Genomic DNA, 57,335 nt, shown 5'->3' on the forward strand with positions numbered 1-57,335 from the left:
ACCGGCGAATGGTTCGCGCATCAGCACTTCGGCTTCGAGCCGGACCTGATCACGATGGCGAAGGGCCTGACGTCGGGCTACGTGCCGATGGGCGCGGTCGGCATTCACGAACGCGTCGCGCGCCCGATCATCGACAACGGCGAATTCAATCACGGCCTCACGTACTCCGGCCATCCGGTGGCGGCGGCCGTCGCGGTCGCGAACCTGAAGCTGCTGCGCGACGAAGGCATCGTCGAGCGCGTGAAGACCGATATCGGGCCGTATTTCCAGCGCCGGCTGCGCGATGCGCTGGGCGACCATCCGATCGTCGGCGAGATCGTGGGGAGCGGGTTGGTCGCGGGCGTTCAGCTGGCGCGCGATCGCGAGCGGCGCGAGCGTTTCGATGCGAGCATCGATATCGGCACGATCTGCCGCGACTTCTGCTTCAAAGGCAACCTGATCATGCGCGCGACCGGCGACCGGATGCTGCTGTCGCCGCCGCTCGTGATTCGCGAGGCGGAGGTCGACGAGATCGTCGACAAGGCGAAGCGCGCGTTCGATGCGACGGCGGAGCGGGTGGGGGGCGTGCGGTAAGCACGGTGCGCCTGCGAGCGGAGGGCGCGGCGTCGCGTGATGGGGCGCCCGTATCGCGCCGGGCACGCGCGACGCCAAAACGAAAAGGGCCTGCGTCGTGAGACGCAGGCCCTTGAATTCTTTGGTGGGCGGTACTGGGATCGAACCAGTGACCCCTGCCGTGTGAAGGGATTCGCCGGGGCAGACGGTCGCAGGTATAAGGCAAATCAAGCCCCTTCTTTCGTAGCGCCGACGAAACAAACCGTCGCTGGTTTAGCGAATCGCCCGTCAACGGTGACAGGTAGGCCGATGTGGCGGGTATGCGAAAATTACGGGCTCAATCCGGAGAGTTACCCATGGCGACATGCCCGAGCTTTTTTGAAGCCTTCCAGACGAACATGACCGCGCTGCATATGCCCGTTCCGACAACGCTTTTCGCGACGCTACAAACGTCGGTTGCGGCCGTCAGTACGATGATGGGGACGCTAAAGGCGCTTGGCCCCGAAGCGACGGTGGGCGAAATACTTGGTGCGACTACGCTAGTCGAAAAGGTGGGTGTTGTCGGCTCGATCCTTGGCAGCGCCTACTTGGGCGCGGTCATCGGTAGCCTGATGGTCGCGACCGATGCGACATTGGCGTGCGGTGTCGGTAGGGGCAACGCGAACACTTCGCTTGCAGTCGCTCGATGGGGCACACGCTATGGGCTGGCGATTCATCCGCTCGTCATGGCGCAAATCCTGCGGCATCCGGAAGTGCTCGCGCCCGGTCCGCATAGCTATTTCGGGTTGAAGTCGAACACGGCGATCCGGGGTGTGCGATGAAGTGGATTGCCGACCGCCTACTTCTCATCGGCACGGCGATAGTCTGTTTCGCCGTCGCTTGGGCTATCATCGCCGGAACCGGCGAATGGTTCCCCACCATCATGATGCTGATCGCGTTCGCAACGCTATGGGGCGATAACGCCCGCCTGCGAAAGCTACTCGAACAAAATGGCATCGATCCGCGACGGCGCAAGCGCTAATTCCGGAAACGTCAGCAGCCCGCCCTGGCGCAGTCGAACAGATGCGGGGCGATCGAGATATGGCGCCCATGGACCCCGGCTATAGCGGAGTGCACCCGCGCCATCGCGACATAAACTTGCCGTCGGACACTGACCTTCGGCTGTCGCCGTGCGGCAATGGTGCATTCAACTGCCGGCAGATAGGCATTGTCCGGGTAGAGCGAGTGCGAGTAAGAAAAAAGGCCAGTCGCCGCACAGAATGCGAAAGTGGCATCGATGCGGTATTGCGAGCGAATACCGATTGCCCAATCGCCTGACGTGTTCACTATTTGCCGCATTTCCAACCCTTGCTGTTGCGCTATGGCGGCAACGTCAGCGGGCGTCATGCCTGAGTGGCGCCGTCAACGTTGAACGCCGATGCTGGGCCGTGGTTCATCGTAGGAAGCATTCAAGTAGTCAGGTATGGGGCCTTTTTCGCCAGCGCTCGTTCGGTGACACGCCGCTTTACCGCGTCGCAGGTTGCGAGAGCTGACGCATTGCGTAGGAATTGATCTATCCGGTCGATTGACTCATCGACTGCATCACCGTCAACGCCGATTCGGTGGTCAATTTCGTTCAGTCCGGCGAGCACATCTGCCTTGGATTCATCGTCACCAAAGCGGTTGACGGCTTGCCTGATCAATCGGAAATGGGATTGGAGCCCCCGGACGTGCCTCGTCAATTACGCGAGCCTCGTTCCGATCGAACTCGTCCAGCACCTGTTGTTGAACGATTATTTCGACCTCGCCTCTGTCAACCAGATCTTCGAGTACGCCAATGATGGGCTGTTCCCGATAGTCCCTTGCGAGATCTAGCCAGACACACGTATCTACTACCAAACGGGTTGCCATCGAGGTCCTCGTTTGAGTGGCAGTCGCCCATTGCCAGGGCGTAGGGTCGCACGTCACGTGGGGCGCTACTGTGAGATGATATGAGCAATCTCGCGACCACAGCGGTGTTCTAAATGACAAAGTTCGCCTTCGTTGCCTACCCATCAAGAGACCAATCTTTGCTGTCCGTTGTGCGCGGCGCTATAAAGAAGGTGACAGCTAAGACACAGGAGATCAGATACGAGCGATGGGAGTTTAATGATATTGCTGGAACTCCGCTAATTTCTCCAATTATCGAGAAAATCGATGAGTCGGCTTTCATTGTTGCTGATATCACGTACTTGAATCTCAATGTTGTCTACGAGGTTGGTTATGCGATTGGTAAGTCAAAAAGAGTATTCCTCATAAGGCATTCAAAAACAACCGGTGATCGTGATATCGCCAAGCGAGTGGGTATTTTTGACACTCTTGGATTTTCCGAGTATGAAGATGAAGAGTCGCTAGCTCACCGGCTAACGGGAGAGATAGACGAGACTCCACTTTCAATTCAGTACCCGACTGATACAAAAGCCCCTGCGTATGTAGTGGAGCCGCCGATAAAGGGGGCCGCGGCCACGATGATGACTTCTCGCCTGAAAAAAGCTCGATATAAGTATAGGAGTTTTAATCCAACCGAGGACTCGCGCCTATCTGCAGTGGATGCAATTAAGCAAGTTGCGTCGTCTGCAGGTGTGCTTGTGTCGTTTGAGCGTGAAGATAAAGACTGGGCGTATATCCATAATATCAGGACGATGTTTGTTGCCGGTCTTGCGCATGGCATGGAGCGGCCTACGCTTATTTTGTCTCCTGCAGATTATGCTGCGCCACTGGATGTGCGTGATGATGTAAAAGCGTATGGGCATCCGGACGATATTGCGGATTATATTGCAGGCTTAGTGTTGGAGGTTACTGATTATCTTCAGCAGGTAGAGCCGCCCGTAAGGAAGGCAGCTAAATCTCTCCAGAGTCTGACGTTTGGCGATCCAACCGCAGAAAATGAGATGACAACGCTCTCGGATTACTACATGCAGACTGATCAATTCAATCGGGCACTGCGTGGAGAGGTGAATCTGGTGGTGGGGCGAAAAGGATCGGGAAAGACCGCGTTATTTCTGCAGTTGCGCGACAGAATCCGTGGCGATAAGAGAAACGTAATGGTGGATCTGAAGCCTGAAGGATATCAACTCATCAAGCTAAAAGAGGACCTTCTCGCTTATCTAACGGAGGGATCTCGCCAACATTTGATAACTGCATTTTGGGAGTATCTTCTCCTTCTAGAGGTTGCTTATAAGGTTTTGGAGAAGGATCGAATTGTGCACAAGCATAATCATGATCTTTTTGACAAGTATGTGCTGTTGGAATCAGCGTATAAGGTTGAAAATTTCTCAACGGAGGGGGATTTTTCTGAGCGGCTCCTCACCTTGTCGGATCGAATTGCGCTTGAGTATAGGTCGAGATATGGCGATGCACCTGATACCAAGCTTACGCTCGAAGATGTCACGTCTTTGGTATACGCCCATGATATCAGGGTATTGCGCCAGAGGCTTTCGGACTATCTCAGTGAAAAGCAGGCGGTTTGGATTTTATTCGATAATTTGGATAAGGGTTGGAATACTACTGGTGTTGATGTAATAGACACGATTGTCCTGCGATGCCTGGTGGAGGCTGGGCGAAAATTGGAGCGCGAAATGCGGAAGCACGATCAGCGCTTGTCGTGTCTTATTTTTATTAGAAATGACGTATACGAACTCTTAATGAAGGGGAGTGCGGATTACGGGAAGGATATGCGTGCTGTATTGGATTGGACCGATCCAGATATGCTGAGGGAAATGTTGCGACTTCGATTGGTTGCGGGAATAAATGGAGCCGCTGACGAAATCGAATTTGAGCAACTCTGGAGGCAGGTTTGCGTTTCCCACTACAAAGGAGAGGAGACCTCTGCTTATTTTATAGAAAGGTCGTTGATGAGGCCGAGAAATTTGTTGAAAATATTTTCTCACAGCAAGGGATTCGCAAATAATTTTTCACATAACAAAATAGAAGACTCTGATATTGAAAAAGGAATTAGAGCGTACTCTCAGGATTTGCTGATTGAGCTTGACCATGAATTGTCGGATGTATTTCCTGCGACGCAAGATATTCTTTATGGCTTCATTGATCACAAGGCTATTGCAACACGTAGGGAGATTGAGTCTACTTTGTTGGCGGCGGGTGTTGATCAAGAATCCACTGAAAAAGTATTTTCTTTTTTAATATATTACGGTGTTCTGGGGTTGATTATTGATGGGGAGCCTCAGTATATTTTGATGTAAATTATGATTCGAAGATACTTACGGCTCGATCCCTGAAGCAAGGGGACGGGGCGCAGTTCTCGATAAATCCTGCGTTTTGGGATGCTCTTGGTATTGTGCAGCCCTCACAAATTTGACTGTCGGCAGCGCTATTGGGCTTGTCTGCGAGCGATTTGGTTTAATACGTTTCATCGATTCAGGAGGGCGCATGGCTGGTAGCCGCGACGCCGAACCTCGGCTCGCCGGTTTCCGTTGCGTTTCCAGATAGATACCATCGACAGGCTCCAGACAAAGGTTGAAAAATCGTCTGGGCTGGATTCTGCGATTCCGCCATTCTTCCGCCAAAAGCAAATTCCTGAGGGTTCGCTACAAAGAAAAAGGCCCTCGGCTTTCGCCTGAGGGCCTTTGTTCTTCGGGCTTCACACACCGATGAATCCTTGGTGGGCGGTACTGGGATCGAACCAGTGACCCCTGCCGTGTGAAGGCAGTGCTCTACCGCTGAGCTAACCGCCCAAAGAAGAATCAAATTATGTCAGAGATTTTGGGGTTCGTAAAGCCCTTTCTGCAAATTTTTTCAAACAGCCGCAAGCACCGGTCCGCAGCCCGCGTGCTCATCTCGCCGGAGCGCGCAGCGCGTCGATGGATGTGCGCACGTAGCCTGCAAAGCGCAACGCGACCGGTTCGGCGGTGCCGCTGCGTTTCAGCGCGAGCGTGCGCGATTCGAGCGACGCGTCCTTCAGCGGCAGGAACGCGAGCCGGTCGCTTTTCGCCTGCTGCAGCACGCGCGGCACCAGCGCGATGCCCATCCCGAACTCGATCATCGACAGGATCGTCTGCCACAGCCGCGCCTCGTGGCGGATCAGCGGACTGAAGCCCGCATTCACGCACTGCGCGATGATCAGGTCGTGATAGTGCGGTGCGGCGTCGCGCGGAAACAGGATGAACGGTTCCGTCGCGAGCGCGGCGAGCGCGACCTGCCGGCGCCGCGCGAGCGGATGCGCGGCCGGCAGGCAGCACACGAACGGCTCCGCATAGACGGGCGCCGATTCGACGTCGGGCGGGAAGCGGCCCCAGTGCGCATAGCCGAGATCGATCTGGCCGCGCTGGATCGCCTGCACCTGCGCGTGCGTGTTCATCTCGCTCAGCACGACCTCGACGCCCGGATAGTCGGCCTCGAAGCGCCGCACCGCATCGGGCAGCCCGCGATACAGCATCGAGTGGACGAAGCCGATCCGCAGCCGGCCCGCGAGGCCCGACGCGGAGCGTACCGTCAGGCGCTCGGCTTCGGCCGCCTGCAGCAGCAGCCGGCGCGCTTCGCCGAGCAGCACCTCGCCCGCGTTGGTCAGCGCGACGGTCTTGTTGGTGCGCGAGAAGAGCTGCACGCCGAGCGCGTCCTCGAACTTGCGGATGTCGAAACTCAGCGCCGGCTGCGAGATGAACAGGCGCTTCGCCGCGCGCCCGAAATGCAGCTCCTCGGCGACCGCCACGAAGTAGCGCAACTGCCTCAGTTCCACGGTGTCTCCTCCTGGCGTCGGCATCGATAAGCGATATCTATCGTACCGGATAAATCCTGTATTGGACGCTTATCGACCGCACGCCTACGCTCTTCGGAAGGCTTGACGCAGGACCGGCCGGCCGCGGCGTCACGCCGGCCCCGGCAACTGCGCAGGCAACCCAGGAGACGCACGCATGAACGACACTGCTCGCACGCCGGACACCGGCGCATCCAATATCCCCGACAGCCGGGGCCTCAATTTCTTCACCGTCGATCCCGATCTCGGCGCGTTGCTGAAGCTGCATCTCGGCGACGCGCACTACGCCGAACTCGAGCCGCGGCTGCGCGCGCTTGGCGCGCGCGTATCGGGCGAACTCGACGAATGGGCGTCGCGCGCGGACAAGCATCCGCCCGTGCTCGAGCATCGCAACCGGCGCGGCGAAGCCGTGCAGCGGATCGACAAGGATCCGGCGTACGTCGCGCTCGAACGCGTCGCGTATGCGGAGCTCGGGCTCGCGTCGCTGAGTCATCAGCCCGATGGGGTGCCGCCGCTCGTCAAGTACGCGCTGACGTTCCTGTTCGTGCAGGCCGAGTTCGGATTGTGCTGCCCGGTGAGCATGACCGATTCGCTGACGCGCACGCTGCGCCGCTTCGGCGATCCCGCGCTCGTCGCGCGCTACCTGCCGAGGCTCGCGTCGCGCGACTTCGACACGCTGTACCAGGGTGCGATGTTCATGACCGAGCAGGCGGCCGGCTCCGACGTCGGCGGGATCGCGACGCGCGCGACCTGCGAAACCGACGCGCACGGCGAGACCGTCTGGCGCCTGACCGGCGACAAGTGGTTCTGTTCGAATGCGGACGCCGATCTCGCGATGGTGCTCGCGCGGCCCGACGGCGCGCCGGCCGGCATCAAGGGCCTCGCGCTGTTCCTGCTGCCGAAGACGCTGCCGGACGGCACGCGCAATCGCTACCGGATCGTGCGGCTGAAGGACAAGCTCGGCAGCCGTTCGATGGCGAGCGGCGAGATCGCGCTCGAAGGCGCGCAGGCCTACCTGATCGGCGAGATCGGCCGCGGCTTTCACCAGATGGCCGACATGATCAACATGTCGCGTCTGTCGAACGGCGTGCGCGCGGCGGGGCTGATGCGGCGCGCGCTGAACGAAGCGCTGCACGTCGCCGCGCATCGCGAGGCGTTCGGCCGCAAGCTGATCGAGATGCCGCTGATGCAGCGCCAGCTGATGAAGATGCTGCTGCCGGCCGAGGCCGCGCGCGCGATGTTCATGCAGATCGCGCTGCTGCTGCCGCAGGCGGATGCGGGCGACGAGCAGGCGGCGCGCTGCGTGCGGATCCTGACGCCGCTGATCAAGTTCCGCGCGTGCCGGGACGCGCGCCGCGTGACGGGCGATGCGATGGAAGTGCGCGGCGGCACCGGCTATATCGAGGAATGGAGCGACGCGCGGCTCGTGCGCGACGCACACCTCGGTTCGATCTGGGAAGGCACGAGCAACATCGTCGCGCTCGACGTCGCGCGCGCCGCGCAGCGCGAGCATGCGCTCGACGCGCTGCGCACGTTCCTCGGCGATCGTCTGGGCGCGGCGCCGCTGCCCGACGCGAGCCGCACGGCGCTGCGGCGCATTCTCGCGCGGGCGTGCGATGCGCTCGCACGGGTCGCCGGGGAGGGCGACGACGCGCGCGTGCGGCAGGCCGCGTCCGCGCTGTATTACGCGAGCGCGGCCGTGCTGATGGCCTGCGAGGGCGCACGGCTCGCGCCGGACTTCAGGCGTCTCGCGCTCGCGCACCTGGTCGTGCGGCACAAGCTGTTGCCGGTCGATCCGCTCGCGCCGGCATCGCGCCATGATGAATCGGCCGCATCCGACGCGTTGCTGCGCGGCACGCCGGTGGCGCTCGACATGGCGCTCGACCTGCTGCCGGAGATCGAGCGATGAGCACGGCGACCGAGAACACCACGCGCGGCGCGCTGCACGGCCTGAAGGTCGTCGACCTGAGCCGCGTGCTCGGCGGCCCGTACTGCACGCAGGCGCTCGCCGACCACGGCGCGACGGTGATCAAGATCGAGCCGCCCGACGGCGACGAGACGCGCGGCTGGGGGCCGCCGTTCCTCGGCGACACGGCCTGGTACTTCATGGGCGTGAACCGCAACAAGGAGGGGCTCGCGCTCGACCTGTCGCACGACGAAGGGCGCGCGATCCTGTGGCGCCTGCTCGAAGACGCCGACGTGCTCGTCGAGAACTTCAAGCCCGGGACGCTCGCGCGCTGGGGGATGGACTATGCACGCGACCTGCAGCCGCGCTTCCCGCGCCTGATCCATTGCGCGGTGACGGGCTTCGGCGACGACGGCCCGCTCGGCGGGCTGCCGGGCTACGACGCGGTGATCCAGGCGATGGCCGGGCTGATGAGCGTCAATGGCGAGCGCGACGGTGCCGCGACACGCATCGGTTTGCCGATCGTCGACATGGTCACGGGGCTGAACGCGCTCGCCGGCGTCCTGCTGGCGCTCGCGGAGCGCAAAAAGAGCGGGCGCGGCCAGTCGATCGACGTGGCGCTGTACGACTGCGGCGTGTCGCTGCTGCATCCGCACCTGCCGAATTTCTTCGGATCGGGCCGCGTGCCGGAACGCAGCGGCAATGCGCATCCGAACATCGCGCCGTACGACAGCTACCGCACGGCCACCGTGCCGATTTTCCTCGCGGTGGGCAACGACCGCCAGTTCGCGCGGCTCGTCGCGCATCTCGGGGCGCCGGCGCTGGCCGGCGATCCGCGCTTCGTCGATAACCGCAGCCGCTGCGCGCACCGGCCGCAGTTGAAGGTCGAACTGGAAGCGCGGCTCGCCGCGCACGCGTGCGAGCCGCTCGCGTGCGACCTGATGGCGGCCGGCGTGCCGTGCGGGCCGGTGCGCACGGTGGCCGACGTCGCGCGCGATCCGCATGCGCTGCACCGCAACCTGTTCGTCGAGATCGGCGCGTATCGCGGCACGGCGTCGCCGGTGAAGCTGTCGCGCACGCCGGCCACCTACCGGTCGGCGCCGCCCGCGCTCGGTCGCGACACGCGCGCGGTGCTCGACCGTCTCGGCGTCGATCGCGCGCTCCAGCAGCCACTGCTCGATGCCGGCGTGCTGAAGGTCGCGCCGGACGAGACGTGACGAGCGACGGCGCCTGCAGATGCGCGTCGTCCGGAACCGGCCGATCGCAACGTCGACGGCAACCCCCAGGCAACGCAACGTAGCGCAACCCCGCCAGCCGGCGGCGCAAGGCCGGCCATCCGGCAACGCGCGCGACAGTCGCGCAGCCGAACAAACATGGAGACATCGATGAGCCGTCCGCCATCCCCGCCCGCCGCGCAGCCGCGGCCCGGCCGCGCCGCCCTTGCGGCGTTCGTCGGCACCACGATCGAGTGGTACGACTTCTACATCTACGGCACGGCCGCCGCGCTCGTGTTCGGCAAGGTGTTCTTTTCCAGCACGATGGACCCCGGCGTCGCGACGCTGCTCGCGTTCGTCACGTTCTGGGCCGGCTTCGCCGCGCGACCGCTCGGCGGGATCGTGTTCGGCCATCTCGGCGATCGCGTCGGCCGCAAGACCGCGCTCGTGATCACGCTGGTGATGATGGGGCTCGCGACGACCGGCATCGGCCTGCTGCCCGGCTATGCGTCGATCGGCGTATGGGCGCCCGCGGGCCTCGTCGTGCTGCGCGTGCTGCAGGGCATCGCGGTCGGCGGCGAGTGGGGCGGCGCGGTGCTGATCGCGAGCGAGAATGCGCCGAAGCATCGCAGCATCCTGTATGCGGCGTTCGCGCAGCAGGGCTCGCCCACCGGCAACCTGCTGGCCACGGCCGCGTTCTTCGCGCTGAGCGCGCTGCCGACGCCGTCGTTCCTAATGTGGGGCTGGCGCATTCCGTTCCTGCTGTCGGCCGTGCTCGTGATCATCGGGATGGTGATCCGGCTGAGGCTCGAGGAATCGGTCGACATGCAGCGCGTGCTCGCGCGCAAGCGCACGGTGAAGCTGCCGCTGCGCGACGTCGTGCGCGACCACTGGGTTGTCGTGCTGCTTGCGGCCGGCACGCTGCCGGTGATCAACGTCACGTATTTCCGCAGCACGTTCGCGCTGTCGTGGGCGACCAGGGAACTCGGTTACGCGCAGGGTACGTTTCTCGGCATCCTGTCGATTTCGCTCGTCGTGCAATTCCTGATGCAGCCGATCGGCGCGTGGTTCGTGTCGAAGGTCGACATGCGGCGCGCGATGTGCTGGATCCTGATCCCGGAAATCGTGCTGATGCCCGTGATGTTCCATGCGCTCGCGACGCGTTCGTACTGGGTCGCCGTCGCGGGCATGTGCATTTCCACGATCCCGTCGGCGATGTTCTACGGCGCGGTCGGCGGCGTGCTCGCGCGCGTGTTCCCGGCCAACATCCGCTATACGGGCCTGTCGCTCGCGTATCAGTTGAGCGCGCTGGTCGTCGGCGGCGGTACGCCCGTGCTCGCGCAGGCGATCCTCAATGCGACCGGCAGCATCGTCGGCGTCGCGATCGCGTCGGGGCTCTATGCGCTCGTGTCGCTCGCGTGCATGCTGGCGCTGCTCAATCGCACCGGGTATCGCGCCGACGAACTGTCGAGCGCCGAGCGCAGCGACGCGGCCGAGTGGGGTACCGAGAGCACGGGGGCGGGAAGCCCCCCAGGCGAAGCCGCGCAACCCGACGATCGCGGCACGTTGAAACCCGCGGGTTGAGCCGGCAGGCCGGCGCGATGCGATGGGGTGGCGATGCGGGGATTCCGCGGCGTCGCGCGCCCGGCGGCCCGCGCGTCGCGTGGCCTTCGTTCGCGCCCGATCAGGCGTCCCAAAAGCAAACGGCACCGTGCGATACACGGTGCCGTTTGTCCGGGCGTTGGCTTCACGTCGCGACGCCGCCGGCGCGGCCGTCGCGCGCCGCGTCGTTGCTCAGCCTTCCGTCGGCGGCACGTAGCCGGACGCCTGGTCCGCGCCGTCGCCGAAGAAGTACTTCTCCGTCTGCTTCATCAGGTACTGGCGCGCGCGCGGGTCGGCCATGTTCAGGCGGTTTTCGTTGATCAGCATCGTTTGCTGCTTGAGCCAGCCTTGCCACGCTTCCTTCGAGACGCTCTCGTAAATGCGCTTGCCGAGTTCGCCCGGCAGCGGCGGGAAATCGAGGCCTTCGGCTTCCTTGCCGAGCTTCGCGCATTGGATCATTCGAGCCATCGTGTACTTCTCCTGTAATCGGTCTGGGGGGAAGGGCAGTCGTGCCTGCGCTCAGAGCTGCTTCATCAGCACGAGCGACTTGCGCTGCCAGTTATAGAGTTTGCGGCGGTCCTCCGGCAGGTCGTCGACGCTGACCTTGACGAAGCCGCGCTTGAGGAACCAGTGCTCGGTGCGCGTCGTGAGCACGAAGATGTGCGTGAGGCCGCGCGCGCGGGCGCGCTGCTCGATGCGCTTGAGCAGGCGTTCGCCGTCGCCCGAGCCTTGCGCTTCCGGCGCGACCGTCAGGCACGCCATCTCGCCGATCTTCTCCTGCTGGTACGGGTACAGCGCCGCGCAGCCGAACAGCACGCCATCGTGCTCGATCACCGAGAAGTGGTCGATGTCGCGTTCGATCTGGTGACGGCCGCGCCGCACCAGCGTGCCGTCCGACTCGAGCGGCTCGATCAGCGATAGGATGCCGCCGACGTCGTCCGGCGTCGCCTCGCGCAGGCTTTCGAGGTTCTCGTACGAGATCATCGTGCCGACGCCGTCGTGCAGGAACAGTTCGAGCAGCATGCTGCCGTCGAGCGACTGCGGGATCAGGTGCGCGCGGGTCACGCCGCCGCGGCATGCGCGGATCGAATGCTTGAGGAAGAACGCGTCGTCGCCCTGGATGTTGCCGGAATCGAGCAGCTCGGCCGCCGCGTCGAGCGACATTTCACGCACCAGCTCGCCTTCGTCGCCGACGATGCCGGGGCCTTCGGTCAGGAAGATGATCTTGTCGGCGCGCAGCGCGATCGCGGCCGCCGACGCGACGTCTTCCATCGACAGGTTGAACGCCTCGCCGGTCGGCGAGAAGCCGAGCGGCGACAGCAGCACGAGCTTGCGGCTCGCGAGCGAATGACGGATCGACTCGGCGTCGATCTTGCGCACGATGCCCGTGTGCGCGAAATCAACCCCGTCGAGAATCCCCACCGGCCGCGCGGTCACGAAGTTGCCGGACACGACGCTGATGTGCGCGTGCGCCATCGGCGAGTTCGGCAGCCCCTGGCTGATCGCGGCCTCGATGTCGAGACGCACTTCGCCGGCCGCTTCCTTCGCCGATTCAAGCGCGCGTGCATCGGTGATGCGCAGCCCGTGCGAAAACTCGGATTCGACACCGTGCAGGCTCAACTGCTCCTCGACCTGCGGGCGCGAGCCGTGCACGAGCACGATCTGGATGCCCATCGCCTGCAACAGCGCGATGTCGGACACGAGCGCATTCAGCAGCCCCTGCTGCACCACCTCGCCGCCGAACCCCACGACGAACGTGCTGTTGCGGAACTTGTGGATATAGGGCGCGACGGAGCGCATCCAGTCGACGAACTGCGCGTGGCTGGCGGCCGAATCGTCGGCGGCCGGCGGCGTCGCGGCGCCGGTCTGGGCGGGAGGGAGGTCGGTTTGGGAATTCATGGGCGGGATTATAATGCGCCCCCATGTCGAATGTTTCTAAAAGTCCCGCGCCGACGCGGGCCAATACGCCGTCGGCGAAGCACCCGGATGGTGCGGCCGATGCGCGCGAGCAGCAGGGCCAGCCGCCGCGCCAGCAGCAGGACAAGCCGGCGGCCACGCCGGCACAGGCGCCGCGCGGGCCGCGCAATGACGAACGGCGCGGCGACGCGCGCCAGCCGGCCGCGAAGGGCGCGCCGCAGGCAACGGGCGAGCGCGCCCCGCGCCGTGAGCGTGCGCCGCGCGCGGCAGTCCCGCCCAGGGCGGCCACACCGAATCCCGTTCCGCCGATCACCTACCCCGAAAGCCTGCCCGTATCGGGCAAGCGCGACGAAATCGCGCGCGCGATCGCCGGTCATCAGGTTGTCATCGTCTGCGGCGAAACCGGCTCGGGCAAGACCACGCAGTTGCCGAAGATCTGTCTCGATCTCGGCCGCGGCCTCGGCGCCGGCGGCACGGGCCTGATCGGGCATACGCAGCCGCGGCGCCTGGCCGCATCGTCGACCGGCCGGCGGATCGCCGAGGAACTCGGCACGCCGTTCGGCGAGGTGGTCGGCTACAAGGTGCGCTTCACCGACAATCTCGCACCCGGCGCGTCCGTGAAGCTGATGACGGACGGCATCCTGCTCGCCGAGACGCAGACCGATCCGCTGCTGAAGGCGTACGACACGCTGATCATCGACGAGGCGCACGAGCGCAGCCTGAACATCGACTTCCTGCTCGGCTATCTGAAGGAAATCCTGCCGCGGCGGCCGGACCTGAAGCTGATCGTCACGTCCGCGACGATCGACGCCGACCGCTTCGCACGCCATTTCGGCACCGACGAACGTCCGGCGCCGGTGATCGAGGTGAGCGGGCGGCTGTATCCGGTCGAGATGCGTTACCGGCCGGTGGCCGAGGACCGCCCGGCCGTGAAGAACGCCGAGGGCACGGGCGGCCGCGATCGCGTGAAGACCGCGCGCGAGGCCGAGCGAGACCTGATGGACGCGATCGTCGACGCGGTCGACGAGCTGTGCCGCGAAGGCCCCGGCGACGTGCTGGTGTTCCTGCCCGGCGAGCGCGAGATCCGCGAGGCGGCCGAGGCGCTGCGCAAGCACCACCCGCCGCACACCGAAATCCTGCCGCTGTTCGCGCGGCTGTCGGCGGCCGACCAGGACAAGGTGTTCAAGGCGTCGAACGCGCGCCGGATCGTGCTCGCGACCAACGTGGCCGAAACGTCGCTGACGGTGCCGGGCATCCGCTACGTGGTCGATACCGGTCTTGCACGCGTGAAGCGCTATTCGTACCGGAACAAGGTCGAGCAACTGCAGGTCGAGTCGATCTCGCAGGCCGCCGCGAACCAGCGCGCGGGCCGCTGCGGCCGCGTGGCCGACGGCGTGTGCATCCGCTTGTACGAGGAAAGCGACTATCAGGCGCGCGCGCGCTTCACCGATCCGGAAATCCTGCGCTCGTCGCTCGCGTCGGTGATCCTGCGGATGAAGTCGCTGCACCTCACCGCGATCGAATCGTTCCCGTTCCTCGAACCGCCGCCCGGCCGCGCGATCGCGGACGGTTATCAGTTGCTCAACGAGCTCGGCGCGGTCGATGACGACAACGCGCTGACGCCGCTCGGCCGCGAGCTCGCGCGGCTGCCGCTCGACCCGCGCGTCGGCCGGATGATTCTCGCCGCGCGTGACCAGCAGTCGCTGCGCGAGGTGCTGATCATCGCGAGCGCGCTGTCCGTGCAGGACCCGCGCGATCGCCCGATCGAAGCGCAGGAGCAGGCCGACCAGGCGCATCGCCGGTTCGCCGACGAGCGCTCCGAATTCCTGCAGTGGCTGAAGATCTGGGCGTGGTTCGAAGAGGCCGTCGCGCACAAGAAGTCGAATCGCCAATTGATCGACGCATGCCGGCAGAATTTCCTGTCGCACCTGCGGCTGCGCGAATGGCGCGACGTCCATTCGCAGCTGCTGACGGTCGTGCGCGAGCACGGCTGGCGGCTCAACGAAGCCGAAGCCACGTACGAGCAGATCCATCTGGCCCTGTTGACGGGCCTGCTCGGCAACCTCGGGATGAAGGCCGACGACGATCCGCATTACCTCGGCGCACGCGGAATCAAGTTCTACCTGTGGCCGGGCTCCGCGCTCGCGAAGAAGGCCGGCCGCTGGGTGATGGCGGCCGAGCTCGTCGAGACGAGCCGGCTGTACGCGCGCTGCCTCGCGAAGATCGAGCCGGAGTGGGTCGAGAAGATCGGCGCGCACCTGCTGAAGAAATCGCTGTCGGAGCCGCACTGGGAGAAGCGTCCGGCGCAGGTCAGCGCGTTCGAGCGCGCGACGCTGTACGGGCTGCCGATTTACCACCGGCGGCGCGTCGCGTTCGGCAAGCAGGACCCGGCGCGCGCGCGCGAGCTGTTCATCCGCGGCGCGCTGGTCGAAGGCGAATTCGACACGAAGCTGCCGTTCTTCGCGCACAACCGCAAGCTGCTCGCCGACATCGAGCAGCTCGAGCACAAGTCGCGCCGCCAGGACGTGCTGGTCGACGACGAGCTGATCTACGCGTACTACGACCACGCGATCCCGGAAGGCATCCATACGGGCGCCGCGTTCGAGCGCTGGTATCGCGACGAGGTGAAGAAGGGTGGCCAGTCCGAGGACAAGCAGCGGCTGCTGTACCTGTCGCGCGACGACCTGATGCGCCACGAGGCGGCCGGCGTGACGACCGACCTGTTCCCGAAGCGCGCGACGATGGCCGGCGTCGAGATGGCGCTCACGTACCACTTCGAGCCCGGCACGCCGCGCGACGGCGTGACGCTCGCGGTGCCGCTCTACGCGCTGAACCAGGTCGACGCACGCCGCTGCGAATGGCTCGTGCCCGGGATGCTGAAGGAGAAGGTGCAGCTGCTGCTGAAGTCGTTGCCGCAGAAGCTGCGCCGGCACTGCGTGCCGCTGCCCGAGTACGCGGCCGGCTTCGTCGAGCGGATGGGCCGCGAGCGCTTCGGCGCGGGCGGGCTCGTCGAGGCGCTGATCGCCGACGTGCGCGGCGAGACGCAGGTCGCGATGAAAACGGCCGACTTCAAGCTCGAGACGCTGCCCGCGCACCTGTTCATGAACTTCAAGGTGATCGACGAGCACGGCCGTCAGCTTGCGATGGGGCGCAATCTCGCGCAGCTTCGCCAGGAGCTGGGCGCGCAGGCGCAGCAGCAGTTCCAGAAGATCGCGGCGGCATCGACGATCGCGACCGGCGGCGACGCCGGCGCGGGCGACGCAGTCGACACGGCCGCGCCCGCCGCCACGCCGGGTTTGGCGGCGCGGGGCGGCAAGCCGGGCAAGGGCGGGGCGCCGCAGACGGCCGCTCCGGCCGACACCGGCGCAACCGCGCTGTACGAGAACCTGACGACGTGGAATTTCGGCAAGCTGCCCGAGCTGCTGGAGATCCGCCGGCGCGGCCAGACGCTGTACGGCTACCCGGCGCTCGTCGACCGCGGCACGCATTGCGACGTCGAGGTGTTCGATTCGCCGGAGGAGGCCGCGCGCATCCACCGGGCCGGCTTGCGGCGGCTGTTCGCGCTGCAGCTGAAGGAGCCGATCAAGTTCCTGGAAAAGAACCTGCCGGGCCTGCGCGAGATGGCGATGCAGTATATGTCGCTCGGCACGCAGGGCGAGCTGCGCGACCAGCTGATCGACACGGCGCTCGACCGCGCGTGCCTGCAGGACCCGCTGCCCGACGACGACGCGAGCTTCCATGCGCGCCGCGACGAGGGCCGCAGCCGCCTGAACCTGCTCGCGCAGGAAATCGCGCGGCTCGTCGGGCAGATCCTGGCCGAATACGCGGGCCTCGTGAAGAAGCTCGCGCAGGCGAAGCCGTTCGCGCAGGCCCATGCGGACCTGCAGCAGCAACTGGCCGCGCTGGTCGGCAAGCGCTTCGTGATCGACACGCCTTACGCGCAGCTTGCGCACTTCCCGCGCTACCTGAAGGGCATCGCGCTGCGGATCGACAAGCTGAAGGCCGATCCGGCGCGCGACGCGAAGCAGTCGGCCGAGCTGCTGCCGCTCGCCCAGCAGTACCAGCGCGCGGTGTCGCAGCGCGGCGGCGTCGCCGATGCGCGGCTCGCGGAATTCCGCTGGCTGCTCGAGGAACTGCGGATTTCGCTGTTCGCGCAGGAACTGCGCACGCCGATGCCGGTCTCTGTCAAGCGTCTGCACAAGGTCTGGGAGTCGATGCAGCGCTAGCGCGACATCGGTAGGCCGGGCCTGCACCGCGGCGCACGCCGCTGCGGCTCGTCCCGCCGCCGCGGCGTGCGGCGAGGTGACGCAAAGGCGGCGCAAAAGCGGCGCAATACCGGCATGGGTCAACCGGAGGGGCCCGCCGAACGTTCTACAATGACTGCTGTTCCACGACGTGAGTCTTCATGCGCACTTTCCTTTCCTTCGGCCGCACGCTTGCGCTGGCCGCCGCCGTGCTGGCGCCCGCCGCACACGCGAATAACGTGATCGTCCTCAATTCGGCCGAAGCGACGCTTTCCCTGATCGACCAGCAGTCCCGCGAGGTCGTCTCCACGATGCCGACCGGGAAGGAGCCGCACCATTTGATGGCGACGCCCGACAATTCGTCGCTCATCGTCGCGAATTCGGTCTCGAACAGCCTGATGTTCGTCGATCCGAAGACGGGCAAGCTGCAGCGCACGGTCGAAGGCATCGAGGATCCGTACCAGCTCGGCTTCTCGCCGGACAAGAAGTGGTTCGTGTCGACCGGGCTGCGTCTCGACCGGCTCGACATCTACAGCTACGACGGCCGCGACCTGCATCTCGTGAAGCGCCTGCCGCTCGCGGTGATGCCGAGCCACCTCGCGTTCACGAAGGACAGCAAGACCGTGCTCGTGTCGCTGCAGGTGTCCGGCGAGATCGCGGCGGTCGACCTCGCGACGCAGACGGTCAAGTGGAAGATGCCGGTCGGCAAGGTGCCGGCGGGCCTGTGGATGACGCCGGACGACAAATACCTGCTGGTCGGCATGACGGGCGCCGATTACGTCGCGGTCGTCGACTGGCGCAATCAGAAGGTCGTGAAGACGATCCAGACGGGCAAGGGCGCGCACAACTTCCGCTCGCTCGCCGACGGCACGCACGTCGCGATCACGAACCGCGTCGCGAACACGATCAGCATCATCGACGAGATCACGCTCACCAAGGTCGGCGACATCACCGGCCTGCTGCCGGGCCCCGACGACATGGAGCTGTCCGCCGACAAGAAGACGCTGTGGGTGACGTTCCGTTTCGCGAAGAAGGTCGGGATCATCGATCTGGCGTCGCGCAAGCTGGTGCAGACGATCGCCGTCGGCCGCTCGCCGCACGGCATCTACTTCTACGACCGCGCGCCGTGGAAGGCGGCGAACGGCGCGTGACGGGCGGAGGCGGACGATGCTGCACCTGATCGATGCGTTCGTGTCGGACATCCAGACCTGGCTGTACGTCGACGTCGTGCAGCCGCTCCTCTTCAAGTTCAACCTGATGGACTACGACGAGGACACCTACGATGCGCTGTACTGGGTGATCGTCGGCGCGCTGCAGATGGTGCTGATGTTCGCGCTGCTGCGCCCGCTCGAGGCGCTGCTGCCGGTCGAGCGCTGGAAGAACCGCCGCGCGGTGCGGGTCGACGTGATCTACACCGCGATCTCGAAGCTCGGCATCTACACGCTGTTCTTCTTCTTCGCGCTGCAGCCGGTGTTCGACAACCTCCAGGCGTGGCTGCGCCTGCACGGCGTCGCGAACGTGAACCTCGACTATCTGTGGCCGGGCGTGACCTCGCGGCCGATCGTCGCATTCGCGATCTACCTCGTCGTGCTCGATTTCGCCGGCTACTGGTATCACCGCTGGCAGCACAAGTTCGGCATCTGGTGGGAGCTGCACGCGGTCCATCACAGCCAGCGGCAGATGTCGCTGTGGTGCGACGACCGCAACCACCTGCTCGACGACGTGCTCCAGTCGTGCTTCTTCGCGGCGATCGCGCTCGTGATCGGCGTGACGCCGTCGCAGTTCGTCGTGCTGACCGCGGTCACGAACTTCCTGCAGAGCGTCCAGCATACGAATGCGCGGCTGTCGTACGGCCGCATCGGCGAGCGCCTGCTCGTCAGCCCGATCTTCCACCGTCGGCATCATGCGGTCGGCTATGGCCACGAAGGCACCAAGTACGGCTGCAACTTCGGCGTGCTGTTCCCGTGGTGGGACATGCTGTTCGGCACCGCGTCGTGGAACCGCACCGTCGAGCCGACCGGCATCCGCGAGCAGGTCGACGGCGTGTCCTACGGCGACGGCTTCTGGTCGCAGCACGGCCTCGCGTTCGTGCGGATCTTCCGGCGCCTGTTCCCCGCGAAGCGCGGCGCGGCGTCGGCCTGATCCCGACCGGGCCTTTCTCCCGTTGAACGGCTCTCCCACACGGCCCGCCTGCGCTTTGGCGCATGCGGGCCGTGTGGTTTATCCTTTCCCCGTTTTTCTCCATCGATACAGGTCCGCATGAACGACTTGCTGCGCTCCTTCGTCCGGGCGCTCGCCAGCGCGCTGCACCCGCGCATGCTGTGGCTCACCCTGATGCCGTTCGTCGTGTCGGCGCTGCTGTGGGGCGTCGTGCTGTGGTTCTCGTGGCAGACGCTGCTGGATCTGGCGCGCGGCGCGCTCGACGGTTTCGTGCTGACGGCCGCGCTGTATCGCGCGTTCGATGCGATCGGCATGTCGCAGCTGCATGCGGTCGTCGCGCCGTTCGTGGTCGTGTCGCTCGCGATCCCGCTGATCGTGCTGACCGTGCTGCTGCTGATCGCGACGATCTCGATGCCGGTCGTGATCAAGCACCTGTCGAACCGCCAGTTCGCGGCGCTCGAGCCGAAGCGGGGCGGCACCTTCATCGGCAGCGTGGCCAACTCGCTCGGCGCGGCGATCGTCGGCGTCGTGCTGCTCGTCGTCACGATCCCGCTGTGGCTGATTCCGCCGTTCTTCGCGCTGCTGCCGCCGGTGATCTGGGGCTGGCTCACGTACCGCGTGATGACCTACGACGCGCTCGCGCTGCACGCGAGCCGCGACGAGCGCCGCGCGCTCGTGCGCCGGCATCGCTGGCCGCTGATCGGCATCGGCGTCGCGACCGGGCTGCTCGGCACCGTGCCGACCTTCGTATGGGTCTCGTCCGTCTGGATGATGGTGCTGTTCCCGTTCGTCGCGGCCGCCATGATCTGGGTTTACGCTTTCATCCTCGTCTTCTCGGCGCTGTGGTTCGGGCACTACTGCCTGCGCGCGCTGGAAGACCTGCGCGCCAGTGCGCGCGCCACCGCAATCGACATGGGGCAGGCATGAGCATCGGCATCATCATCATCGGCGACGAAATCCTTTCGGGCCGCCGGCAGGACAAGCACCTGGCGAAGGTCATCGAGCTGCTCGGCGCGCGCGGCCTCGCGCTCGACTGGGCCGAATACGTCGGCGACGATCCCGCGCGCATCACCGCGACGCTCGCGCGTGCGATCGCGTCGGGCGACATCGTGTTCTCGACGGGCGGGATCGGCGCGACGCCGGACGACCATACGCGCCAGTGCGCGGCCGCCGCGCTCGGCGTGCCGCTCGAGCTGCATCCGGACGCGAAGGCGCTGATTGCGGAGCGGATCCGCGAAACGCACACCGATCCGGCCACGCCGGTCGACTTCGAGTCGCCGGAGAACCGGCATCGCTTCAACATGGGCGTGTTCCCGGCCGGCGCGACGATCATCCCGAACGGCTATAACCGGATTCCGGGCTTCTCGGTCGGCGATCTCCACTTCGTGCCGGGCTTCCCGGTGATGGCGTGGCCGATGATCGAATGGGTGCTCGATACGAAGTACGCGCATCTGCATCACGCGACGCCGCATGCCGAGCGCTCGCTGTACGTGTTCGAGCTGCCGGAATCGACGCTCACGCCGCTGATGGAGAGGATCGAGCGCGATTTTCCGGGCGTGCGCGTGTTCAGCCTGCCGAGCGTCGGCGACGCGGAGCGCGGCGGCATCTATGCGCGCCGTCACATCGATCTCGGCGTGAAGGGCGAGCCGGAAGCGGTCGCGGCCGCATTCGTGAAGCTGCGCGAAGGCGTGCACCTGCTCGGCGGCGACGTCGTCGAGCCCGATACGCCGCGCGCCTGAGCGGCGGCCTGCAACAACACGGCCGCACCAAAAGCAACGGGCCGCGCAACGCGGCCCGTCATCGGCATGTCATCGCCCGGCTCGACGATGAGGCTGTCGCAACCGGCGGGCGCGGCGCGCCGTCAGGCGCCGATCCACGGCAGTTTGCGGAAGCACCAGCCGTCGACCGTCTTGCGGTGGCCTTCGGCGTCCTTCGCGCCTTCGAAGCCTTCGAGCAGGTCGAACGCCTTCGTGAAGCCGGCCTGCGCGGACGCGACCGCGGCGAGCTTCGAGCGCGCGGCGCTGCGACACAGGAACAGGATCGGCGTATCGGCCGGGAGGGCGGCCTTCAGTTCATTGACGAATTCGGCGTTCGGCACGCCGCCCGGGTAGCGGGTCCATTCGACGTGCAGGTACTGGCCGTCGCCGACGAGCGGCCGGCCGACCCAGTCGAGCTCGGCGCGCGTGCGCACGTCGACGAGGCGCGCGGACGGGTCGAGCTGCAGCAGTTCGAATGCCTCGACCGGCAGCAGCGCGCCGGCATAGTTGAGCGCGCCTTGCGCGCGGCGTTCGTCGGCCTTCGCGTAAAGCTGGTCCAGCGTACTCATGACGGGAAGTCTCCGTATCGGTCAAACGACCATTCTAGCGCGACGGCACCGCACGGACGTCCGCATGCGGCACGGTGCATGCGCCGGACACGCACTCACCAAAACGGTGCAGAATGGGCGGCATGCACCAGAATGGTCGCATTGCGCGGGTGCGCTCGATCGGTTGCACCATCGCGGTGCGATGTCGCCATCGCCGGTGCGGCGCCCGGCCCCGGAATCGCGCAGCGAAGCCCCGCTGCGGCGCGGGCCGGCGCGATTCGCGTCGGTTTTGCGATGGTTGGCACGGAAGCTGCTATATAGAATTCGGTCGAATCGGGGCGCGCTGCGCCAAAGCAAGACCCCGGTCAGCTCGATAAACGAGGCGGTTTCCCAGTCCGCCGGAATTGTTCAATCAGGAGAAGAGGTTATGAGTAAAACCGTCGCCGACGTCATGCAGCTCGTGAAGGACGAGGACGTCAAGTTTGTCGATTTCCGCTTCACGGATACGCGCGGCAAGGAACAGCACGTGTCGGTGCCGGTTTCGGCGTTTGACGAAGACAAGTTCGAAAGCGGTCATGCATTCGACGGTTCGTCGATCGCGGGCTGGAAGGGCATCGAGGCGTCGGACATGCTGCTCATGCCGGATCCGAGCGCTGCCTTCGTCGACCCGTTCTACGAAGAGTCGACCCTCGTGCTGACCTGCGACGTGGTCGAGCCGGCCGACGGCAAGGGCTACGAGCGCGATCCGCGTTCGCTCGCGAAGCGCGGCGAAGCGTACCTGAAGAGCACGGGCATCGGCGACACGGCGTACTTCGGTCCGGAACCGGAATTCTTCATTTTCGACTCGGTCCAGTGGAACACGGACATGTCGGGCTGCTTCGTGAAGATCAACTCGGAAGAAGCGCCGTGGTCGGCAGGCAAGGAATTCGAAGGCGGCAACACGGGCCACCGTCCGGGCACGAAGGGCGGCTACTTCCCGGTCGCGCCGGTCGACACGTTCCAGGACATGCGTTCGGAAATGTGCCTGCTGCTCGAACAGCTCGGCATCCCCGTCGAAGTGCACCACCACGAAGTGGCGGGCCAGGGCCAGAACGAAATCGGCACGAAGTTCTCGACGCTGGTTCAGCGCGCCGACTGGACGCAATGGTCGAAGTACATCATCCATAACGTCGCGCACTCGTACGGCAAGACGGCGACGTTCATGCCGAAGCCGGTCGTCGGCGACAACGGTTCGGGCATGCACGTTCACCAGTCGATCTGGAAGGACGGCCAGAACCTGTTCGCGGGCAACGGCTACGCGGGCCTGTCGGAACTGGCGCTGTTCTACATCGGCGGCATCATCAAGCACGCCCGTGCGCTGAACGCGATCACGAACCCGACGACGAACTCGTACAAGCGTCTGGTCCCGCACTTCGAAGCACCGGTCAAGCTCGCTTATTCGGCACGCAACCGTTCGGCATCGATCCGCATTCCGCACGTGTCGAACCCGAAGGGCCGCCGTATCGAAACGCGCTTCCCGGATCCGATGGCGAACCCGTACCTGTGCTTCACGGCGCTGATGATGGCCGGCCTCGACGGGATCCAGAACAAGATCCATCCGGGCGAAGCCGCGGACAAGAACCTGTACGACCTGCCGCCGGAAGAGGATGCAAAGATCCCGACCGTGTGCGCGGGCCTCGACCAGGCACTCGAAGCGCTCGACAAGGATCGCGAGTTCCTGACGCGCGGCGGCGTGTTCACGGACGGCATGATCGACGCGTACCTCGCGCTGAAGGAGCAGGAGTTGGCGAAGTTCCGCATGACGACGCACCCGATCGAGTTCGAGATGTACTACTCGCTCTAATCGGCGATGGCGCTTCGATTCAGCGCCGTCATGCCGGTTCGTTCCCGTCGCGCGGCTTGCGGCGGGAACGGCGGAGTCTGAAAGGGGACGGCGTCCGGCCGTCCCTTTTTTGTTCCGACGATTTTCATTTTCTGGCCCGGTGAGGCGCGACAAGCACGCAGATGGTTCTGAAGAATCTGATCAAGGCGAAAACGGGGCAGCCCGAACGACTGACGGACGACGAGCGGCTCGCGCGCTCGGGTCTGCTGGCGGGGCTCGAAGCGCTACCGACGGTCGTGATCGTGCTCGACCGCAAGACGCTGCGGGTCGCGTTCGCGAACCCGTCCGCGGAGGCGATGCTCGACATCTCGCGGCGGCAGCTCGCGCAGCGGCCGTGGGGCGAGATTTTCCCGAACGCGAACGAACTCGCGTCGACGATCACCGCGATCGGCCAGGAACGCTTTCATGCGACGCACCTCGATACCGTGCTCGACCGGCCCGGCCGCGAACCGCTGCACGTGCATGCGATCGTCGGCTTCCTCGAGAACGCGCCCGATTTCGTGCTCGTCGAGCTGTTCGAGAACGAACGGCAGTCGCGCACCGATCGGGAAGAGCGCATCCATGACCTGACCGCGGTCAACAAGCAACTGATCCGCAACCTCGCGCACGAGATCAAGAACCCGCTCGGCGGCATTCGCGGCGCAGCCCAGCTGCTCGAATTCGAACTGGGCGAGCGCGAGCGCGGCGAGTTGCGCGAATACACGCAGGTGATCATCAAGGAGTCCGACCGCCTGCAGACGCTCGTCGACCGGTTGCTGGAGCCGCACCGGCATCCGCACATCGTCGGCGACGTGAACATCCATGAAGTATGCGAACGCGTGCGCGCGGTGATGCTCGCGGAATTCCCGCGCGGGCTCACGATCGAGCGCGATTACGACGTGAGCGTGCCGGATCTGCGCGGCGACAAGGAGCAGTTGATCCAGGCGCTGCTGAACATCGTGCGCAACGCCGCGCAGGCGCTGCGCGAACGGATCGCGCAGGGCGACGCGAAGATCGAGCTGCGCACGCGCATCGCGCGCAAGGTGACGATCGCCAAGCGCCTGTACCGGCTGGCACTGGACTTGCACGTGATCGACAACGGGCCCGGCATTCCGGAAGAGATCCGCGACCGGATCTTCTACCCGCTCGTGTCCGGACGCGACGACGGCAGCGGCCTCGGCCTCACGCTCGCGCAGACGTTTGTCCAGCAGCACGACGGGATGATCGAGGTCGAAAGCCGGCCCGGACGTACCGAATTTCAGATTCTGCTGCCGCTCGACCATTGAGCGGCGGCATTGCGATTCACCCATACCTGACCGACCTATGAAGCCGATCTGGATAGTAGACGACGACCAATCGATCCGCTGGGTGCTTGAAAAGGCACTCGCCCGGGACAGCTTCGCGACGAAGAGCTTCGCGAACGTGCGCGACGCGCTGGCCGCGCTCGACCACGAGACGCCGCAGGTGCTCGTGTCCGACATCCGGATGCCGGGCGGCTCGGGCCTCGAGTTGCTGCAGGCGATGCACGAGCGGCTGCCGGGCCTGCCCGTCATCATCATGACGGCGTTCTCCGATCTCGACAGCGCCGTCGCCGCGTTCCAGGGCGGCGCGTTCGAATATCTCGCGAAGCCGTTCGACGTCGACAAGGCGGTCGAGCTGATCCGTCGCGCCGTGGAAGAAAGCCTGCGCGGCGGCGCGCCGCAGGACGAGCGGGTGGCCGAGGCGCCCGAGATGCTCGGCCAGGCGCCCGCGATGCAGGACATGTTCCGCGCGATCGGCCGGCTGTCGCATTCGGCCGCGACCGTGCTGATCACCGGCGAATCGGGCACCGGCAAGGAGCTCGTCGCGCGGGCGCTGCACCGTCACAGCCCGCGCGCGAACGGGCCGTTCATCGCGCTGAACACGGCGGCGATTCCGAAGGATCTGCTCGAATCCGAACTGTTCGGCCACGAGCGCGGCGCGTTCACCGGCGCGCAGACGACGCGGCAGGGCCGCTTCGAGCAGGCCGAGAACGGCACGCTGTTCCTCGACGAAATCGGCGACATGCCGTTCGACCTGCAGACGCGTCTGTTGCGCGTGCTGTCGGACGGGCAGTTCTACCGGGTGGGCGGTCATAACCCGCTGCGCGCGAACGTACGCGTGATCGCGGCGACGCACCAGAATCTCGAGTCGCGCGTGCGGCAGGGGCTGTTCCGCGAGGACCTTTACCACCGGCTCAACGTGATCCGGCTGCGGCTGCCGCCGCTGCGCGAACGCAGCGAGGACATCGCGCTGCTCACACGCCACTTCCTGCAGAAGAGCGCGCGCGATCTCGGCGTCGAGCCGAAGCGCGTGTCCGACGACGCGCTCGCGTACCTGACGTCGCTGCCGTTTCCCGGCAACGTGCGGCAGCTCGAGAATCTCGCGAACTGGCTGACCGTGATGGCGCCCGCGCAGACGGTCGAGATCAAGGATCTGCCGCCCGACCTCGTGCCGGGCGGCACGCCCGCGGCGCCGGTCGTCGCGACGGGCGAGGGTGCGGACGCGCACGGCAGCGGCGGCCACGCGGCGGCCGTACCTTCCGCGATCGGCGCAACGCCGCTCGCCGCGGCGCCCGCCGCGAGCGCGGCGAACGGCAGCGCGCCGGCCGGCTACCCGCTGTGGGAGCACGGGCTGCGCACCGAAGTCGCGCGGCTGTTGCGCGAGAACTCGACCGACGTGATGGACGAACTCGCACGCCGCTTCGAGGCGGCCGTGATTCGCGAGGCGCTCGACTTCACGCGCGGCCGCAAGGTCGAGGCCGCGGAGCGGCTCGGCATCGGCCGCAACACGATCACGCGCAAGATCCAGGAACTCCATCTGGAGCCCTGACCGGGCACGATTCGCGGCATGCGCGGGCCCGCGCATGCCGCGATCGGACATAATCGCGGTTTGCACGCCGTTTGCCATTCCGCCGATCCTCCATGTCCGATTCCTTCCGCTGGCCCGCCGGGGCCGACCCGTTCCGTTTCCTCGAAGCGCTCGACAGCAAGCGCGCCCGTACGTGGGTCGACGAGCAGAATGCGCGCACGCGCGCCGCGCTGCGTGACGACGATGCCTATCGCGCGCTGACCGCGCGTCTCGCGAAAGCGTATCTGCCCCGCGAACGCCCGGTGATTCCGACCCGCTGGCGTGACTGGGCGTACGACCTGTGGCAGGACGATCTCCACCCGAAGGGACTGTGGCGCCGCACGCGCTGGGCCGACTGGCGAGCCGGCCAGCCGGCCTGGGAAACGCTGCTCGACGTCGACGCGCTCGGCGCGGAAGAGGGGGAGTCGTGGGTGTTCGAGCAGGAGGCGATCCTGTATCCGGACGGCGATCGCGTGCTGCTGTCGCTGTCGCCCGGCGGCGCCGACGCGGTCGTCGTGCGCGAATTCGATCTCGTCGAGCGCCGTTTCGTCGACGGCGGTTTCACGATCGACGAACCGGGCCATCACACGGTCGGCTGGATCGACCGCGACACCGTGTACGTGAGCTGGGATCGCGGCGAAGCACATGCGACCGCGGCCGGTTATCCGTATGAAGCACGGCGCTGGGTACGCGGCACCGCGCTCGCCGATGCGCCCGTCGTGTTCAGCGGTGAGCCGGACGACATCAGCGCGGGCGCATGGTACGACCCGATCGACCGCCGCCACGTCGCGTGGCGCAGCGTCGACTTCTTCGACGCGCATGCGTATCGGCTGACCGACGCGGGCGAATGGGCGCGCTACGACGTGCCGACACATGTCGAGGTCGGGTTCTGGGAAGGCTGGCTCATGCTGGAGCCGCGCCTTGACTGGGATTGCGACGGCGTGCGCCACGCGGGCGGTTCGCTGCTCGCGATCCGCGAGCAGGCGTTCCTCGCCGGCGCGCGCACATTCACGACGCTGTTCGCACCGCGACCGACGACGTCCGCCTGCACGTGGACGCACACGCGCACCACGCTGATCGCGAGCTGGCTCGACGACGTGCACAACCGGACCATGCTGTGGCAGCCGAAGCAGGCCGACGACGGATCGTGGACGTGGGACGCACGGCCGTTCGAGTGGCCGGGCGACGCGCAGATCGACGTCGAGCCCGTCGAGTCGACGCTGAACGACGAGGTGTACGTCGACGTCGACACCACGCTCGATCCACCCGAATGCTGGCTGGCCGATCTTGCCGATCGCGCGGACGATGCGCCGTCGCGCCGCGTGCTGCTCGACCGGCCGCCGGTGCAGTTCGATGCGGCCGGGCTCGTCGTACGTCGCGCGAGCGCGCGTTCGCGCGACGGCACGGTGGTGCCGTACACGCTGATCGGGCCGCGCGATGCGCTCGATGCACCGGAAGGCGTGGCGCGCGTCGCGCGGCCGTGCCTGTTGTCGGGCTACGGCGGCTTTGCGATCCCGAACCTGCCGGGCTACAGCGATGCGTTCGGTATCGGGTGGCTCGAACGCGGCGGCGTGATGGCGTTCGCGCACATCCGCGGCGGCGGCGAGTTCGGGCCGCGCTGGCACGTCGACGCGCAGCGCGAACACCGGCAGCGTTCGTTCGACGATTTCATCGCGGTCGCCGAGGATCTGATTGCGACCGGCGTGACGCGCGCCGCGCAGTTGGGGATCGAAGGCGGCAGCAACGGCGGGCTGCTGGTCGCCGCGTGCATGATGCAGCGGCCCGAGCTATTCGGCGCGGTGCTGTGCCGCGTGCCGCTGCTCGACATGCAGCGCTATCCGAAACTGCACGCGGGCGCCGCATGGCTCGACGAATACGGCGACCCCGACGATCCGCGCGAAGGCGCGGCGCTGGCCGCGTATTCGCCGTATCACCGTGTGCGCGAAGGCATCGCGTATCCGCCGTTGCTGCTGACGACGTCGACGCGCGACGACCGCGTGCATCCCGCGCATGCGCGCAAGATGGCCGCGCGCATGCAGGCGCTCGGTCACGAACGGGTGTGGTACTGGGAGAACACCGACGGCGGCCACGGCAGCGCCGACGATCTCGAACGCGCGGAAGCCGACGCCGCCGAATTCGGCTTCCTGTGGGCCCATCTCGGGCCGGCGCCCGCGCGGCGCTGATCGCGCGCGGGCCGCTTGGGGCCCGGTATCGGCGTGAACAGGCGCTGGACGATCAGCCGACGATCGCGACGACGGGCGTGTGGTCGGACGGCTGTTCCCACGTGCGCGGCACGCGATCGACCTCGCACGACGTGCAGGTCGCCGCGAGTGCCGGCGACAGCAGGATGTGGTCGATGCGCAGCCCCGCGTTGCGGCGGAACGCCATCATCCGGTAGTCCCACCACGTGAAGGTTTTCTCGGGCTGTTCGAAGCGGCGGAACGCATCGACGAAGCCGAGTTCGATCAGCTGCGCGAAGTGCGCGCGCTCCTGCGGCGACACGAGGTTCTGGCCTTCCCATTTCGCGGGATCGTGCACGTCGCGGTCTTCCGGCGCGATGTTGTAGTCGCCGAGCAGCGCGAGCTTCGGGTAGCGCTGCAGTTCGGTGCGCAGCCACGCCTGCAGCGCATCGAGCCATTGCATCTTGTAGACGAACTTGTCGGAGTCGAGCGCCTGGCCGTTCGGGAAGTACGCGGACACGATGCGCACGCCGTCGACCGTCGCGGCGATCACGCGCTGCTGCGAATCGTCGAAGCCGGGGATGTTGCGCACGACGTCCGATTCGTCGACGGCGAGCGTGTCGCGCGCGAGGATCGCGACGCCGTTGTAGGTCTTCTGGCCGGTGAACCAGCTGCGGTAGCCGGCCGCCTCAAGATCGGCGCGCGGGAATTTCTCGTCCGGCAGCTTCAGTTCCTGCAGGCACAGTACGTCGGCGCCGCTTTGCGCGAGCCAGTCGAGCACGTGCTGTTTGCGGACGTTGAGCGAATTGACGTTCCAGGTGGCGATTTTCATGAACGGGAGGATGCGTGCGGCGTGAATGCGAAGGCCGCCATCTTACCGCGAGCATGGGGTGCGAACGCGCGTCATGCGGGCTTGCGCATGTGCCACGCATCGCCGGTTGGGCAGCGGAAGCAGAAATTGTGACAAAGGTATTGACGTGAGTACTTCCTCACCCTATAATTTATTTCTCTGACGCGGGGTGGAGCAGTCTGGCAGCTCGTCGGGCTCATAACCCGAAGGTCACAGGTTCAAATCCTGTCCCCGCAACCAAGCACATTAGGCGATGTGCCGCGCAATTGACCGATGCGCACTTCGTCTACAAGAACCCGGCTTCGTGCCGGGTTTTTTGTTTTTCGCGCGCGGATCGCTGTCGCCGTTACCGCGCGGCCCACTCGACGGCAGCCTTCGCGTGCAGCGCGGTCGTATCGAATACCTGTAGCGGCGCATCGTCCGCGCCGATCAGCAGCGTGATTTCCGTGCAGCCGAGGATCACGGCCTGCGCGCCGCGCGTCGCCAGTTCGTCGATGATCGACACGTACGTTGCGCGTGATGCCGCCGAGATGACGCCGTGGCACAGCTCGTCGTAGATGATCCGGTGCACGTCGTCGCGCCCGCGCTCGTCCGGCACCAGCACGTCGAGCCCGAATTTCCCGCGCAGCCGGTCCGCATAGAACGGCAGCTCCATCGTATAGCGCATGCCGAGCAGGGCGACGCGCTCGACGCCCGCGGCGCGCAGCGCTTTGCCGGTCGGATCGGCGATGTGCAGGAACGGCAGCGTCACCGCGGCCTCGATCGCGTCGTGCACGCGATGCATCGTATTCGTCGTCAGGACAACGAGATCGGCGCCGGCCGCTTCGAGCTGCCGCGCGGCGTCGGCCATCCGTTCGCCGAGCGCGGCCCAGTCGTGCGTGCGCTGCAGTGCTTCGATTTCGGCGAAGTCGACCGTGACCAGCACGCTCTTCGCGTTGTGATGGCCGCCGTGCAATGCCTTCGAGTGCCGGTTGATCATCCGGTAGTACTCGGCCGACGATTCCCAGCTCATGCCGCCGATCAGTCCGATCGTCTTCATCGATCACCTTTGCGTTTCGTGTATCGCGGCAGACGAGTATAGGCGCCGCTGCCCGTGCCCGGCCGGTACGATCCGCGCAAACCGGGCCGGTACGGCGCAGCCGATCGTGAATGGCCGGCGCCGGGCGACTGGCTCCGGACATACGTGGCAGTTGAAACCGGCACTGTGTTTTTGTACAGTATCGGCACCGTGAGCCCGACCACCATCCCGCCTGCCGATCCGCACGCACCGCCGCCCGGCGACGCGCCGCCGCGCATGCGCAAGATCATTCATTGCGACTGCGACTGCTTCTACGCGTCGGTCGAGATGCGCGACGACCCGTCGCTGCGCAACCGGCCGCTCGCGGTTGGCGGCCGGCCCGACCAGCGCGGCGTGATCGCGACCTGCAACTACGAGGCGCGGCGCTACGGCGTGCATTCGGCGATGTCGTCGGCGCTGGCGATGCGCAAGTGTCCGGACCTGCTGATCCTGCCGTCCGCGATGGACAAGTATCGCGCGGCGTCGCGGCAGATCATGGCGATCTATCGCGACTACACGCCGGACGTCGAGCCGCTGTCGCTCGACGAGGCGTACCTCGACGTCAGCGGGTCGGAACGCTGCCAGGGCAGTGCGACGTTGATTGCGCGCGAGATCCGCGAGCGGGTGCGCGATACGGTCGGCGTGACCGTGTCGGCGGGCGTCGCGCCGAACAAGTTCATCGCGAAGATCGCGTCCGACTGGAACAAGCCCGACGGGCTATTCGTCGTGCGGCCGCACGAGATCGACGCATTCGTCGCGGCGCTGCCGGTGCGCAAGCTGCACGGCGTCGGCAAGGTGACGGCCACGCGGCTCGATCGGCTCGGCATCCAGACCTGCGCGCAGTTGCGCGACTGGCCGCTGATCGACCTGCACCGCGAGTTCGGCGCGTTCGGGCGGCGGCTGTACGAACTGTCGCGCGGGATCGACGAGCGGCCCGTGCAGGCCGACCAGGAGCGCAAGTCGGTCAGCGTCGAGACGACCTACGTGACCGACCTGACGACGCTCGAGCAATGCGCGGACGAAATCCGCCGCCTCGTCGCGCAGCTCGACGCGCGAATCGAGCGCGCCGGCGCTGCGCGGTCGATCCGCAAGCTGTACGTGAAGATCCGCTTCGCCGATTTCCAGCGTACGACGGTCGAGTGCGTGGCCGACGCGACGAATGCCGAGACGGCCGTCACGCTGCTCGCGAAGGGGTTGTTGCGGCGCGCGCGGCCGGTGCGGCTGCTCGGCGTCGGCGTGCGCATCGACGAGGACACGGCCGAGCGCCACGGGCAATTCCTGCTGTTCGACGACGAAGTGGGCGACGACACGCCCGCGCCATGAAAAAAGCACCGCCGAAGCGGTGCCTGTCGATGCAGCCTGAACAGCTGGCGTGGCCAGGCGGCGCGCTCAGTGCGCGGACGCCGCCATCCCGTTGTGGCGCAGTAGCGCGTCGATTTGCGGTTCGCGGCCGCGGAACGCCTTGAACGACTCCATCGCCGGACGGCTGCCGCCGACCTCGAGGATTTCGCGGCGATAGCGCGTGCCGGTTGCCGCGTCGAGCACGCTGCCGCTGGTCGCGGCCGCTTCCTCGAACGCCGCGTACGCGTCGGCCGACAGCACCTCGGCCCACTTGTAGCTGTAGTAGCCGGCCGCGTAGCCGCCCGCGAAGATGTGGCTGAACGTGTTCGGCCAGCGCGAGAACGCCGCTTGCGGGATCACGTGATAGCGCTCGTTGATCTCGCGCGCGAACGCGGTCACGCCGGTGGCGCCGGCCGGGTCGTAATCGACGTGCAGCAGCATGTCGAACATCGAGAACACGATCTGGCGCAGCGTGCCAAGCCCGCTCTGGAAGTTCTTCGCGGCGATCATCTTGTCGAACAGCTCGCGGGGCAGCGCGGCGCCCGTATCGACATGCGACGACATCGACGACAGCACGTCCCATTCCCAGCAGAAGTTCTCCATGAACTGCGACGGCAGTTCGACCGCATCCCATTCGACGCCGTTGATGCCCGACACGCCGAGCTCGTCGACGCGCGTGAGCATGTGGTGCAGCCCGTGGCCGAATTCATGGAACAGCGTGATGACCTCGTCGTGCGTGAAGCACGCGGGCTTGCCGCCGACCGGCGCGGAGAAGTTGCAGGTCAGGTACGCGACGGGCGTCTGCACGTCGCTGCCGCGCTTCGCGCGCGAACGCGCGTCGTCCATCCACGCGCCGCCGCGCTTGCCTTCGCGTGCGTACAGGTCGAGATAGAACTGCGCGACGAGCGAGCCGTCGCGGTTCTCGACGCGGAAGAAGCGCACGTCCTTGTGCCACACCGGCGCGTCGTCCGGCTTGATCTTGACGCCGAACAGCGTTTCGGTGACGGTGAACAGGCCCTTCAGCGCGGCCGGTTCCGGGAAGTATTGCTTGACCTCGTTTTCCGAGAACGCATAGCGCTGCTGGCGGAGCTTCTCGGCCGCGTACGCGACGTCCCACGGCGCGAGTTCGGCGAGCCCGATTTCCTTCGCGGCGAACGTGCGCAGCTCGTCCCAGTCCTTGTCCGCGTGCGGGCGGGCGCGCGTCGCGAGATCCTCGAGGAACGCGATCACCTGCTGCGGCGATTCGGCCATCTTCGGCGCGAGCGACACTTCGGCGAAGTTGCGATAGCCGAGCATCTGCGCCTCTTCGCGGCGCAGCTTCAGCGCGTCGGCGACGATCGCCGTGTTGTCCCATTCGGCCTTGCCGTCGCCGTACTGCGGCCCGAGCTCCGACGCGCGCGTCGCATACGCGCGGTAGAGCGTCTCGCGCAGCGCGCGGTTGTCCGCGTACTGCAGCACCGGGAAGTACGACGGGAAATGCAGCGTGAATTTCCAGCCTTCCTTGCCGTCCTTCTGCGCGGCTTCGCGGGCGGCCTCGATCGCGTCGCCGGGCAGGCCGGCCAGCTCGGCTTCGTCCTTCGCGAAGTACGCGTACGCATTGGTCGCGTCGAGCACGTGATCGGAGAACGCCTTCGACAGCGCGGCCTGCTGTTCCTGCAATTGCGCGAAGCGCGGCTTTTGCTCCTCGGGCAGCTCGGCGCCCGACAGCCGGAAGTCGCGCAGCGCATTGTCGAGGATCTTCTTGCGCTCGGCGGACAGCGTCGCGTATTCGGCGCTCGCGGCGATCGCCTTGTACTTTTCGTACAGCGCGAGATTCTGGCCGACGCTCGACCAGAACTCGGTCACGCGCGGCAGGTTCTCACCGTAGGCAGCCCGCAGTTCGGGCGTGTCGGCGACCGCATTCAGGTGGCCGACGATACCCCAGGCGCGGCCGAGCGGCTCCGTGGCCCGCTCGACCGTTTCGACGACGGCGGCCCAGGTCGACGGCGTGTCGCTCGCGCTCGCCGTTTCGACCGCGCGGCTGGCGGCATCGAGCAGCGTATCGAGCGCGGGCGTCACGTGTTCCGGGCGGATCTCGCCGAAACGGGGCAGGCCGGAGAAGTCGAGGAGCGGATTGGTGTTGGCGCTGGCGGACATTAAGACTCCCTGTCTGTTGCCGGATGAACCGGGGTGAAAAGGGTGAGGCGCGACGAAGCGGCGCCCGATACCGACATTATTGGGGCGCATCGTGCGCTTTCCAATCGTTAGTTTCTAATGACGCGATTGACGCAGGGTCGGATGCGGGCGGCCGGCGAGGTGCGGCCGGCCAGGCGCGGCCGGCGAGGTGCATCGGGCGCGCCGGCCGGCGCGATTGCAGCCGCGCGATTGCGGCTGGCGAGGCGCCGGCGCGCTGAACCGCGCGCCGGCCGGGCAAAGGCAGCGTCAGGCTGCGGCGGCAGCCGCGCGTTCGGCGGATTCGATCGTATTGATCAGCAGCATCGTGATCGTCATCGGGCCGACGCCGCCCGGCACCGGCGTGATGTAGCCGGCGACTTCCTTCACGCCCGCGAAATCGACGTCGCCGCACAGCTTGCCCGCGTCGTCGCGGTTCATGCCGACGTCGATCACCGTCGCGCCCGGCTTGACCATGTCGGCGGTCAGGATGTTGCGCTTGCCGACCGCGGCGACCACGACGTCGGCCTGGCGCGTATGCGCGGCGAGGTCGCGCGTCTTGCTGTGGCAGATCGTCACGGTCGCGCCGGCGTCGAGCAGCATCATCGCCATCGGCTTGCCGACGATGTTCGAGCGGCCGATCACGACCGCGTTCGCACCTTGCAGCGCGATGCCGTGCGCTTCGAACATCTTCATCACGCCGTACGGCGTGCACGGGCGGAACAGCGGCTTGCCGGTCATCAGCGCGCCCGCGTTCGCGACGTGAAAGCCGTCGACGTCCTTCTCCGGGGCGATCGCCTCGATCACCTTGTGGCTGTCGATATGCGCGGGCAGCGGCAACTGGACGAGGATGCCGTGGATCTTCGGGTCGCGGTTCAGCTCGTCGATGCGCGCGAGCAGGTCGGCTTCCGACAGCGTGGCCGGGTACGCATCCTTCAGCGAGAAGAAACCGTTGTCCTCGCACGCCTTGATCTTGTTGCGCACGTAGACTTCGCTCGCCGGGTTCGCGCCGACGAGGATCACCGCGAGACCGGGCTGGTGGCCGCGTGCGGTCAGTGCGGCGGCGCGTTCGGCGGCCTGGGCGCGCAAGGTCTTCGAAAGGGCGTTGCCGTCGATGAGGAGGGCTGTCATGGTGGTGGGTCCTGCCGGGAAGTTGGAATGCGGGCGTACGGCGCGCGAAGCGCCGTAGCAAAGCACGTAATTATACCGGTCGCCTGCTGCCGTCCGACAGCGAATCAACGGGAAGCGTCATGGCCGCAGCGCGCGTGCGCCGGGAGGAACGGCCGCCGCCGCGCGAGTGGGCCGCATCGCGCGGGGCGGCAAACGCCGGTGGCGGGCCGGGCGGCCGGGGCGAGCCGTGCCGCCGTGGCCGGACAAACCGCTCAGGCCTGTTTCTTCGACAGCGCGAGGCGCAGCAGGTCGGCCACCGTGTTGACGTTGAGCTTTTCCATGATGTTCGCGCGGTGCGCCTCGACCGTCTTGATGCTGATGCCGAGATCGTCGGCGATCTGCTTGTTCAGGCGGCCCGCGATGATCCGTTCGAGCACCTGCTGCTCGCGCGCGGTCAGCTTCGACAGGCGTTCGCTCGCGGCGCGCTGTTCCTGGACGCTCTTGCTTTCGCTTCGGGCCTTGTCGAGCATCCGCTCGACGAGCTTGCGCAGCTCGGCTTCGTCGAACGGTTTCTCGATAAAGTCCATCGCACCCTTTTTCATCGTCGACACGGCCATCGGCACGTCGCCGTGGCCGGTGACGAAGATGATCGGCAGCGCGGCATTGTCGGCGATCAGGCGCTCCTGCAATTCGAGGCCGCTCATGCCCGACATCCGCACGTCGAGGATCAGGCACGCGATCTGGCCGGCCTGCTGCGCCGGCTGGTACGCATCGAGGAACTGCTCGGCGCTCGAGAAGCATTGCACGCGATAGCCGTTCGCCTCCAGCAGCCAGCGCAGCGAGTCCCGTACGGCCTCGTCGTCGTCGACGACAAAGACGGTTTCCTGAGTGGTGGTGACAGGGCTATTCATAGTTCTCCCGTAACGGTATGTGATGCCGATGCCTCGCGCCCCCCTTGGCCGAGATCAGCGGGTTCCCCAATGGGCAGGCTGCAGTGGAACGTCGCGCCGGAAATGCGGCCGTCCGGCTCGACGTTGTTGACCACCCACAGACGCCCCCGATGCGATTCGATGATCGAACGGCAGATGTTCAGCCCCATGCCCATGCCGTCGGACTTGGTGCTGTAAAACGGTTCGAACAGGCGCTCGGCGGTCGCTTCGTCGACGCCGGGGCCCTGGTCGATCACGCGGATGTCAACGAAGCCGGCGTCGATGTCGGCGACGACGCGGATCACGCCGTCCACCGACGCCGGCTTCACGTCGGCCATCGCCTCGGCTGCGTTCTTCATCAGGTTCACGAGCACCTGCTCGATCAACACGGGGTCGACATAAATAATAGGCATTCTTGCGAGGATTTCCGTGACGATCCGGATCCTGCGCTTCCTGGCCTCGATTTCGGCGAGCCCGACCGCGTCGGCGACGATGTCCGCGACCCGCGCCGGCTGGCGCTTCGGCTCGCTGCGCTTCACGAATTCGCGGATCCGCTTGACAATCATCCCCGCGCGCAGCGCCTGCTGCGCGGTCTTCTCCAGCGCGGGCTGCAGCGTCTCGGGCGTGCCGCGGCCGCTCTTGACGAGCGCGAGCGTGCCCGAACAGTAGTTGTTGATCGCGGCGAGCGGCTGATTCAATTCGTGAGCAATCGACGACGCCATTTCGCCCATCGTCATCAATCGGCTCGTGAACTGCAGCTTTTCTTCCTGCTGGTGCGCGAGTTCCTGCGCCTTCTTGCGGGTCGTGATGTCGGTCGCGATCTGCATCTGCGCGAGGTGGCCGTCCACCCACTGGATGTACTGGCGGCGTACCTCGAACCACTTCTGGATGCTCTCGACGTACACCTCCTGCGCGTCCGCCGTGCTGCTCGTCAGCGCGGCGGCCGGCAGGCCCGCGAACGCGTCGACCATGTCGATCGAGTCGGACGACGCCTGCGCGCGGTCGAAGCCGCCGCCCGACAGCTCCAGATGGCCGTCCGGGCGAATGCCGAACAGGTGGCGGTAGTAGCGGTTCGCGAACAGCAGCTCGGCTTCGTCGGCGGCGAGCACCGACACCGCGGCGTCGAGGCTTTCGAGCACCGTCGTGAAGCGTTCGTGCGCGGCCGCGAGCTCTTCCCGCGCGCGCTTGGGCTCGGTGATGTCCGTCATCGACGACATCCAGCCGGTCTGGCGGCCCGAGCTGTCGATCAGCGGCGACACGTACAGGCGCGCATGGAACAGCGTGCCGTTCTTGCGCCGCACGCGCAGCTCGAAGCCCGAGCTCGGCGCCTTGCCGCGCAGCGTCATGTCGAGCTGGCGCTGCATTTCCGGGTACGCGTCGCGCGGCCAGTACGGGAACGGCGCGACCTTGCCGACGAGATCGGTCTCGTCCCAGCCCGTCATCCGGCAGAACGCGGGGTTCACGTGCGTGATGCGGCCGTGCATGTCGAGCACGCGCATGCCGATCAGCACCGAGTTTTCCATCGCGCGCCGGAAGAACGCTTCCGCGTACAGCGCCTGCTGCGCCTCGAAGCGCTGGCGCGTGTGCTTCCACAGGCTCCAGAGGCTCCACAGCACGAAGCACGACAGGCCGGCGACGAGCCACACGAGCGTGTTGTTAGTCAGGTTCGTGAGTTGCGGGAACGCGTACACGCGCACCGTCAGCCCCTGGCCGGGCGGGTCGAGCGGGAGATCGTAGTGCGAGTCGCGCGGCAGGCGCGGGCGCGTCGACGTGGACGACAGTTCGCGGTTGTTCGAATCGGTGATCGAGATCTTGTACTTCGACGACAGTTCCTGCGGGATGTCGTGCTTCAGGATGCCCTCGACCGAAAACACCGCGGCGAGCGAGCCGAGATATTCGCGGTCGCCGCGCATCACGGGCGTCTGCAACGTGATGAAGCCGTTGCCGAACTCGTCGTAGATCAGCGGCGAATACGCCTGGCGGCGCGTGCTGCGCGCTTCGTCGTACGCGCCGCGCACGGCGTCCTGCATCTGCGCGTCGCCGGGCTTCGCGAGCCGCTGGCCGAGCAGCGGCGGATGCACGGCCGGCCAGCGCTGCACGCCCGGCGCCGTGTACCAGTTCAGGTAGAGGATTTCCGGATGCGTCTGCATCACGTCCGCGACGGCCATCTGGAACGCGTTCTGGTCGAGGCGGCCGGACGCGAGATCGCGCGACAGCGCCTGCAGCTGTTCCTGCGCGCCCGTCATCGACAGGCGGATCTGCTGCTGGGCCCACGCGACGTTGCGAAACAGGGTGTCTTCCTGCTGCTGCTGTTCGCGCCGATTGAGGCTCCACAGGATGAGGCTCATCACGACGAGGAACACCAGGATCGACAGCAGCGGCGTCAGCAAATAGGAGTTGGACCACCACGGTCCGTGGTGCCAACGGGACGGCTGCGACTCCGCCGGCGGGCCCGGCGGTCGCGCCGAGCGTGCGAAAAGCCGATCGGTCAACATGGCAGGATTGTAGCGCAGCGCAATACATGGAAAACCGATACCGGATAGGTTGAACGGAAACGGTTTTGTTCCGATGAGACGGGCCGCGGAGCCCCGAAATATGGGTGCAGCGCAGCAATATTTCGCATCATGAGAAAAGATCTCACGATTCGAAAATTTTGTTGCGCAGGCCCATCCACGCTCATTACAATCCGTCGGAGCTTGCCCGCAGCCGGCCGCGCCGCGTCGTCTGCACGAGAGCGATCCTCACATTCCAGGACCCAGGAGACGAGAATGTCCGCTGTACCGAACGAAGTGATGAAGTATGTCGCCGCCGAACGTGACGACGACCCGCAAGAAACCGTCGAGTGGCTGGAGTCGCTCGATGGCGTGATCTCCTCCGTGGGCACCGGCCGCGCGCATTACCTGATCGAAAAGCAGATCGAATTCGCTCGCATGCACGGCGAGCACCTGCCGTTCTCCGCCAATACCCCGTACATCAACACGATTCCGGTCGAAGCCCAGGCGAAGATTCCGGGCGACCAGGACATCGAGCACCGCATCCGTTCGTACACGCGCTGGAACGCGCTGGCGATGGTGCTGCGCGCGGGCAAGGACACGAACGTCGGCGGCCACATCGCGTCGTTCGCGTCGGCCGCGACGCTCTACGACGTCGGCTACAACCATTTCTGGCACGCGGCGTCCGACCAGCACGGCGGCGATCTCGTGTTCGTCCAGGGCCACTCGTCGCCGGGCGTGTACTCGCGCGCGTTCCTGCTCGGCCGCCTGACGGAAGAGCAGCTCGACAACTTCCGCCAGGAAGTGGACGGCAAGGGCATCTCGTCGTACCCGCACCCGTGGCTGATGCCGGACTTCTGGCAGTTCCCGACCGTGTCGATGGGTCTCGGCCCGATCATGGCGATCTACCAGGCGCGCTTCATGAAGTATCTGGAATCGCGCGGCATCGCGAAGACGGAAGGCCGCAAGGTGTGGGCGTTCCTCGGCGACGGCGAGACGGACGAGCCGGAATCGCTCGGCGCGATCGGCATGGCGAGCCGCGAGAAGCTCGACAACCTCGTGTTCGTGATCAACTGCAACCTGCAGCGTCTCGACGGCCCGGTGCGCGGCAACGGCAAGATCATCCAGGAACTGGAGTCGGAATTCCGCGGCGCCGGCTGGAACGTGATCAAGGTCATCTGGGGCAGCCGCTGGGATGCGCTGTTCGCACGCGACAAGACGGGCGCGCTGATGCGCCGGATGATGGAAGTCGTCGACGGCGAATACCAGACGTACAAGTCGGAGTCGGGCGCCTACGTGCGCGAGCACTTCTTCAACACGCCTGAACTGAAGGCGCTCGTCGCCGACTGGTCGGACGACGACATCTGGGCGCTGAACCGCGGCGGCCACGATCCGCACAAGATCTACGCGGCGTTCCACGAAGCGACCAACACGAAGGGCGCGCCGACCGTCATCCTCGCGAAGACCATCAAGGGCTACGGGATGGGCGAGTCGGGCCAGGCGATGAACATCACGCACCAGCAGAAGAAGCTGCCGGTCGAGCAACTGAAGAAGTTCCGTGACCAGTTCCGTCTGCCGATCACCGACGAGCAGATCGCCGACGTGCCGTACCTGAAGTTCGAGGAAGGCTCGAAGGAACTCGAATACATGCGCCAGAAGCGCATGGACCTCGGCGGCTACCTGCCGCACCGCCGCGAGAAGGCGACGTCGCTGCCGGTGCCGGCGCTCGACGCGTTCGAGCCGCTGCTGAAGGGCACGGGCGAAGGCCGCGAGATCTCGACGACGATGGCGTTCGTGCGGATCCTGAACATCCTGCTGAAGGACAAGGCGCTCGGCAAGCGCGTCGTGCCGATCGTCCCGGACGAATCGCGTACGTTCGGCATGGAAGGCCTGTTCCGCCAGATCGGCATCTGGAACCAGGAAGGCCAGAAGTACGTGCCGGAAGATTCCGACCAGCTGATGTTCTACAAGGAATCGCAGACCGGCCAGATCCTGCAGGAAGGCATCAACGAAGCGGGCGGCATGTGCGACTGGATCGCGGCGGCGACGTCGTATTCGACGCACGGCGAGATCATGGTGCCGTTCTACATCTTCTATTCGATGTTCGGCTTCCAGCGCATCGGCGACCTCGCGTGGGCCGCGGGCGACATGCGTTCGCGCGGCTTCCTGCTGGGCGGTACCGCGGGCCGCACGACGCTGAACGGCGAAGGCCTGCAGCACGAAGACGGCCACTCGCTGCTGTGGGCGGCATCGGTGCCGAACTGCGTGAGCTACGACCCGACGTTCGGCTATGAACTCGCGGTGATCGTCCAGGACGGCCTGCGCCGCATGGTGCAGGACCAGGAAGACGTGTACTACTACATCACGGTGATGAACGAGAACTACGAGCACCCGGCGATTCCGCAGGGCGAGCACGTGGCGGCCGACATCATCAAGGGCATGTACGCGTTCAGGAAGGCCGACGCCGACAAGAAGGCGCCGCGCGTCCAGCTGCTCGGCGCGGGCACGATCTTCAACGAAGTGATCGCCGCCGCCGACCTGCTGAAGAACGACTGGGGTGTCGCCGCCGACCTGTGGAGCGTGCCGAGCTTCACCGAACTCGCGCGCGAAGGCCATCAGGTCGAGCGCTGGAACCTGCTCCATCCGACCGAGGAGCGTCGCCTGTCGCACGTGCAGAAGTGCCTGAAGGACACGCAGGGCCCGGTCATCGCATCGACCGACTACGTTCGTGCGCTGGTCGACCAGATCCGCGGCCAGATCGATCGCCGCTTCGTCGTGCTGGGCACCGACGGCTTCGGTCGTTCGGACACTCGCGAGAAGCTGCGTCACTTCTTCGAAGTCGACCGTCACTGGGTCACCGTCGCGGCGCTCAACGCGCTGGCCGACGAAGGCACGATCGAGCGCAAGGTGGTCGCGGACGCGATCGCCAAGTACAACCTCGATCCGTCCAAGCCCAATCCGATGACCGTTTAACGCACACGCCGTGTGATGCCGCGCGCCGCTCCCGCGGGGAGCGCGCGCGGCCATGGAGACAGAAACAGATGAGTCAAGCGATCGAAGTGAAGGTGCCGGATATCGGCGATTACAAGGACGTGCCGGTCATCGAGATCGGCGTGAAGGTCGGCGATACGGTCGAGCCCGAGCAGTCGCTCGTCACGCTCGAGTCGGACAAGGCGACGATGGACGTGCCGAGCCCGGTAGGCGGCGTCGTGAAGGAAATCAAGGTCAAGGTCGGCGATTCCGTGTCGGAAGGTTCGCTGATCGTCCTGCTCGAGGGCGGCGCGGGCGCGCAGGCGAACGGCGCGGCCGCGCCGGCCGCGGCTCCCGCTCCCGCTCCCGCAGCAGCGCCGGCACCGGCCGCCGCCGAGCCCGCTGCCGCACCGGCCGCGTCCGGCGGCACGCTCGAAGTGAAGGTGCCCGACATCGGCGACTACAAGGACGTCCCGGTGATCGAGATCGGCGTGAAGGTCGGCGACACGGTCGAGAAGGAACAGTCGCTCGTCACGCTCGAGTCGGACAAGGCGACGATGGACGTGCCGAGCCCGGCCGCCGGCGTCGTGAAGGACATCAAGGTCAAGGTGGGCGATTCGGTGTCGGAAGGCACGCTGATCGTGCTGCTCGAAGCCGCCGGCGCACCGGCTGCCGCCGCACCGCAGGCCAGCGCACCGGCTCCGGCCGCGGCCGCGCCGGCGCCTGCCGCCGCGCCGGCACCGGCGAAGGCTGCGCCGGCACCGGCTGCCGCCGCGCCGGCCCCGGCCGCCGCGCCGTCGGGCGAATATCGCGCCAGCCACGCATCGCCGTCGGTCCGCAAGTTCGCACGCGAACTCGGCGTCGAAGTCGCGCGCGTGCAGGGCTCGGGTCCGAAGGGCCGCATTACGAAGGAAGACGTCACGGGCTTCGTGAAGGGCGTGATGACGGGCCAGCGCGCGGCGCCGGCCGCGGCAGCCGCGCCGGCGGGCGGCGGCGAGCTGAACCTGCTGCCCTGGCCGAAGGTCGACTTCTCGAAGTTCGGCCCGTTCGAGGCGAAGCCGCTGTCGCGCATCAAGAAGATCTCGGGCGCGAACCTGCATCGCAACTGGGTGATGATCCCGCACGTCACGAACAACGACGAAGCGGACATCACCGAGCTCGAGGCGCTGCGCGTCCAGCTGAACAAGGAACACGAAAAGGCGGGCGTGAAGTTCACGATGCTCGCGTTCGTGATCAAGGCGGTCGTTGCCGCGCTGAAGAAATTCCCGACCTTCAACGCGAGCCTCGACGGCGACAACCTCGTGTTCAAGCAGTACTTCCACGTCGGTTTCGCGGCCGATACGCCGAACGGCCTCGTCGTGCCGGTGATCCGCGACGCGGACAAGAAGGGCCTCGTCGACATCGCGAAGGAAATGAGCGACCTCTCGAAGGCCGCGCGCGAAGGCAAGCTGAAGCCGGACCAGATGCAGGGCGGCTGCTTCTCGATTTCGTCGCTCGGCGGGATCGGCGGGACGAACTTCACGCCGATCATCAACGCACCGGAAGTGGCGATCCTCGGGTTGTCGCGCGGCCAGATGAAGCCGGTGTGGGACGGCAAGCAGTTCGTGCCGCGGCTCATGCTGCCGCTGTCGCTGTCGTATGACCATCGTGTCATCGATGGCGCGGAAGCCGCGCGGTTCAATGCGTATCTCGGAGCGTTGCTCGGGGATTTCCGTCGCATCATTCTTTGATGAGCGGGGTGGGGCTCGCGGGGGCGTGGTTTTGGGTTGGTTCTCCACGCACTTGTCGGTGAACCTGTTGCGCTAACGGTCTGCTAGCGTCGCCCCCGCGCGGGGCGGCGGTCACTTTTCTTTGTCTTCCAAAGAAAAGTAACCAAAAGAAAGGCGCGTCCTTGGGCGGACGGCAAAGGTGGTTCTGCCCAGGTTCGCTGTTTTTGTCAGGCCGTAGCCGTAGTCGGTTCTCTCGCGGGTTCCTCCCCCTCTGTCTGCAGTCAATCAAGAAGGGGACAGTCATGAGTCTCATCGAAGTCAAGGTTCCGGATATCGGCGATTTCAGCGGCGTCGATGTCATCGAAGTCAACGTCAAACCCGGCGACGTGATCGAAAAAGAGCAAACGCTCATCACGCTCGAATCCGATAAAGCCTCCATGGAAGTGCCCAGCGACGTCGCCGGCACCGTCAAGGAAGTCAAGGTCAAAGCCGGCGAGAAAGTCTCGCAAGGCACCGTCATCGCCATCGTCGAAGCGTCGGCAGGCGCAGCCGCGCCCGCTCCCGCGAAAACGCCCGAAGCGCCGAAGCCCGCAGCCGCCGCACCGGCTCCGGCCGCAGCCGCGCCCGCGCCGCAAGCCGGCAGCTACAGCGGCGCCGCCGACATCGAGTGCGACATGCTCGTGCTCGGCGCCGGCCCCGGCGGCTACTCGGCCGCGTTCCGCGCCGCCGACCTCGGCATGAAGACCGTACTCGTCGAGCGCTATTCGACGCTCGGCGGCGTGTGCCTGAACGTCGGCTGCATCCCGTCGAAGGCGCTGCTGCATACGTCGCTCGTCGTCGAGGAAGCCGCGGCGCTCGCGTCGCACGGCATCACGTTCGGCAAGCCGCAGGTCGATCTCGACAAGCTGCGCGACTTCAAGGGCGGCGTCGTCAAGAAACTGACGACCGGCCTCGCCGGCATGGCGAAGGCGCGCAAGGTCGAAGTGGTCACCGGCGTCGGCGCGTTCGTCGATCCGTTCCACATGGAAGTGCAGGGCGAAAACGGCAAGAAGGTCGTCAAGTTCAAGCAGGCGATCATCGCCGCGGGCTCGCAGGCCGTGAAGCTGCCGTTCATGCCCGAAGACCCGCGCGTCGTCGATTCGACGGGCGCGCTCGAACTGCGCCAACTGCCCAAGCGCATGCTCGTGATCGGCGGCGGCATCATCGGCCTCGAAATGGCGACGGTCTACTCGACGCTCGGCGCCGAGATCGACGTCGTCGAAATGATGGACGGCCTGATGATGGGCGCCGACCGCGATCTCGTGAAGGTCTGGGAAAAGTACAACGCGAAGCGCTTCGGCAACGTGATGCTGAAGACCAAGACGGTCGGCGCGGAAGCGAAGGAAGACGGCATCTACGTGAAGTTCGAGGGCGAGAAGGCGCCGGCGGAAGCGCAGCGCTACGACCTCGTGCTCGTCGCGGTGGGCCGCAGCCCGAACGGCAAGAAGATCGGTGCCGACAAGGCGGGCGTCGCGGTCACGGATCGCGGCTTCATCGACGTCGACAAGCAGATGCGCACGAACGTGCCGCACATCTTCGCGATCGGCGATATCGTCGGCCAGCCGATGCTCGCGCACAAGGCCGTGCATGAGGGCCACGTCGCCGCGGAAGCCGCGCACGGCGAAAAGGCGTACTTCGACGCACTGCAGATCCCGTCGGTGGCCTACACCGATCCGGAAGTGGCGTGGGCCGGCAAGACCGAGGATCAATGCAAGGCCGAAGGCATCAAGTACGGCAAGGCCGTGTTCCCGTGGGCCGCTTCGGGCCGCGCGATCGCGAACGGCCGCGACGAAGGCTTCACGAAGCTGATCTTCGACGAGGAAACCCATCGCGTGATCGGCGGTGCGATCGTCGGCCTGAACGCGGGCGACCTGATCAGCGAAGTGTGTCTCGCGGTCGAAATGGGCGCGGACGCGGAAGACATCGGCAAGACGATCCACCCGCACCCGACGCTCGGCGAATCGGTCGGCATGGCCGCCGAGCTGTATGAAGGCGTCTGTACGGACCTGCCGCCGCAACGCAAGAAGTAACGCGACCGGCACGGCCGGCTGCGCGCCGGCCTCGAAACAACGCCGCCGCCCGGGCAAACCGGGCGGCGGCGTTTTGTTTTGCCTGGCGCGCGACAGCGCTCGAAGGCGACGGGCCGTTGCCGCCCGCGCACGCTGCCGCGCCAGAAACGAAAAAGCCGCGCTGGGCGCGGCTCTTTCAGGAGCAGGGGACGCTTACGCGGCCGGCTTGCTCGAACGACGTGCGGCAGCGGCGGTTGCGGCCTTCGTTGCGACGGCAGCAGCGGCGTTGAAGTTCGTTTCAGCGATTTCCACCGCTTGCTTCGTGGCCTTCTGAACCGTTTCGTACGTGGTGTTCGCAGCGTTCAGTGCCGACTTCAGGGCGGCGACAGCCGTTTCCGAACCGGCCGGGGCGTTCTTCGCGACGTTGTCGACGAGTGCCTGGACCTTCTTGTTCTGCTCGTCGAATTGCGCTTCGGCGACCTTCGCGAACTCGGCTTGCGTCGACGAGGCGATTTCGTACAGGTGACGGCCGTACGACAGCACCTTTTCCGCGACCGGCTGCGACAGGCTCGCTTGCAGCGCGATCAGTTCCTGCGCGTCCTTCACCGACAGCAGACGCTGCGCGTTTTCCTGGCCTTCGGCCAGCGTCGACTTCACGACTTGCAGGTTGAGTTCGATCAGCTTTTCGACGCCTTCGAACGCCTTGGTCGTCAGACCGAACAGGCTTTCGAGGTTGGCTTTTTGGGCGGCGGCGATTTGCTCGGGGGTCAGCAAGGACATGTCAGGCTCCTGAAAAGCGATCGCGTCGATCGCAGGATAAAGGGCACTACGCTGGGGAACTTCGGCGCCGCGTGCTTTGTGCAACGCAGCAATGAGGCCTATTTTAGGGCAGAGGGCACGGATGTCAAGCATTTTTTGTGCGTTGCACAATCGCGACAAATTATCGATAAAACAACGAGTTATCGCGCCCGTTCGGAATCGGTTTCATACGTGTTCCCACATGGTGCGCACGGCGGCGGGGCAAACGCGCCGCACCATGATCACGCACAGGTAAACCTGACAGGCCCATGGAACGTTATCCTTCTGTTCCTGTCGAAAAACGCGCCGTTTCGATGCGCGTGCCGTGGCGACGTGCCGCCGTCACGGTCGAGACCGGCGCCCTGGGCACGCCGAGCACCGGATACGTACTTTCCCCGCTTTAAATTGCCTCCGAAGTGACGTTATCTCAATTAACCGCGTGGTAATCGGGAGACGGGCGCTGTCGGGCAGTGCATCCCATCGATTTTTTCGATGGGAGCGGAAGAGTCGATTGGCCGGAGTTTGGCCGACTCTTACATTCCGGTTTAAAGACGATCGGTAAGTGCCTAATATTGCTCTTTTTTTCAGCTTTAACTACACTTGCGGAAACCTCCCGCCCGCTTTGTCCAGACCCCAATGAAAGCCGAATCGTTTTCACCGCGCAGATTGTTGCAGAGCATGACGCTCGGCACCGCTGTGTCGGTCGCAGTCGCGTTGCTGGCGACCACCGCGTCCGTCACGCCTGCTGACGCCTTCGCCGCCACTGCGAAGACCCAAGCCGCCAAGAAAAAGGCCGTCGCTCCTGCTTCGTCAGCGAAGAAGAAGTCGGCCAGGGCGACCTCCGACAAATCCGCCAAGGTCGCCGACGCCGATGCGCCGCGCGCGAAGGCGTCGCGAAAGCGCGTGACGCTCGCGGCGAACAACCTGCATGGCGGCCATCGCGGCGCGGTGCGCAAGGTCGCGTTCCAGCCGCGCCGTCCGACGGTCGGCCAGGCGTTCGGCCTGCACGACACGCCCGACGCGCTCGCGCTGCGCTCGAGCGTCGCGTACGTCGTCGACCAGAATTCCGGCGAGCCGCTGTTCGACAAGAATTCACACGCGGTCGTGCCGATCGCGTCGATCTCGAAGCTGATGACGGCAATGGTCGTGCTCGACTCGAAGTCGCCGATGACCGATCAGCTCGAAGTCACCGACGAAGACCGCGACTACGAGAAGGGCACGGGCTCGCGCCTGTCGGTCGGCTCGGTGCTGTCGCGCGAGGACATGCTGCACATCGCGCTGATGGCGTCGGAAAACCGCGCGGCCGCCGCGCTGTCGCGCTACTACCCGGGCGGCCGTCCGGCGTTCATCGCGGCGATGAACGCGAAGGCGAAGTCGCTCGGCATGACCGATACGCATTTCGAGAATTCGACCGGCCTGTCGAGCTCGAACGTGTCGAGCGCGCGCGATCTCGTGAAGATGGTCAATGCGGCGTACCAGTACCCGATGATCCGCCAGTTCTCGACCGATCGTACCTACGAGGTGTACACGGGCAAGCGCAATCTCGTCTACAACAGCACCAACGCGCTGATCCGCGGCAACGGTTCGTGGGACATCGGCCTGCAGAAGACGGGCTTCATCAACGAAGCGGGCGAATGCCTCGTGATGCAGGCGACGATTCACGGCCGGCCGATGGTGATGGTGCTGCTCGATTCGTTCGGCAAGTACTCGCGTTTCGCCGATGCCTCGCGCCTGCGCAACTGGCTCGACGCCGGCGGCGGCGAGCGCCTGACGGCGGCCAACACGCCGAGCGGCGGTACCTGATCGCGTGCGGTGGTTTGCCGCCGTACCGTACCGGTCGCCGCAACGAAAAGCCCCGCAATCGCGGGGCTTTTTTTGTCTGGGAACCGCCGCCGAACCTGGCCGACGGCGCGGCTTACGCCTGCCGCTGCAGCCCGTCCACGTCCTTCGCGGGCGCCGGCCGGTAGCCGAGCGATTCGGAGATGGTGAGCGCCGTCCGGCTCAACTGGCCGAGCCACGCGTCCTGCAGCCGGTCGGCCGGCGCCGACAGCGACAGGCCCGCGACGAGCTTGCCCGAATCGTCGTAGATGCCGGCCGCGATGCAGCGCACGCCGAGTTCGAGCTCTTCGTTGTCGCGCGCGCACGATTGCTGGCGGACGATCGTCAGCTCACGCTCGAGCTTCGCGATATCGGTGATGCTGTTCTGCGTATGACCGGACAGCCCCGTGCGCGTCGCATACGCACGCACGCGCGACGTTTCGTCGGCCGCGAGGAACAGCTTGCCGACCGACGTGAGGTGCAGCGGCGCGCGACCGCCGATCGCGCGGACGACCTGCATCCCCGAGCGCTCGGAGTACGCGCGCTCGATGTAGACGATCTCGTCGCCCTGGCGCACCGACAGGTTCACGGTCTGCCCGGTGAGGCGGTGCAGCTCGCGCATCGGCATCAGCGCCGCGTCGCGCACCGACAGGCGCGCCTTCACGAGATTGCCGAGCTCGAGCAGCCGCATGCCGAGGCGGTAGGTGCCGGGATCGGAGCGGTCGACGAGGCGGCAGGTCACCATGTCGTTGAGGATGCGGTGCGCGGTCGACGGGTGCAGCTCCGTGCGCTGCGCAAGTTCCTTCAGGCTGACGGGGTCACTGTGCGCGGCGAGCGCGTCCAGCAACCGCATCATGCGTTCGATCACCTGGATCGACGTTTTTGAATCCGGGGTGGGTTGGCTCATGTCGGGGGAGGAATCGGTTGACGCGGCAAGCGGTATTGGATCGATTGTATCTCGTATCGTGAAAAAAGCGAACGCCGTTCGAGGAAGTCCTCGTTTCGCGCATCGCGGGCTTGCGCGGGGGCCGGCGTTGGTCTTGCCGGACAAACGTCGGATAATGAGAGCCGTTTTCTCGAAGGAGCACGTATGCGAGTCGGTTTGTTCGTGACCTGCCTGGTCGACCTGATGCGCCCCGAAATCGGCTTTTCGGCGCTCAAGCTGATTCGCGACGCCGGCTACGAGGTGGTCGTGCCGCCCGCGCAGACCTGCTGCGGCCAGCCGGCCTACAACTCGGGCGACCGCGCGCTCGCGCGCGACCTCGCGGAAAAGACGCTGCGCGAGTTCGAGCCGTTCGATTACGTCGTCGCCCCGTCCGGTTCGTGTGGCGGGATGATCCGCGCGCACTACGCCGATCTGTTCCGCGACGATCCCGAGCTGATGGGGTGCTACACGCGGTTCCAGCAGAAAGTTTACGAACTGACCGATTTCCTCGCGAACGTCGCGAAGGTGTCGCTGGCGCCGGGCGAATTCGCCGGGCCGGTCACCTATCACGATTCGTGCTCGGGGCTGCGCGAGCTCGGCGTGAAGGCGCAGCCGCGCGCGCTGCTCGCGCAGCGCGGCGTGGCCGTCACCGAGATGAAGGACTGCGAGCACTGTTGCGGCTTCGGCGGCACGTTCTCGGTGAAATACGGCGACATCTCGGCGGCCATCGCGGATGAAAAATGCGCGAACGTGCGCGCGTCGGGCGCGGCCACGGTGGTGCTCGGCGATCTCGGCTGCATGCTGAACATCGAAGGGCGGTTGCGCCGCACCGGCGACCGCGACACGCGCGTGCTGCACGTCGCGCAGGTGCTGGCGGGCGACGTCTGACGCCCGGTTCCGCTCACTTTTCCCCGATACCGCGATGCAAGTCCAATCGATGCATTTCAAGGCGCGCGCCGGCCAGAAGCTGGCCGACCAGCGCTTGCAGCAGAACCTGAAGAAGCTGTCGACGAAGTTCGTGTCCGCGCGCGCCGACGCGATGACCATGATCGACTTCCCGGCCACGCGCGCCGCGCTGAAAGCGCGCCGCAATCGCGCGCTCGAGAATCTCGACGTGTGGCTCGAGGCGTTCGAGCGCGAGGCGACGCGGCGCGGCACGACGGTGCTGTTCGCCGAAACGACCGCGGACGCCGCGCGGCTCGTGGCCGACATCGCGCGCCGGCACGACGTGAGGAAGGTCATCAAGACCAAGTCGATGGTGTCCGAGGAAATGCGCCTGAACGCGGTGCTCGCCGAGATGGGCGTGCAGTCGATCGAGACGGACCTCGGCGAATACATCCTGCAGATCAACGACAACGAGCCGCCGAGCCACATCATTGCGCCCGTCGTGCACAAGGACAAGGACGAGATCGCCGACCTGTTCGCGCGCACGCATGGGCGCGAGCGGCTCACCGAGATCCCGGACATGACGCGTGAGGCGCGCGAGGTGCTGCGCCCGCATTTCATGTCGGCCGACATGGGCGTGACGGGCGGCAACTTCGTGATCGCCGAAACGGGTTCGGTCGCGATCGTGACGAACGAAGGGAACGAGGGCATGTGCACGGTGATGCCGCGCGTGCATGTCGCGGTGACGGGCATCGAGAAGGTGCTGCCGACCCTCGAGGATCTCGCGACCGCGATGCGGTTGCTGCCGCGTTCCGCGACCGGGCAGAAGACGTCGAACTATTTCTCGCTGCTGACCGGGCCGCGCGGGCCCGGCGACGAGGACGGCCCCGAGCACAACTACGTGGTGCTCGTCGACGGCGGCCGCACGGGCCTGATCGGCGGCGAATTCCAGGAGATGCTGCGCTGCATCCGCTGCGGCGCGTGCATGAACCATTGCCCGGTGTACCAGAAGGTCGGCGGTCATGCGTACGGATGGGTCTATCCGGGGCCGATGGGATCGGTGCTGACGCCGAGCTACGTCGGGCTCGAGCGCACGCTCGACCTGCCGCAGGCGGCGACGCTGTGCGGTGAATGCGACAGCGTGTGCCCGGCCGGGATTCCGTTGTCGCACCTGTTGCGCACGTTGCGCGAGAAGCAGGTCGAGCGCCATCTGCGGCCGTGGCGCGAACGCGCGGCGCTCGCCGCGTGGGGGTTCTTCGCCCGGCGCCCGATGCTGTATGCGCTGACGACCAAACTCGCGGTGCGCGTCCTCGAACGGCTGGGCGGCGACGGCGGCATGCTGCGGCGCCTGCCGATGATGGGCGGCTGGATGGATACGCGCGACATGCCGACACCGACCGGGCGCACGTTCCGCGAGTTGTACGCGGCGTCGCAAAGTCACCTCGGCTGACACTGTTCAGCGCGCGGCAACAGTGCGTTCGCTATTTGCATATTTATCTTGATAGATGCGGTCTATAGAATCTCGTCTGTAGTCCCCGGAATCGGGTTTCGGGGTACGAGGTCAACGAGGTCCGCATCATGAAAAAGACAATATCGATGTACTGGCCGCTGGCAATCGTGGTTCCGCTGGCAGCGGTTGCCTATCTGCATGCGATGGCCGATGCGCCGTCGCGCGGCCCGCTCGCGGTTCACCAGGCGTCCGCCGAACTGGCGCGCGCGGTGTCGTTCGGGCTGGTCGGCGACGCCGCCCAGCCGCTGCCGGCGGCATCCGGCGACATGGCGCTCGCTGCGCCGAAGGCGCTGTAATGCATGGCGCCGTCGCTTCGCGCGGCGGCGCGATGTCGGCCGCCTTTGTATAATGGCGCGTTCTTCTCCCACGCGGTTCGCCGCGGCTTCCCGATAGTGCGATGACGCGCGTTGCGATCTGTTTCGTCTGTCTCGGCAACATCTGCCGTTCGCCCACCGCGGAGGGCGTGATGCGCCACCAGGTCGATGCGGCCGCACTGGCCGACCGGATCGCGATCGATTCGGCCGGCACCGGCGACTGGCACGTGGGCGAACCGCCGGATACGCGTGCGCAGGCGGCGGCCCGCAGCCGCGGCTACGATCTGTCGGCGCTGCGCGCGCGGCAGGTGAGCGTGGCGGATTTCGAGCGTTTCGACCTGCTGCTCGCGATGGACGAAGCGAATCTCGCCGAGCTGCGCCGCCGCTGCCCACCGCAGCATCGCGACAAGGTGCGCCTGCTGATGGAATTCGCGCCGGGCGCGACCGAAACCGAAGTGGCCGATCCGTATTTCGGCGGCGCGCAGGGCTTCGAGCAGGTGCTCGATCAAATCGAGCGCGCATGCGCGGGCCTGCTGGAGACGCTCCGCGCGCGCACCGCGCACTGACCGCGCGCTATTCAGCGGTCTGCGAATACCCTTTCAAAGGCATGGATACTTGACTAAAAACGTCAAATATTTATACTTGACCAAAATCGTCAAGATTGCAGTCCCCTAGACACCATGAGACTCACCACCAAAGGCCGTTTCGCCGTCACGGCGATGATTGACTTGGCACTGCGCCAGGAGCAGGGCCCGGTGACGCTTGCAGGCATCAGCCAGCGCCAGCGGATTTCGCTCTCGTATCTCGAACAGCTGTTCGGCAAGCTGCGCAGGCATGAAATCGTCGAATCCGTGCGCGGCCCGGGCGGCGGCTACAACCTCGCGCGTCGCGCGCAGGACGTCACCGTTGCCGACATCATCATCGCGGTCGATGAACCGCTCGACGCCACGCAGTGCGGCGGCAAAGGCACGTGCGACGGCTCGAAGCAGCCCGACGGCCATTGCATGACGCACGAGCTGTGGTCCACGCTCAACCAGAAGATGGTCGAATACCTCGATTCGGTGTCGCTGCAGGATCTCGTCGATCAGCAGCGCGCACGCGAGGGCGCCCCTGCGGTGCTGCGCGACCGGCGCGCGCCGGAGCCCGTCGCCGCACCGGCCGAGCCCGTGCGCACGATGCCGCTCGGCCCCAATTCGGTGTTCAACATCGCGAGTTCGTGAGCGCGAAGGCGCCCGCCATACCCCATAACGCACATAGTCCCTGCATAGAATACCCGGAGCGACAGATGACCCAAGAGACTCTCCACCTGCCCATCTACATGGATTACAGCGCGACGACGCCCGTCGATCCGCGCGTGGTCGACAAGATGGTGCCGTACCTGCGCGAGCAGTTCGGCAACCCGGCGTCGCGCAGCCATGCCTACGGCTGGGACGCGGAGCGCGCGGTCGAGGAGGCGCGCGAGCAGGTGGCCGCGCTCGTGAACGCCGATCCGCGCGAGATCATCTGGACGTCGGGCGCCACCGAGTCGGACAACCTCGCGATCAAGGGCGCCGCGAACTTCTACAAGGGCAAGGGCAAGCACATCATCACGGTGAAGACCGAGCACAAGGCCGTGCTCGACACGTGCCGCGAGCTCGAGCGCGACGGTTTCGAAGTCACCTATCTCGACGTGAAGGACGACGGCCTGATCGACCTCGACGTGTTCAAGGCCGCGCTGCGCCCGGACACGATTCTCGTGTCGGTGATGCACGTGAACAACGAGATCGGCGTGATCCAGGACATCGAGACGATCGGTGAAATCTGCCGCGAGAAGGGCATCGTGTTCCACGTCGATGCCGCGCAGTCGACCGGCAAGGTCGCGATCGACCTCGCGAAGCTGAAGGTCGACCTGATGTCGTTCTCGGCGCACAAGACCTACGGCCCGAAGGGCATCGGCGCGCTGTACGTGCGTCGCAAGCCGCGCGTGCGCATCGAAGCGCAGATGCACGGCGGCGGTCACGAGCGCGGGATGCGGTCGGGCACGCTGGCGACGCACCAGATCGTCGGCATGGGCGAAGCGTTCCGCATCGCGCGCGAGGAAATGGCGACGGAGAACGAGCGCATCCGCATGCTGCGCGACAAGCTGCTGCGCGGCCTGTCGCAGATCGAGGAAACCTACGTGAACGGCGACATGGATCGCCGTGTCCCGCACAACCTGAACATCAGCTTCAACTTCGTCGAAGGCGAGTCGCTGATCATGGCGATCAAGGACGTCGCGGTGTCGTCGGGGTCCGCGTGCACGTCGGCGTCGCTGGAGCCGTCGTACGTGCTGCGCGCGCTCGGCCGCAACGACGAGCTCGCGCACAGCTCGATCCGCTTCACGGTGGGCCGCTTCACGACGGAGCAGGAAGTCGACTTCGTGGTCGATCTGCTGAACAGCAAGATCGCGAAGCTGCGCGAGCTGTCGCCGCTCTGGGAAATGCACCAGGAAGGCATCGATCTGTCGACGATCGAATGGGCCGCACACTGATACCGCATTGAATGCAACCGCGGGCGGATTGACGCACGCAGACGTAACGAGTCAAGGAGTCTGAGTCATGTCTTACAGCAACAAGGTTCTGGATCACTACGAAAACCCGCGCAACGTCGGTTCGTTCGCGAAGGACGACGACACGGTCGGCACGGGCATGGTCGGCGCGCCGGCATGCGGCGACGTGATGAAGCTGCAGATTCGTGTCGGCGCGGACGGCGTGATCGAAGACGCGAAGTTCAAGACCTACGGTTGCGGTTCGGCGATCGCATCGAGCTCGCTCGTCACCGAATGGGTGAAGGGCAAGACGCTCGACGAGGCACTGTCGATCAAGAACACGCAGATCGCCGAGGAACTCGCGCTGCCGCCGGTGAAGATTCACTGCTCGATCCTCGCGGAAGACGCGATCAAGGCAGCCGTGGCCGACTACAAGAAGCGCCACGACACCAAGGAAAGCGATCAGGCAGCAGCCTGAACGGCATCGAGCGGCTAGGGAAGGAAACGCGGCGGGCCCCGGCGGCGCGCCGCGGCAAGGACATCATGGCAATTACACTGACCGAAAAAGCAGCACAGCACGTGCAGAAATACCTCGTCCGTCGCGGCAAGGGTGTGGGCCTGCGGCTTGGCGTTCGCACGACCGGGTGCTCGGGGCTCGCATACAAGCTCGAGTATGTCGACGAGCTGGCTCCCGAGGATCAGGTGTTCGAGAGCCATGGCGTGAAGGTCGTCGTCGATCCGAAGAGCCTCGCCTATATCGACGGCACCGAGCTCGACTTCGCCCGCGAAGGCCTGAACGAAGGGTTCAAGTTCAACAACCCGAACGTGAAGGACGAGTGCGGGTGCGGGGAATCGTTCCGCGTGTGACGCGGCTCCCTCCGCGCGATGCGGGCAACAGGCGGCACGGGCCGCCTTTTTAATGTGCGGCGTTTGCCGCGCGACGAACCGGAATTGAACGCGACGATGGTTTCGCTGAAAGACAGCCATTTCGACCTGTTTCATCTGCCGGCGCAATTCGCGCTCGACGAGACGGCGCTCGACGCCGCCTATCGGACGGTGCAGACGCAGGTGCACCCGGACCGCTTCGCGGCGGCCGGCGATGCGCAAAAGCGCATCGCGATGCAATGGGCCACCCGCGCGAACGAGGCGTACCGCACGCTGCGCGATCCGCTGAAGCGCGCGTCCTATCTGCTGTCGCTGCGCGGCGTCGACATCGGCGCGGAAAACAACACGGCGATGGAGCCCGCCTTCCTGATGCAGCAGATGGAATGGCGCGAGGGCATCGAGGATGCCGCGGCCGCCCGCAACGTCGACGCGCTCGATGCGCTCCTCGCCGAGTTGCGCGACGAGAAGCGCGTGCGCGTCGAGCGCCTCGGCACGCTGCTCGACAGCGGTGCGGACCAGGCCGCCGCGGAAGCCGTGCGTCAGCTGATGTTCATCGAACGGGTCGCGTCGGAAGTGGGCGCGCAGATCGAGCGCCTCGAAACTTAACCGCGTGCCTTGCGGCACGCGCAGCAAACGGGCCGAGCGCCCGAACGAACCAAGATGGCTTTACTGCAAATTTCCGAACCGGGCATGGCGCCGGCGCCGCACCAGCGGCGACTCGCCGTCGGGATCGATCTCGGCACGACGAACTCGCTCGTCGCCGCCGTGCGCAACAGCGTGCCCGAAGTCCTGCCGGACGAAGCGGGCCGCGTGCTGCTGCCGTCGGTGGTCCGTTACCTCGAGAAGGGCGGCCGCCGCATCGGCTACGAAGCGAAGGAGCAGGCCGCGACCGATCCGCGTAACACGATCGTGTCGGTCAAGCGCTTCATGGGTCGCGGCAAGGCCGAGGTCGAAGGCGCGGCGAACGCGCCGTACGAATTCGTCGACGCGCCGGGCATGGTGCAGATCCGCACGATCGACGGCGTGAAGAGCCCGGTCGAAGTGTCGGCCGAGATTCTCGCGACGCTGCGTTATCGCGCGGAAGACACGCTCGGCGACGAGCTGGTCGGCGCGGTGATCACGGTGCCCGCGTATTTCGACGATGCACAGCGCCAGGCGACCAAGGATGCCGCGCGCCTCGCCGGCCTCAACGTGCTGCGCCTGCTGAACGAACCGACCGCCGCGGCGATCGCCTACGGCCTCGACAATGCGGCCGAAGGCCTTTACGCGGTATACGATCTTGGCGGCGGCACGTTCGACCTGTCGATCCTGAAGCTGACGAAGGGCGTGTTCGAGGTGCTGGCCGCGGGCGGCGATTCCGCGCTCGGCGGCGACGATTTCGACCACGCGCTGTTCGGTCACGTGCTCGCGCAGGCCGGTATCGACGCGAAGACGCTCGCGCCCGAGGACGTCCGCCTGCTGCTCGACCGCGTGCGCGTGCTGAAGGAAGCGCTGTCGTCGGCACCCGAGGCCGCACTCGACGTGACGTTGTCGAGCGGCGCGCATCTCGTGCAGACGATTTCGCACGACACGTTCGCGTCGCTCGTCGAGCCGCTCGTGCAGCGCACGCTCACGCCGACCCGCAAGGCGCTGCGCGATGCGCAGGTCACGCCGGCCGACATCAAGGGCGTCGTGCTCGTCGGTGGCGCGACGCGCATGCCGGTGATCCGCGACGCGGTCGCCAGATATTTCGGCCAGCCGCCGCTCGTGAACCTCGATCCGGACCAGGTCGTCGCACTTGGCGCGGCGATCCAGGCCGATCTGCTCGCGGGCAATCGCGGCACCGGCGACGACTGGCTGCTGCTCGACGTGATTCCGTTGTCGCTCGGTGTCGAGACGATGGGCGGCCTCGTCGAGAAGATCATTCCGCGCAACTCGACGATTCCGATCGCGCGCGCGCAGGAATTCACGACCTTCAAGGACGGCCAGACCGCGATGGCGATCCACGTCGTGCAGGGCGAGCGTGAGCTCGTCGCCGACTGCCGGTCGCTCGCGCGCTTCGAGCTGCGCGGCATTCCGCCGATGACGGCGGGCGCCGCGCGCATTCGCGTGACCTATCAGGTCGACGCGGACGGCCTGCTGTCGGTGTTTGCACGCGAGCAGTTGTCGGGCGTCGAGGCGTCGGTCGTCGTGAAGCCGTCGTACGGCCTCGCCGACGACGACATCGCGAAGATGCTGGAAGACAGCTTCAAGACCGCCGAAATCGACATGCGCGCCCGTGCGCTGCGCGAAGCGCAGGTCGAGGCCGAGCGGATGCTCGAGGCGACGCAGGCCGCGCTGGCGGCCGATGGCGAACTGCTCGAGGCCGACGAGCGCGCGCAGGTCGACGCGCTGGCCGCGGCGCTGCGCACGGTCGCGCAGGGCGACGATACGCATGCGATCGAAGCGGCGACCAAGGCGCTGGCCGACGGGACCGACGAATTCGCGGCGCGCCGGATGGACAAGAGCATCAAGCGCG

The 57,335-nt window shown here is 66.0% G+C and carries 45 protein-coding genes and 2 tRNA genes (1 of these 47 running past the window's edge); 32 read left to right on the forward strand and 15 right to left on the reverse strand.

The genetic code is table 11. From position 1 onward, the window contains the following. The 3 genes from A9Z05_RS33375 to A9Z05_RS33385 form a co-directional block, all read left to right on the forward strand. Positions 1-573, forward strand: a 573-nt coding sequence (locus A9Z05_RS33375; RefSeq protein WP_141723537.1) for an aminotransferase class III-fold pyridoxal phosphate-dependent enzyme, incomplete at its 5' end; no start/stop codon positions are given. A gap of 335 nt (positions 574-908) precedes the next feature. Next, complete coding sequence (locus tag A9Z05_RS33380) at positions 909-1,373, forward strand: hypothetical protein (protein ID WP_069621798.1); 465 nt, start codon at positions 909-911, stop codon at positions 1,371-1,373. Next, positions 1,370-1,573 carry a hypothetical protein gene (locus A9Z05_RS33385; RefSeq protein WP_069621799.1) on the forward strand — a complete coding sequence of 68 codons (204 nt, stop codon included), beginning with the start codon at positions 1,370-1,372 and terminating at the stop codon, positions 1,571-1,573. The genes A9Z05_RS33380 and A9Z05_RS33385 overlap by 4 nt, the downstream gene beginning before the upstream one ends. 11 nt (positions 1,574-1,584) lie before the next feature. Here the strand turns inward: A9Z05_RS33385 and A9Z05_RS36705 are convergent, their stop codons facing one another. Further along, entirely contained in the window at positions 1,585-1,938 is a 354-nt protein-coding gene (locus A9Z05_RS36705) for a hypothetical protein (RefSeq protein WP_141723538.1), read from the reverse strand. A gap of 264 nt (positions 1,939-2,202) precedes the next feature. Then, positions 2,203-2,586: a PIN domain-containing protein gene (locus A9Z05_RS38500; protein ID WP_371090933.1), complete on the reverse strand. Its 384-nt coding sequence runs from the start codon at positions 2,584-2,586 to the stop codon at positions 2,203-2,205. Here A9Z05_RS38500 and A9Z05_RS36710 point away from each other — a divergent pair. Continuing rightward, positions 2,556-4,772, forward strand: coding sequence for a P-loop ATPase, Sll1717 family (locus tag A9Z05_RS36710; protein WP_141723539.1), 2,217 nt, complete (start codon positions 2,556-2,558; stop codon positions 4,770-4,772). The genes A9Z05_RS38500 and A9Z05_RS36710 overlap by 31 nt on opposite strands. 417 nt (positions 4,773-5,189) lie before the next feature. Here A9Z05_RS36710 and A9Z05_RS33400 read toward each other — a convergent pair. Beyond that, positions 5,190-5,264, reverse strand: a tRNA-Val gene (locus A9Z05_RS33400). A gap of 98 nt (positions 5,265-5,362) precedes the next feature. Beyond that, positions 5,363-6,265 (reverse strand): LysR family transcriptional regulator, encoded by a 903-nt coding sequence (locus tag A9Z05_RS33405; protein WP_069621801.1) that lies wholly within the window; start codon positions 6,263-6,265, stop codon positions 5,363-5,365. Between the two features lie 175 nt (positions 6,266-6,440). Between A9Z05_RS33405 and A9Z05_RS33410 the strand changes: the two genes are divergently transcribed. The 3 genes from A9Z05_RS33410 to A9Z05_RS33420 all read left to right on the forward strand — a co-directional run bounded on the left by A9Z05_RS33410 (position 6,441) and on the right by A9Z05_RS33420 (position 10,987). Beyond that, complete coding sequence (locus tag A9Z05_RS33410; RefSeq protein WP_069621802.1) at positions 6,441-8,192, forward strand: acyl-CoA dehydrogenase family protein; 1,752 nt, start codon at positions 6,441-6,443, stop codon at positions 8,190-8,192. Further along, positions 8,189-9,406 carry a CaiB/BaiF CoA-transferase family protein gene (locus A9Z05_RS33415; RefSeq protein WP_069621803.1) on the forward strand — a complete coding sequence of 406 codons (1,218 nt, stop codon included), beginning with the start codon at positions 8,189-8,191 and terminating at the stop codon, positions 9,404-9,406. The genes A9Z05_RS33410 and A9Z05_RS33415 overlap by 4 nt, the downstream gene beginning before the upstream one ends. A 168-nt stretch (positions 9,407-9,574) precedes the next feature. Continuing rightward, positions 9,575-10,987: an MFS transporter gene (locus A9Z05_RS33420; protein WP_069621804.1), complete on the forward strand. Its 1,413-nt coding sequence runs from the start codon at positions 9,575-9,577 to the stop codon at positions 10,985-10,987. Positions 10,988-11,197: 210 nt separating this feature from the next. Here A9Z05_RS33420 and A9Z05_RS33425 read toward each other — a convergent pair whose 3' ends face one another. Then, on the reverse strand, positions 11,198-11,473 hold the full coding sequence (locus tag A9Z05_RS33425) for an oxidative damage protection protein (protein WP_006478357.1): 276 nt from the start codon (positions 11,471-11,473) through the stop codon (positions 11,198-11,200). A 51-nt stretch (positions 11,474-11,524) separates the two neighbouring features. Further along, positions 11,525-12,904 carry an amino-acid N-acetyltransferase gene (gene argA / locus A9Z05_RS33430; protein ID WP_050013028.1) on the reverse strand — a complete coding sequence of 460 codons (1,380 nt, stop codon included), beginning with the start codon at positions 12,902-12,904 and terminating at the stop codon, positions 11,525-11,527. A gap of 23 nt (positions 12,905-12,927) precedes the next feature. Between argA and hrpA the strand changes: the two genes are divergently transcribed. The 5 genes from hrpA (at position 12,928) to A9Z05_RS33455 (ending at position 21,065) form a co-directional block, all read left to right on the forward strand. Further along, entirely contained in the window at positions 12,928-17,148 is a 4,221-nt protein-coding gene (gene hrpA, locus A9Z05_RS33435; RefSeq protein WP_069621805.1) for an ATP-dependent RNA helicase HrpA, read from the forward strand. Between the two features lie 179 nt (positions 17,149-17,327). Continuing rightward, on the forward strand, positions 17,328-18,317 hold the full coding sequence (locus tag A9Z05_RS33440; RefSeq protein WP_069621806.1) for a beta-propeller fold lactonase family protein: 990 nt from the start codon (positions 17,328-17,330) through the stop codon (positions 18,315-18,317). A 16-nt stretch (positions 18,318-18,333) separates the two neighbouring features. Then, positions 18,334-19,308: a sterol desaturase family protein gene (locus A9Z05_RS33445; protein ID WP_069621807.1), complete on the forward strand. Its 975-nt coding sequence runs from the start codon at positions 18,334-18,336 to the stop codon at positions 19,306-19,308. Positions 19,309-19,425: 117 nt separating this feature from the next. Next, entirely contained in the window at positions 19,426-20,253 is an 828-nt protein-coding gene (locus tag A9Z05_RS33450) for an EI24 domain-containing protein (protein WP_069621808.1), read from the forward strand. Then, positions 20,250-21,065: a molybdopterin-binding protein gene (locus A9Z05_RS33455; RefSeq protein ID WP_069621809.1), complete on the forward strand. Its 816-nt coding sequence runs from the start codon at positions 20,250-20,252 to the stop codon at positions 21,063-21,065. The genes A9Z05_RS33450 and A9Z05_RS33455 overlap by 4 nt, the downstream gene beginning before the upstream one ends. Positions 21,066-21,187: 122 nt before the next feature. Here A9Z05_RS33455 and A9Z05_RS33460 read toward each other — a convergent pair whose 3' ends face one another. After that, positions 21,188-21,652, reverse strand: coding sequence for a rhodanese-like domain-containing protein (locus tag A9Z05_RS33460; RefSeq protein WP_059583291.1), 465 nt, complete (start codon positions 21,650-21,652; stop codon positions 21,188-21,190). A gap of 406 nt (positions 21,653-22,058) precedes the next feature. On the opposite strand from A9Z05_RS33460, the gene glnA reads away from it, so the two are divergent. The 4 genes from glnA (at position 22,059) to A9Z05_RS33480 (ending at position 28,543) form a co-directional block, all read left to right on the forward strand. Beyond that, positions 22,059-23,474, forward strand: a complete 1,416-nt coding sequence (gene glnA, locus A9Z05_RS33465; protein ID WP_017331833.1) for a type I glutamate--ammonia ligase — start codon at positions 22,059-22,061, stop codon at positions 23,472-23,474. Positions 23,475-23,635: 161 nt separating this feature from the next. After that, entirely contained in the window at positions 23,636-24,778 is a 1,143-nt protein-coding gene (gene glnL / locus A9Z05_RS33470; protein ID WP_059583294.1) for a nitrogen regulation protein NR(II), read from the forward strand. A gap of 37 nt (positions 24,779-24,815) precedes the next feature. After that, the gene (gene ntrC, locus A9Z05_RS33475) at positions 24,816-26,342 is read left to right on the forward strand and encodes a nitrogen regulation protein NR(I) (protein WP_069621810.1); all 1,527 of its coding nucleotides are present in this window, start codon (positions 24,816-24,818) and stop codon (positions 26,340-26,342) included. Between the two features lie 92 nt (positions 26,343-26,434). Continuing rightward, a complete protein-coding gene (locus tag A9Z05_RS33480; protein WP_069621811.1) occupies positions 26,435-28,543 on the forward strand; it encodes a prolyl oligopeptidase family protein in 2,109 nt (702 codons plus the stop codon). Between the two features lie 52 nt (positions 28,544-28,595). Here the strand turns inward: A9Z05_RS33480 and xth are convergent, their stop codons facing one another. Then, entirely contained in the window at positions 28,596-29,372 is a 777-nt protein-coding gene (gene xth, locus A9Z05_RS33485) for an exodeoxyribonuclease III (RefSeq protein ID WP_069621812.1), read from the reverse strand. 181 nt (positions 29,373-29,553) lie between these two features. Here xth and A9Z05_RS33490 point away from each other — a divergent pair. Next, positions 29,554-29,630, forward strand: a tRNA-Met gene (locus tag A9Z05_RS33490). 106 nt (positions 29,631-29,736) lie between these two features. Here A9Z05_RS33490 and A9Z05_RS33495 read toward each other — a convergent pair. Next, positions 29,737-30,429, reverse strand: a complete 693-nt coding sequence (locus A9Z05_RS33495) for an aspartate/glutamate racemase family protein (RefSeq protein ID WP_069621813.1) — start codon at positions 30,427-30,429, stop codon at positions 29,737-29,739. 165 nt (positions 30,430-30,594) lie between these two features. Here A9Z05_RS33495 and dinB point away from each other — a divergent pair, with 165 nt between their 5' ends. Then, entirely contained in the window at positions 30,595-31,770 is a 1,176-nt protein-coding gene (gene dinB, locus A9Z05_RS33500; protein ID WP_069621814.1) for a DNA polymerase IV, read from the forward strand. Positions 31,771-31,836: 66 nt separating this feature from the next. Here the strand turns inward: dinB and A9Z05_RS33505 are convergent, their stop codons facing one another. The 4 genes from A9Z05_RS33505 to fixL form a co-directional block, all read right to left on the reverse strand. Then, positions 31,837-33,924, reverse strand: a complete 2,088-nt coding sequence (locus A9Z05_RS33505; protein ID WP_069621815.1) for a M3 family metallopeptidase — start codon at positions 33,922-33,924, stop codon at positions 31,837-31,839. 285 nt (positions 33,925-34,209) lie between these two features. Next, complete coding sequence (folD, locus tag A9Z05_RS33510) at positions 34,210-35,070, reverse strand: bifunctional methylenetetrahydrofolate dehydrogenase/methenyltetrahydrofolate cyclohydrolase FolD (protein ID WP_069621816.1); 861 nt, start codon at positions 35,068-35,070, stop codon at positions 34,210-34,212. Positions 35,071-35,321: 251 nt separating this feature from the next. Further along, positions 35,322-35,960 (reverse strand): oxygen response regulator transcription factor FixJ, encoded by a 639-nt coding sequence (fixJ, locus tag A9Z05_RS33515; protein ID WP_006493245.1) that lies wholly within the window; start codon positions 35,958-35,960, stop codon positions 35,322-35,324. Further along, positions 35,957-38,473, reverse strand: a complete 2,517-nt coding sequence (gene fixL / locus A9Z05_RS33520) for an oxygen sensor histidine kinase FixL (RefSeq protein ID WP_050013013.1) — start codon at positions 38,471-38,473, stop codon at positions 35,957-35,959. Before fixL ends, fixJ begins: the two co-directional genes overlap by 4 nt. Before the next feature lie 273 nt (positions 38,474-38,746). On the opposite strand from fixL, the gene aceE reads away from it, so the two are divergent. From aceE to lpdA, 3 genes are all read left to right on the forward strand, one after another. Then, entirely contained in the window at positions 38,747-41,443 is a 2,697-nt protein-coding gene (gene aceE / locus A9Z05_RS33525; RefSeq protein WP_069621817.1) for a pyruvate dehydrogenase (acetyl-transferring), homodimeric type, read from the forward strand. 68 nt (positions 41,444-41,511) lie between these two features. Then, entirely contained in the window at positions 41,512-43,170 is a 1,659-nt protein-coding gene (aceF, locus tag A9Z05_RS33530; protein WP_069621818.1) for a dihydrolipoyllysine-residue acetyltransferase, read from the forward strand. 281 nt (positions 43,171-43,451) lie between these two features. Further along, positions 43,452-45,218 (forward strand): dihydrolipoyl dehydrogenase, encoded by a 1,767-nt coding sequence (gene lpdA / locus A9Z05_RS33535; RefSeq protein ID WP_069621819.1) that lies wholly within the window; start codon positions 43,452-43,454, stop codon positions 45,216-45,218. Between the two features lie 192 nt (positions 45,219-45,410). On the opposite strand, the gene A9Z05_RS33540 is transcribed toward lpdA, so the two are convergent. Then, the gene (locus A9Z05_RS33540) at positions 45,411-45,977 is read right to left on the reverse strand and encodes a phasin family protein (RefSeq protein ID WP_034188948.1); all 567 of its coding nucleotides are present in this window, start codon (positions 45,975-45,977) and stop codon (positions 45,411-45,413) included. A 654-nt stretch (positions 45,978-46,631) separates the two neighbouring features. Between A9Z05_RS33540 and pbpG the strand changes: the two genes are divergently transcribed. After that, on the forward strand, positions 46,632-47,798 hold the full coding sequence (gene pbpG / locus A9Z05_RS33545; protein ID WP_050013009.1) for a D-alanyl-D-alanine endopeptidase: 1,167 nt from the start codon (positions 46,632-46,634) through the stop codon (positions 47,796-47,798). A gap of 112 nt (positions 47,799-47,910) precedes the next feature. On the opposite strand, the gene A9Z05_RS33550 is transcribed toward pbpG, so the two are convergent. Next, positions 47,911-48,720 (reverse strand): IclR family transcriptional regulator, encoded by an 810-nt coding sequence (locus A9Z05_RS33550; protein WP_050013008.1) that lies wholly within the window; start codon positions 48,718-48,720, stop codon positions 47,911-47,913. A 183-nt stretch (positions 48,721-48,903) separates the two neighbouring features. On the opposite strand from A9Z05_RS33550, the gene A9Z05_RS33555 reads away from it, so the two are divergent. From A9Z05_RS33555 to hscA, 10 genes are all read left to right on the forward strand, one after another. Then, on the forward strand, positions 48,904-49,626 hold the full coding sequence (locus A9Z05_RS33555; RefSeq protein ID WP_069621820.1) for a (Fe-S)-binding protein: 723 nt from the start codon (positions 48,904-48,906) through the stop codon (positions 49,624-49,626). 34 nt (positions 49,627-49,660) lie between these two features. After that, the gene (locus tag A9Z05_RS33560) at positions 49,661-51,073 is read left to right on the forward strand and encodes a lactate utilization protein B (RefSeq protein WP_069621821.1); all 1,413 of its coding nucleotides are present in this window, start codon (positions 49,661-49,663) and stop codon (positions 51,071-51,073) included. Positions 51,074-51,201: 128 nt separating this feature from the next. Further along, on the forward strand, positions 51,202-51,429 hold the full coding sequence (locus tag A9Z05_RS33565; protein ID WP_050013005.1) for a hypothetical protein: 228 nt from the start codon (positions 51,202-51,204) through the stop codon (positions 51,427-51,429). 101 nt (positions 51,430-51,530) lie between these two features. After that, the gene (locus A9Z05_RS33570) at positions 51,531-52,013 is read left to right on the forward strand and encodes a low molecular weight protein-tyrosine-phosphatase (RefSeq protein WP_069621822.1); all 483 of its coding nucleotides are present in this window, start codon (positions 51,531-51,533) and stop codon (positions 52,011-52,013) included. A gap of 114 nt (positions 52,014-52,127) precedes the next feature. Next, positions 52,128-52,667 (forward strand): Fe-S cluster assembly transcriptional regulator IscR, encoded by a 540-nt coding sequence (iscR, locus tag A9Z05_RS33575; protein ID WP_006401955.1) that lies wholly within the window; start codon positions 52,128-52,130, stop codon positions 52,665-52,667. Positions 52,668-52,732: 65 nt separating this feature from the next. Beyond that, positions 52,733-53,956, forward strand: a complete 1,224-nt coding sequence (locus A9Z05_RS33580) for an IscS subfamily cysteine desulfurase (RefSeq protein ID WP_069621823.1) — start codon at positions 52,733-52,735, stop codon at positions 53,954-53,956. Positions 53,957-54,023: 67 nt separating this feature from the next. Continuing rightward, a complete protein-coding gene (iscU, locus tag A9Z05_RS33585) occupies positions 54,024-54,431 on the forward strand; it encodes a Fe-S cluster assembly scaffold IscU (RefSeq protein ID WP_006478389.1) in 408 nt (135 codons plus the stop codon). A gap of 65 nt (positions 54,432-54,496) precedes the next feature. After that, the gene (gene iscA / locus A9Z05_RS33590; protein WP_011885413.1) at positions 54,497-54,820 is read left to right on the forward strand and encodes an iron-sulfur cluster assembly protein IscA; all 324 of its coding nucleotides are present in this window, start codon (positions 54,497-54,499) and stop codon (positions 54,818-54,820) included. A 96-nt stretch (positions 54,821-54,916) separates the two neighbouring features. Beyond that, positions 54,917-55,444, forward strand: a complete 528-nt coding sequence (gene hscB, locus A9Z05_RS33595; protein WP_006491598.1) for a Fe-S protein assembly co-chaperone HscB — start codon at positions 54,917-54,919, stop codon at positions 55,442-55,444. A gap of 54 nt (positions 55,445-55,498) precedes the next feature. Beyond that, positions 55,499-57,335: the 5' portion of a Fe-S protein assembly chaperone HscA gene (hscA, locus tag A9Z05_RS33600; RefSeq protein ID WP_069621824.1), read on the forward strand. It continues 32 nt past the right edge of the window; 1,837 of the gene's 1,869 nt are visible here — the first part of the coding sequence; its start codon is at positions 55,499-55,501; its stop codon lies beyond the right edge, outside the window.

Source organism: Burkholderia sp. A2 (assembly GCF_001729305.1).
Classification (GTDB): Bacteria; Pseudomonadota; Gammaproteobacteria; order Burkholderiales; family Burkholderiaceae; genus Burkholderia; species Burkholderia sola.

What these genes read in the sequence shown, in the direction of transcription:
- A9Z05_RS33555 (WP_069621820.1), top strand. Translation starts at nt 48,904, where the DNA reads ATGCGAGTCGGTTTGTTCGTGACCTGCCTGGTCGACCTGATGCGCCCC.
- A9Z05_RS33440 (WP_069621806.1), top strand. Translation starts at nt 17,328, where the DNA reads ATGCGCACTTTCCTTTCCTTCGGCCGCACGCTTGCGCTGGCCGCCGCC.
- fixJ (WP_006493245.1), bottom strand. Translation starts at nt 35,960, where the DNA reads ATGAATAGCCCTGTCACCACCACTCAGGAAACCGTCTTTGTCGTCGAC.
- A9Z05_RS33410 (WP_069621802.1), top strand. Translation starts at nt 6,441, where the DNA reads ATGAACGACACTGCTCGCACGCCGGACACCGGCGCATCCAATATCCCC.
- A9Z05_RS33450 (WP_069621808.1), top strand. Translation starts at nt 19,426, where the DNA reads ATGAACGACTTGCTGCGCTCCTTCGTCCGGGCGCTCGCCAGCGCGCTG.
- aceF (WP_069621818.1), top strand. Translation starts at nt 41,512, where the DNA reads ATGAGTCAAGCGATCGAAGTGAAGGTGCCGGATATCGGCGATTACAAG.
- A9Z05_RS33505 (WP_069621815.1), bottom strand. Translation starts at nt 33,924, where the DNA reads ATGTCCGCCAGCGCCAACACCAATCCGCTCCTCGACTTCTCCGGCCTG.
- A9Z05_RS33460 (WP_059583291.1), bottom strand. Translation starts at nt 21,652, where the DNA reads ATGAGTACGCTGGACCAGCTTTACGCGAAGGCCGACGAACGCCGCGCG.
- A9Z05_RS33550 (WP_050013008.1), bottom strand. Translation starts at nt 48,720, where the DNA reads ATGAGCCAACCCACCCCGGATTCAAAAACGTCGATCCAGGTGATCGAA.
- A9Z05_RS33495 (WP_069621813.1), bottom strand. Translation starts at nt 30,429, where the DNA reads ATGAAGACGATCGGACTGATCGGCGGCATGAGCTGGGAATCGTCGGCC.
- A9Z05_RS33565 (WP_050013005.1), top strand. Translation starts at nt 51,202, where the DNA reads ATGAAAAAGACAATATCGATGTACTGGCCGCTGGCAATCGTGGTTCCG.
- A9Z05_RS36705 (WP_141723538.1), bottom strand. Translation starts at nt 1,938, where the DNA reads ATGACGCCCGCTGACGTTGCCGCCATAGCGCAACAGCAAGGGTTGGAA.
- A9Z05_RS33425 (WP_006478357.1), bottom strand. Translation starts at nt 11,473, where the DNA reads ATGGCTCGAATGATCCAATGCGCGAAGCTCGGCAAGGAAGCCGAAGGC.
- A9Z05_RS33420 (WP_069621804.1), top strand. Translation starts at nt 9,575, where the DNA reads ATGAGCCGTCCGCCATCCCCGCCCGCCGCGCAGCCGCGGCCCGGCCGC.
- folD (WP_069621816.1), bottom strand. Translation starts at nt 35,070, where the DNA reads ATGACAGCCCTCCTCATCGACGGCAACGCCCTTTCGAAGACCTTGCGC.
- A9Z05_RS38500 (WP_371090933.1), bottom strand. Translation starts at nt 2,586, where the DNA reads ATGGGTAGGCAACGAAGGCGAACTTTGTCATTTAGAACACCGCTGTGG.
- A9Z05_RS33455 (WP_069621809.1), top strand. Translation starts at nt 20,250, where the DNA reads ATGAGCATCGGCATCATCATCATCGGCGACGAAATCCTTTCGGGCCGC.
- A9Z05_RS36710 (WP_141723539.1), top strand. Translation starts at nt 2,556, where the DNA reads ATGACAAAGTTCGCCTTCGTTGCCTACCCATCAAGAGACCAATCTTTG.
- A9Z05_RS33540 (WP_034188948.1), bottom strand. Translation starts at nt 45,977, where the DNA reads ATGTCCTTGCTGACCCCCGAGCAAATCGCCGCCGCCCAAAAAGCCAAC.
- iscA (WP_011885413.1), top strand. Translation starts at nt 54,497, where the DNA reads ATGGCAATTACACTGACCGAAAAAGCAGCACAGCACGTGCAGAAATAC.
- A9Z05_RS33480 (WP_069621811.1), top strand. Translation starts at nt 26,435, where the DNA reads ATGTCCGATTCCTTCCGCTGGCCCGCCGGGGCCGACCCGTTCCGTTTC.
- hscB (WP_006491598.1), top strand. Translation starts at nt 54,917, where the DNA reads ATGGTTTCGCTGAAAGACAGCCATTTCGACCTGTTTCATCTGCCGGCG.
- xth (WP_069621812.1), bottom strand. Translation starts at nt 29,372, where the DNA reads ATGAAAATCGCCACCTGGAACGTCAATTCGCTCAACGTCCGCAAACAG.
- A9Z05_RS33385 (WP_069621799.1), top strand. Translation starts at nt 1,370, where the DNA reads ATGAAGTGGATTGCCGACCGCCTACTTCTCATCGGCACGGCGATAGTC.
- glnA (WP_017331833.1), top strand. Translation starts at nt 22,059, where the DNA reads ATGAGTAAAACCGTCGCCGACGTCATGCAGCTCGTGAAGGACGAGGAC.
- A9Z05_RS33415 (WP_069621803.1), top strand. Translation starts at nt 8,189, where the DNA reads ATGAGCACGGCGACCGAGAACACCACGCGCGGCGCGCTGCACGGCCTG.
- aceE (WP_069621817.1), top strand. Translation starts at nt 38,747, where the DNA reads ATGTCCGCTGTACCGAACGAAGTGATGAAGTATGTCGCCGCCGAACGT.
- iscR (WP_006401955.1), top strand. Translation starts at nt 52,128, where the DNA reads ATGAGACTCACCACCAAAGGCCGTTTCGCCGTCACGGCGATGATTGAC.
- hrpA (WP_069621805.1), top strand. Translation starts at nt 12,928, where the DNA reads ATGTCGAATGTTTCTAAAAGTCCCGCGCCGACGCGGGCCAATACGCCG.
- lpdA (WP_069621819.1), top strand. Translation starts at nt 43,452, where the DNA reads ATGAGTCTCATCGAAGTCAAGGTTCCGGATATCGGCGATTTCAGCGGC.
- ntrC (WP_069621810.1), top strand. Translation starts at nt 24,816, where the DNA reads ATGAAGCCGATCTGGATAGTAGACGACGACCAATCGATCCGCTGGGTG.
- glnL (WP_059583294.1), top strand. Translation starts at nt 23,636, where the DNA reads ATGGTTCTGAAGAATCTGATCAAGGCGAAAACGGGGCAGCCCGAACGA.
- A9Z05_RS33445 (WP_069621807.1), top strand. Translation starts at nt 18,334, where the DNA reads ATGCTGCACCTGATCGATGCGTTCGTGTCGGACATCCAGACCTGGCTG.
- argA (WP_050013028.1), bottom strand. Translation starts at nt 12,904, where the DNA reads ATGAATTCCCAAACCGACCTCCCTCCCGCCCAGACCGGCGCCGCGACG.
- A9Z05_RS33580 (WP_069621823.1), top strand. Translation starts at nt 52,733, where the DNA reads ATGACCCAAGAGACTCTCCACCTGCCCATCTACATGGATTACAGCGCG.
- pbpG (WP_050013009.1), top strand. Translation starts at nt 46,632, where the DNA reads ATGAAAGCCGAATCGTTTTCACCGCGCAGATTGTTGCAGAGCATGACG.
- iscU (WP_006478389.1), top strand. Translation starts at nt 54,024, where the DNA reads ATGTCTTACAGCAACAAGGTTCTGGATCACTACGAAAACCCGCGCAAC.
- A9Z05_RS33560 (WP_069621821.1), top strand. Translation starts at nt 49,661, where the DNA reads ATGCAAGTCCAATCGATGCATTTCAAGGCGCGCGCCGGCCAGAAGCTG.
- fixL (WP_050013013.1), bottom strand. Translation starts at nt 38,473, where the DNA reads ATGTTGACCGATCGGCTTTTCGCACGCTCGGCGCGACCGCCGGGCCCG.
- A9Z05_RS33380 (WP_069621798.1), top strand. Translation starts at nt 909, where the DNA reads ATGGCGACATGCCCGAGCTTTTTTGAAGCCTTCCAGACGAACATGACC.
- A9Z05_RS33570 (WP_069621822.1), top strand. Translation starts at nt 51,531, where the DNA reads ATGACGCGCGTTGCGATCTGTTTCGTCTGTCTCGGCAACATCTGCCGT.